51 protein-coding genes, 2 tRNA genes and 1 pseudogene (1 of these 54 only partly in view) are annotated in these 57,252 nt (G+C 69.7%); 26 read left to right on the top strand and 28 right to left on the bottom strand.

Annotated elements, in window-relative coordinates:
- From rho to argS, 6 genes are all read right to left on the bottom strand, one after another.
- Positions 1–1,913 carry the 5' portion of a transcription termination factor Rho gene (gene rho / locus ON26_RS04940; protein ID WP_245545726.1) on the bottom strand. The gene continues 91 nt to the left of window position 1, outside the view, so 1,913 of the gene's 2,004 nt are visible here — the first part of the coding sequence; the start codon lies at positions 1,911–1,913; the stop codon falls past the left edge of the window.
- A 401-nt stretch (positions 1,914–2,314) separates the two neighbouring features.
- A complete protein-coding gene (thrB, locus tag ON26_RS04935; RefSeq protein WP_040794798.1) occupies positions 2,315–3,262 on the bottom strand; it encodes a homoserine kinase in 948 nt (315 codons plus the stop codon).
- Between the two features lie 25 nt (positions 3,263–3,287).
- Positions 3,288–4,382: a threonine synthase gene (thrC, locus tag ON26_RS04930; RefSeq protein WP_040794769.1), complete on the bottom strand. Its 1,095-nt coding sequence runs from the start codon at positions 4,380–4,382 to the stop codon at positions 3,288–3,290.
- Entirely contained in the window at positions 4,379–5,734 is a 1,356-nt protein-coding gene (locus ON26_RS04925) for a homoserine dehydrogenase (RefSeq protein ID WP_051026704.1), read from the bottom strand. The genes thrC and ON26_RS04925 overlap by 4 nt, the downstream gene beginning before the upstream one ends.
- Positions 5,734–7,185, bottom strand: coding sequence for a diaminopimelate decarboxylase (gene lysA / locus ON26_RS04920; protein WP_040794767.1), 1,452 nt, complete (start codon positions 7,183–7,185; stop codon positions 5,734–5,736). The genes ON26_RS04925 and lysA overlap by 1 nt, the downstream gene beginning before the upstream one ends.
- Complete coding sequence (gene argS, locus ON26_RS04915; RefSeq protein WP_040794766.1) at positions 7,185–8,843, bottom strand: arginine--tRNA ligase; 1,659 nt, start codon at positions 8,841–8,843, stop codon at positions 7,185–7,187. Before argS ends, lysA begins: the two co-directional genes overlap by 1 nt.
- A 107-nt stretch (positions 8,844–8,950) precedes the next feature.
- On the opposite strand from argS, the gene ON26_RS04910 reads away from it, so the two are divergent.
- The 4 genes from ON26_RS04910 (at position 8,951) to ON26_RS04895 (ending at position 11,520) form a co-directional block, all read left to right on the top strand.
- Positions 8,951–9,835, top strand: coding sequence for a thioredoxin-like domain-containing protein (locus tag ON26_RS04910; protein ID WP_040794765.1), 885 nt, complete (start codon positions 8,951–8,953; stop codon positions 9,833–9,835).
- Positions 9,836–9,849: 14 nt separating this feature from the next.
- Positions 9,850–10,605 (top strand): DUF305 domain-containing protein, encoded by a 756-nt coding sequence (locus tag ON26_RS04905; protein WP_083883738.1) that lies wholly within the window; start codon positions 9,850–9,852, stop codon positions 10,603–10,605.
- A 95-nt stretch (positions 10,606–10,700) separates the two neighbouring features.
- Positions 10,701–10,773, top strand: a tRNA-Arg gene (locus ON26_RS04900).
- Between the two features lie 78 nt (positions 10,774–10,851).
- Complete coding sequence (locus tag ON26_RS04895) at positions 10,852–11,520, top strand: rhomboid-like protein (protein ID WP_040794764.1); 669 nt, start codon at positions 10,852–10,854, stop codon at positions 11,518–11,520.
- A gap of 80 nt (positions 11,521–11,600) precedes the next feature.
- Here ON26_RS04895 and ON26_RS04890 read toward each other — a convergent pair.
- Positions 11,601–11,675 (bottom strand) — tRNA-Cys (locus tag ON26_RS04890).
- Between the two features lie 150 nt (positions 11,676–11,825).
- Between ON26_RS04890 and ON26_RS04885 the strand changes: the two genes are divergently transcribed.
- The 3 genes from ON26_RS04885 (at position 11,826) to ON26_RS04875 (ending at position 14,465) form a co-directional block, all read left to right on the top strand.
- Positions 11,826–12,386 (top strand): MarR family winged helix-turn-helix transcriptional regulator, encoded by a 561-nt coding sequence (locus ON26_RS04885; RefSeq protein ID WP_040794796.1) that lies wholly within the window; start codon positions 11,826–11,828, stop codon positions 12,384–12,386.
- Positions 12,387–12,447: 61 nt separating this feature from the next.
- Positions 12,448–13,533: an Hsp70 family protein gene (locus tag ON26_RS04880; RefSeq protein ID WP_051026703.1), complete on the top strand. Its 1,086-nt coding sequence runs from the start codon at positions 12,448–12,450 to the stop codon at positions 13,531–13,533.
- A 68-nt stretch (positions 13,534–13,601) separates the two neighbouring features.
- Complete coding sequence (locus tag ON26_RS04875) at positions 13,602–14,465, top strand: DUF6159 family protein (RefSeq protein ID WP_040794763.1); 864 nt, start codon at positions 13,602–13,604, stop codon at positions 14,463–14,465.
- Positions 14,466–14,606: 141 nt separating this feature from the next.
- Here ON26_RS04875 and ON26_RS04870 read toward each other — a convergent pair whose 3' ends face one another.
- From ON26_RS04870 to ON26_RS04850, 5 genes are read right to left on the bottom strand one after another with little or no spacing between them, the layout of a single operon-like run.
- Positions 14,607–15,401, bottom strand: a complete 795-nt coding sequence (locus ON26_RS04870; RefSeq protein WP_040794762.1) for an enoyl-CoA hydratase — start codon at positions 15,399–15,401, stop codon at positions 14,607–14,609.
- Positions 15,398–16,297: a 3-hydroxyisobutyrate dehydrogenase gene (gene mmsB, locus ON26_RS04865; RefSeq protein ID WP_040794761.1), complete on the bottom strand. Its 900-nt coding sequence runs from the start codon at positions 16,295–16,297 to the stop codon at positions 15,398–15,400. Before mmsB ends, ON26_RS04870 begins: the two co-directional genes overlap by 4 nt.
- Complete coding sequence (locus ON26_RS04860; RefSeq protein WP_040794760.1) at positions 16,294–17,364, bottom strand: enoyl-CoA hydratase/isomerase family protein; 1,071 nt, start codon at positions 17,362–17,364, stop codon at positions 16,294–16,296. Before ON26_RS04860 ends, mmsB begins: the two co-directional genes overlap by 4 nt.
- Positions 17,361–18,500, bottom strand: coding sequence for an acyl-CoA dehydrogenase family protein (locus tag ON26_RS04855; RefSeq protein WP_040794759.1), 1,140 nt, complete (start codon positions 18,498–18,500; stop codon positions 17,361–17,363). The genes ON26_RS04860 and ON26_RS04855 overlap by 4 nt, the downstream gene beginning before the upstream one ends.
- Positions 18,501–18,508: 8 nt before the next feature.
- Positions 18,509–20,008, bottom strand: a complete 1,500-nt coding sequence (locus ON26_RS04850) for a CoA-acylating methylmalonate-semialdehyde dehydrogenase (protein WP_040794758.1) — start codon at positions 20,006–20,008, stop codon at positions 18,509–18,511.
- 230 nt (positions 20,009–20,238) lie between these two features.
- Between ON26_RS04850 and icmF the strand changes: the two genes are divergently transcribed.
- The 3 genes from icmF to ON26_RS04835 all read left to right on the top strand — a co-directional run bounded on the left by icmF (position 20,239) and on the right by ON26_RS04835 (position 26,204).
- A complete protein-coding gene (gene icmF, locus ON26_RS04845; RefSeq protein WP_040794757.1) occupies positions 20,239–23,460 on the top strand; it encodes a fused isobutyryl-CoA mutase/GTPase IcmF in 3,222 nt (1,073 codons plus the stop codon).
- 157 nt (positions 23,461–23,617) lie between these two features.
- A complete protein-coding gene (locus ON26_RS04840; protein ID WP_040794756.1) occupies positions 23,618–24,721 on the top strand; it encodes an amidohydrolase family protein in 1,104 nt (367 codons plus the stop codon).
- Positions 24,702–26,204, top strand: coding sequence for a flavin-containing monooxygenase (locus ON26_RS04835; protein WP_040794755.1), 1,503 nt, complete (start codon positions 24,702–24,704; stop codon positions 26,202–26,204). The genes ON26_RS04840 and ON26_RS04835 overlap by 20 nt, the downstream gene beginning before the upstream one ends.
- Positions 26,205–26,258: 54 nt before the next feature.
- On the opposite strand, the gene ON26_RS04830 is transcribed toward ON26_RS04835, so the two are convergent.
- The 3 genes from ON26_RS04830 to ON26_RS04820 all read right to left on the bottom strand — a co-directional run bounded on the left by ON26_RS04830 (position 26,259) and on the right by ON26_RS04820 (position 31,138).
- Positions 26,259–27,065, bottom strand: a complete 807-nt coding sequence (locus ON26_RS04830) for a helical backbone metal receptor (protein ID WP_051026702.1) — start codon at positions 27,063–27,065, stop codon at positions 26,259–26,261.
- Between the two features lie 396 nt (positions 27,066–27,461).
- Positions 27,462–28,202 (bottom strand): SWIM zinc finger family protein, encoded by a 741-nt coding sequence (locus tag ON26_RS04825; RefSeq protein WP_040794754.1) that lies wholly within the window; start codon positions 28,200–28,202, stop codon positions 27,462–27,464.
- Entirely contained in the window at positions 28,199–31,138 is a 2,940-nt protein-coding gene (locus tag ON26_RS04820; protein WP_040794753.1) for a DEAD/DEAH box helicase, read from the bottom strand. Before ON26_RS04820 ends, ON26_RS04825 begins: the two co-directional genes overlap by 4 nt.
- A gap of 52 nt (positions 31,139–31,190) precedes the next feature.
- Here ON26_RS04820 and ON26_RS04815 point away from each other — a divergent pair, with 52 nt between their 5' ends.
- The gene (locus tag ON26_RS04815; RefSeq protein WP_040794752.1) at positions 31,191–32,126 is read left to right on the top strand and encodes an LLM class F420-dependent oxidoreductase; all 936 of its coding nucleotides are present in this window, start codon (positions 31,191–31,193) and stop codon (positions 32,124–32,126) included.
- Positions 32,127–32,229: 103 nt separating this feature from the next.
- On the opposite strand, the gene ON26_RS34140 is transcribed toward ON26_RS04815, so the two are convergent.
- The 3 genes from ON26_RS34140 to ON26_RS04810 all read right to left on the bottom strand — a co-directional run bounded on the left by ON26_RS34140 (position 32,230) and on the right by ON26_RS04810 (position 32,991).
- Positions 32,230–32,370: a hypothetical protein gene (locus tag ON26_RS34140; RefSeq protein ID WP_157171787.1), complete on the bottom strand. Its 141-nt coding sequence runs from the start codon at positions 32,368–32,370 to the stop codon at positions 32,230–32,232.
- A gap of 157 nt (positions 32,371–32,527) precedes the next feature.
- Positions 32,528–32,671, bottom strand: coding sequence for a hypothetical protein (locus tag ON26_RS33140; RefSeq protein ID WP_157171786.1), 144 nt, complete (start codon positions 32,669–32,671; stop codon positions 32,528–32,530).
- On the bottom strand, positions 32,668–32,991 hold the full coding sequence (locus ON26_RS04810; protein ID WP_040794751.1) for a hypothetical protein: 324 nt from the start codon (positions 32,989–32,991) through the stop codon (positions 32,668–32,670). The genes ON26_RS33140 and ON26_RS04810 overlap by 4 nt, the downstream gene beginning before the upstream one ends.
- Positions 32,992–33,169: 178 nt before the next feature.
- Here ON26_RS04810 and ON26_RS04805 point away from each other — a divergent pair, with 178 nt between their 5' ends.
- Both ON26_RS04805 and ON26_RS04800 read left to right on the top strand, forming a co-directional pair.
- Positions 33,170–34,321: a helix-turn-helix domain-containing protein gene (locus ON26_RS04805; RefSeq protein WP_245545725.1), complete on the top strand. Its 1,152-nt coding sequence runs from the start codon at positions 33,170–33,172 to the stop codon at positions 34,319–34,321.
- 119 nt (positions 34,322–34,440) lie between these two features.
- Positions 34,441–35,193: an HNH endonuclease family protein gene (locus ON26_RS04800; RefSeq protein ID WP_051026705.1), complete on the top strand. Its 753-nt coding sequence runs from the start codon at positions 34,441–34,443 to the stop codon at positions 35,191–35,193.
- A 165-nt stretch (positions 35,194–35,358) separates the two neighbouring features.
- Here ON26_RS04800 and ON26_RS04795 read toward each other — a convergent pair whose 3' ends face one another.
- From ON26_RS04795 to pdhA, 4 genes are read right to left on the bottom strand one after another with little or no spacing between them, the layout of a single operon-like run.
- A complete protein-coding gene (locus ON26_RS04795; protein WP_083883733.1) occupies positions 35,359–36,219 on the bottom strand; it encodes a sulfurtransferase in 861 nt (286 codons plus the stop codon).
- Positions 36,220–36,269: 50 nt separating this feature from the next.
- Complete coding sequence (locus ON26_RS04790) at positions 36,270–37,787, bottom strand: dihydrolipoamide acetyltransferase family protein (RefSeq protein WP_040794749.1); 1,518 nt, start codon at positions 37,785–37,787, stop codon at positions 36,270–36,272.
- 46 nt (positions 37,788–37,833) lie between these two features.
- Positions 37,834–38,814 carry an alpha-ketoacid dehydrogenase subunit beta gene (locus ON26_RS04785; protein ID WP_040794748.1) on the bottom strand — a complete coding sequence of 327 codons (981 nt, stop codon included), beginning with the start codon at positions 38,812–38,814 and terminating at the stop codon, positions 37,834–37,836.
- Positions 38,811–39,911: a pyruvate dehydrogenase (acetyl-transferring) E1 component subunit alpha gene (pdhA, locus tag ON26_RS04780; protein ID WP_040794747.1), complete on the bottom strand. Its 1,101-nt coding sequence runs from the start codon at positions 39,909–39,911 to the stop codon at positions 38,811–38,813. Before pdhA ends, ON26_RS04785 begins: the two co-directional genes overlap by 4 nt.
- Before the next feature lie 155 nt (positions 39,912–40,066).
- On the opposite strand from pdhA, the gene ON26_RS04775 reads away from it, so the two are divergent.
- Positions 40,067–40,561, top strand: coding sequence for an Lrp/AsnC family transcriptional regulator (locus ON26_RS04775; protein ID WP_040794746.1), 495 nt, complete (start codon positions 40,067–40,069; stop codon positions 40,559–40,561).
- 24 nt (positions 40,562–40,585) lie between these two features.
- A complete protein-coding gene (locus ON26_RS04770) occupies positions 40,586–41,401 on the top strand; it encodes an SDR family oxidoreductase (RefSeq protein WP_040794745.1) in 816 nt (271 codons plus the stop codon).
- Here the strand turns inward: ON26_RS04770 and ON26_RS04765 are convergent.
- Positions 41,391–41,783 carry an acyl-CoA thioesterase gene (locus ON26_RS04765; RefSeq protein ID WP_083883735.1) on the bottom strand — a complete coding sequence of 131 codons (393 nt, stop codon included), beginning with the start codon at positions 41,781–41,783 and terminating at the stop codon, positions 41,391–41,393. The genes ON26_RS04770 and ON26_RS04765 overlap by 11 nt on opposite strands.
- A 95-nt stretch (positions 41,784–41,878) precedes the next feature.
- Between ON26_RS04765 and ON26_RS04760 the strand changes: the two genes are divergently transcribed.
- Together ON26_RS04760 and ON26_RS04755 are read left to right on the top strand one after the other, a co-directional pair.
- Positions 41,879–43,219 (top strand): MFS transporter, encoded by a 1,341-nt coding sequence (locus tag ON26_RS04760; protein WP_051026700.1) that lies wholly within the window; start codon positions 41,879–41,881, stop codon positions 43,217–43,219.
- Between the two features lie 39 nt (positions 43,220–43,258).
- Positions 43,259–43,522 carry a hypothetical protein gene (locus ON26_RS04755; RefSeq protein WP_218000544.1) on the top strand — a complete coding sequence of 88 codons (264 nt, stop codon included), beginning with the start codon at positions 43,259–43,261 and terminating at the stop codon, positions 43,520–43,522.
- Positions 43,523–43,591: 69 nt separating this feature from the next.
- On the opposite strand, the gene ON26_RS04750 is transcribed toward ON26_RS04755, so the two are convergent.
- Genes ON26_RS04750 through ON26_RS04740 form a run of 3 tightly spaced genes read right to left on the bottom strand, consistent with a single transcriptional unit; the run spans position 43,592 to position 46,449 of the window.
- Complete coding sequence (locus tag ON26_RS04750) at positions 43,592–45,013, bottom strand: NAD(P)(+) transhydrogenase (Re/Si-specific) subunit beta (protein WP_040794742.1); 1,422 nt, start codon at positions 45,011–45,013, stop codon at positions 43,592–43,594.
- A 3-nt stretch (positions 45,014–45,016) separates the two neighbouring features.
- Positions 45,017–45,331 (bottom strand): NAD(P) transhydrogenase subunit alpha part 2, encoded by a 315-nt coding sequence (locus ON26_RS04745; protein WP_040794741.1) that lies wholly within the window; start codon positions 45,329–45,331, stop codon positions 45,017–45,019.
- Positions 45,331–46,449 carry a Re/Si-specific NAD(P)(+) transhydrogenase subunit alpha gene (locus tag ON26_RS04740; RefSeq protein WP_040794740.1) on the bottom strand — a complete coding sequence of 373 codons (1,119 nt, stop codon included), beginning with the start codon at positions 46,447–46,449 and terminating at the stop codon, positions 45,331–45,333. Before ON26_RS04740 ends, ON26_RS04745 begins: the two co-directional genes overlap by 1 nt.
- 226 nt (positions 46,450–46,675) lie before the next feature.
- Between ON26_RS04740 and ON26_RS04735 the strand changes: the two genes are divergently transcribed.
- From ON26_RS04735 to ON26_RS04725, 3 genes are read left to right on the top strand one after another with little or no spacing between them, the layout of a single operon-like run.
- Positions 46,676–47,116: an HIT family protein gene (locus ON26_RS04735; RefSeq protein ID WP_040794739.1), complete on the top strand. Its 441-nt coding sequence runs from the start codon at positions 46,676–46,678 to the stop codon at positions 47,114–47,116.
- Positions 47,113–47,976, top strand: a complete 864-nt coding sequence (locus tag ON26_RS04730; protein ID WP_083883732.1) for a maleylpyruvate isomerase family mycothiol-dependent enzyme — start codon at positions 47,113–47,115, stop codon at positions 47,974–47,976. Before ON26_RS04735 ends, ON26_RS04730 begins: the two co-directional genes overlap by 4 nt.
- 11 nt (positions 47,977–47,987) lie before the next feature.
- Positions 47,988–48,626 (top strand): Type 1 glutamine amidotransferase-like domain-containing protein, encoded by a 639-nt coding sequence (locus ON26_RS04725; protein WP_040794738.1) that lies wholly within the window; start codon positions 47,988–47,990, stop codon positions 48,624–48,626.
- A 100-nt stretch (positions 48,627–48,726) separates the two neighbouring features.
- On the opposite strand, the gene ON26_RS04720 is transcribed toward ON26_RS04725, so the two are convergent.
- The gene (locus ON26_RS04720; protein ID WP_040794737.1) at positions 48,727–49,053 is read right to left on the bottom strand and encodes a hypothetical protein; all 327 of its coding nucleotides are present in this window, start codon (positions 49,051–49,053) and stop codon (positions 48,727–48,729) included.
- 145 nt (positions 49,054–49,198) lie between these two features.
- On the opposite strand from ON26_RS04720, the gene ON26_RS04715 reads away from it, so the two are divergent.
- The 4 genes from ON26_RS04715 (at position 49,199) to ON26_RS04700 (ending at position 53,245) form a co-directional block, all read left to right on the top strand.
- Positions 49,199–50,557, top strand: coding sequence for an FAD-binding oxidoreductase (locus ON26_RS04715; RefSeq protein ID WP_040794736.1), 1,359 nt, complete (start codon positions 49,199–49,201; stop codon positions 50,555–50,557).
- Positions 50,558–50,599: 42 nt separating this feature from the next.
- Positions 50,600–50,887: a GNAT family N-acetyltransferase gene (locus tag ON26_RS04710; protein WP_040794735.1), complete on the top strand. Its 288-nt coding sequence runs from the start codon at positions 50,600–50,602 to the stop codon at positions 50,885–50,887.
- A gap of 91 nt (positions 50,888–50,978) precedes the next feature.
- The gene (locus tag ON26_RS04705; protein ID WP_040794734.1) at positions 50,979–51,305 is read left to right on the top strand and encodes a hypothetical protein; all 327 of its coding nucleotides are present in this window, start codon (positions 50,979–50,981) and stop codon (positions 51,303–51,305) included.
- Between the two features lie 155 nt (positions 51,306–51,460).
- Positions 51,461–53,245: an N-acyl-D-amino-acid deacylase family protein gene (locus ON26_RS04700; RefSeq protein WP_051026697.1), complete on the top strand. Its 1,785-nt coding sequence runs from the start codon at positions 51,461–51,463 to the stop codon at positions 53,243–53,245.
- A 42-nt stretch (positions 53,246–53,287) separates the two neighbouring features.
- Here the strand turns inward: ON26_RS04700 and ON26_RS04695 are convergent, their stop codons facing one another.
- Entirely contained in the window at positions 53,288–54,178 is an 891-nt protein-coding gene (locus ON26_RS04695; protein ID WP_040794733.1) for a helix-turn-helix domain-containing protein, read from the bottom strand.
- Between the two features lie 93 nt (positions 54,179–54,271).
- On the opposite strand from ON26_RS04695, the pseudogene ON26_RS04690 reads away from it, so the two are divergent.
- Both ON26_RS04690 and ON26_RS32070 read left to right on the top strand, forming a co-directional pair.
- Positions 54,272–55,983: pseudogene (locus tag ON26_RS04690) on the top strand (thiamine pyrophosphate-binding protein).
- A gap of 939 nt (positions 55,984–56,922) precedes the next feature.
- The coding region (locus tag ON26_RS32070) for a transposase (protein WP_169333680.1) at positions 56,923–57,252 on the top strand (330 nt) is incomplete at its 3' end.

Here is a 57,252-nt window from a genome sequence, read left to right as displayed (position 1 = left end):
TCGATCGCCTGATGCGAGTCCAGACCGGAGAGCACGCGGCGCAGCTTGTGCAGGACCGCTGCCTCGTCGGGGTTGAGCAGCAGCTCGTCCTTGCGGGTGCCGGACGGGTTGACGTCCACCGCGGGGAACACGCGCCGCTCGGCGATCTTGCGGTCGAGCTTGAGCTCGGCGTTGCCGGTGCCCTTGAACTCCTCGAAGATCACCGTGTCACCGGTCGAGCCGGTTTCCACCATGGCGGTGGCGATGATCGTCAGCGAGCCGCCGTTCTCGATATTGCGCGCCGCGCCGAGGAACCGCTTGGGCGGGTACAGCGCGGTCGAGTCGACGCCACCGGAGAGGATGCGGCCCGAGGCGGGCGAGGAGTTGTTGTACGCACGGCCCAATCGGGTGATCGAGTCCAGCAGCACCACAACATCTTTGCCCATTTCGACCAGGCGCTTGGCCCGCTCGATGGCCAGCTCGGCGACCGAGGTGTGATCGCTCGGCGGACGGTCGAAGGTGGAGGCGATCACCTCACCCTTCACCGAACGCTGCATATCGGTGACCTCTTCGGGACGCTCGTCGACCAGCACGACCATCAGGTAGCACTCGGGGTTGTTGGTCGCGATCGCATTGGCGATGTCCTGCAGGATCGTGGTCTTACCGGCCTTCGGCGGGGACACGATCAGCGCGCGCTGGCCCTTGCCGATCGGCATGATCAGATCGATCACGCGCGTGGTCAGCTTGTTGGGCTGGGTTTCCAGCCGCAGGCGCTGGTTCGGGTACAGCGGGGTCAGCTTGCCGAACTCCGGACGACGCTTGGCCGCCTCGACGTCGCCGCCGTTGACGGTGTCCAGCCGCACCAGCGGGTCGAACTTCTGCCGCTGGCTGCCCTGCTCGCCGTCGCGCGGGGCGCGCACGGCGCCGGTGATCGCGTCGCCGCGGCGCAGGCCGTTCTTGCGGACCAGGTTCATCGACACGTAGACGTCGTTGGGCCCGGCCAGGTAGCCCGAAGTGCGCACGAAGGCGTAGTTGTCCAGCACGTCGAGGATGCCCGCGACCGGCTGCAGCACGTCGTCCTCGCGGATCTCGAGCTCACGGCTCTCACCGCCGCCGGCTTCGCGATCACGCCCACGGCGACGCTCACGGAACCGACGTCCCCGCCGTCCGCGACCGCTCTCGTCGTCGTCACCGCCGCGGGCGTCGTTGCGACCGCCGCCCTGTGGGCCACGATCGCCCTGGCTCTGACCGCGCTCGCCCTGTTGACCGCGCTCACCCTGCTGGCCGCGCTCACCCTGCTGGCCGCGGTCACCCTGCTGGCTGCGCTCACCCTGATTGCGATCGCGCCTGCGCTCACCGGAGTCGCCGTCGGACTTCGACTCCTGCGCCTCGGCATTGTCGCCGCCCGAGCGGGCCTGCTCGCGGCCGCGCCGCTGGCGACCACGACCACGCTGACCCGGCTCGCGACCGGAATCCTCGCCGCCATCGGAGGAGCTCTGCGCCTCTCCCGCGGCCGAATCGGGCTGCGCGGCGGGCGCCTGCGTCGAGGCGGCGGCCTGCGCGCTCGGCGCGGCGTCCTTCACCTCGGCGGCGTCCTTCACCTCGGCGCCCTTGCCATCGACGGCCTTGCGGTCGGCGGCCTTCGCGGCGGCCTTGTCGTCGGCGCCCTTCGGCTCGGCGGCGGGCTTCTCCGCGGACTTGCCCTTCGCGGGGGCCTGCACGTCGAGAGCGGTCTGCTCGGCCTTCGCGTCGGAGCGGGCCGGCTTGTCGGACTTGGCGGCCTTGCCTGCCTGATTCTCTTTGATGGCGGCGATCAGATCGCCCTTGCGCATCCCGGAGGTGCCTCGGATCCCGAGTTCTCCGGCGAGGGCGCGCAACTGCGGCAACAACATCCCAGTCAGCCCCGATCGTGCGACGTCGGTATGTTCGCTCATCTTCGAAATCTGTCCGGATTCACTTTCGCGGCCGCCCGAGGAACTTGGGTTGGAATCCACCCCGGGTGTCGCGAGCAGGTCCGTATCTGTCACGGAAATCCTTTCCTTCCCTCGAATGCCGTGTGCTGAGTCGAGGGGTTCGTCCGCAGTCCGGGCACTGTGCCGGACTCGGTGTTGCCGTATCGCCTGCTCCGCCGGACCGGAGGCTTCGCCACCGGTGGTGAAAGGTGGGAGAGATCATTCCAGTTGCACAGCTGCGCAGTACCCCCATGGCCTGGAGGCTCGAGCCTGGAGCCTGCTGGAGCGATTGCCCTGATGAAGCACCGGCGTCTGATGCGCACGATGTACGGACACGCCCAGGATAGCTGGATTCGGTGAAACTCGGCAAGACGGACGCGCCGTCAGCTGACCCGGACCCCGTCGGCCACTCCCGGCTCGATCACCCGCAGCCCCTCGGCTACCGCGAGATCCCTGAGTTCGGCCGGAAAGTCGCTGGTCGGCAGGGCCAGAACAGTCGGTCCCGCCCCCGAAACCGTGGCCGGGATGCCCGCCGCGCGCAGCCGCTCGATCCACCGGGTGGTCACCGGCAGCGCAGGGGCGCGCTGGGACTGGTGCAGCCGGTCCACAGTGGCCGGCATCAGCAGCTCCGGACGCGAGGTGAGCGCCACCACGGCCAGCGCGGCCCGGCTGACATTGAACGCCGCGTCGGCGTGCGGCACCGTCTCCGGCAGCAGGCCGCGGGTGTGCGCGGTGGAGGACCGCACCTCCGGGACCAGCACCACCGGGCGCAGCGCGGGATGCGGATCCAGCCGGACGGCCCGGTAGACACGGCCGTGCTCGGGCACCTCGGCGCCCGCCTCGACCGCGGTCTCGGTCCAGGAGATGACGATGCCGCCGAGGACGCTGGCCGCGGCATTGTCCGGGTGTCCCTCGAATTCCGAGGCCAGCTGCACCAGCTGATCGGCGCCCGCGGCCAGGTCTGGATCGAGCCGGGCGGCGAGGCCGGAGCCGGCGGCCAGGCCGCCGACCACCGCGGACGCCGACGAACCGAGGCCGCGCGAATGCGGAATCACGTTGCGGCACACCACGTCGAGGCCGTCCGCCCAGACGCCCGCGTGCTCGAGTCCGCGTTCGATGGCCCGCACCACCAGATGGGTGGGGCCCCAGGGCACGTCGTCGGCGCCCTCACCCTCGACCCGGATGTTCAGCCCGGAATCGGTGGTGCGGACCTCGATTTCGTCGTAGATGCCCAAAGCCATTCCGAGCGAATCGAATCCGGGGCCCAGGTTGGCGCTGGAGGCGGGCACCCGCGCGGTCACGGTGAGACCGGCGGGCAGCGTCCGTGTCATCAGCTGGGGTTCGCGCGATTTCAACTCAGGCCAGCTCGAGACGGGCGGCCACGGCCACCGGGTCCACCGCGATCGCCTCGACCTGCGGCATGCCGAGCAGCGCGGTGTCGGGGTCCTTGAGGCCGTTGCCGGTCACCGTGCAGACCACGGTCAGGCCGGGCTCGAGCCAGCCTTCCTTGCGGGCGGCGAGCACGCCGGCGACGGAGGCGGCCGACGCGGGCTCGACGAACACGCCTTCCTTGGCCGCGACCAGGCGGTAGGCCTCGAGGATCTCGTCGTCGGTGGCCGCGCGGAACGCGCCGCCGGACTCCTCCTTGGCCGCGACCGCACCGTTCCACGAGGCCGGGGCGCCGATGCGGATGGCGGTGGCGATGGTCTCGGGATCCTTGACCGGAGCTCCGTTGACCAGCGGGGCGGCCCCCGCGGCCTGCACACCGAGCATGCGCGGCAGCGAGCCGATGACGCCGTCGGCGTAGTACTCGCGGTAGCCGCGCCAGTACGCGGTGATGTTGCCCGCGTTGCCGACCGGCAGCGCGTGCACGTCGGGCGCCTTGCCGAGCACGTCGCAGATCTCGAAGGAGGCGGTCTTCTGCCCCTCGATGCGCGCCGGGTTGACCGAGTTCACCAGGCCGATGGAGGGGAACTCCGAGGTGACCTTGCGGGCCAGCTCCAGGCAGTCGTCGAAGTTGCCCTCGACCTGGATGACCTGCGCGCCGAGCATGACCGCCTGGGCCAGCTTGCCCATCGCGATCTTGCCCTGCGGGATGAGCACCGCGCAGGTCATGCCGGCGCGGGTGGCGTAGGCCGCGGCCGAGGCCGAGGTGTTGCCGGTGGACGCGCACAGCACGGCCTTCTGGCCGCGGTACTTGGCATCGGTCATGGCCATGGTCATGCCGCGGTCCTTGAACGACCCGGTCGGGTTCGCGCCTTCGACCTTGAGGTACACCTCACACCCGGTCAGCTCGGACAGGTACGGCGCGGGCACCAGCGGGGTGCCGCCCTCGAACAGGGTGACCGGCTCCCAATCGGCCGCGCCCTCGAGCCGGTCACGGTAGGCGGCGATCAGACCCGGCCAGCGGGAATGCACGCCTGCCTGCGGGGCGACGCCTGCGGTACTCATTCTTCGGTGCCTTCCAGTCTCAGGACACTTGTCACGGATGTGACGGACTCCATCTCCGCGAGGGCGGCGACGGTGTCCGCGAGCGCCGATTCCACGGCGTGGTGGGTCACGACGACCAATCGAGCGCCCTCGCCGTGTCCTTCCTGGCGGACCGTCGAGATGCTGACCTCGTGTTTGGCGAATTCGCCCGCCACCTTGGCCAGAACACCGGGACGGTCTTCGACCTGCAGGTTCACGTGATAGCGGGTGGGCGTATCGCCGATCGGCGCGATCGGTAGCTCAGCATAAACCGATTCGCCCGGGGCGCGGCCACCGAAGAACTTGTTGCGGGCGGCCATCACCAGATCGCCGAGCACCGCCGAGGCCGTCGGCGCGCCACCGGCGCCCTGACCGTAGAACATCAGCCTGCCCGCGTTCTCGGCCTCCACGACCACGGCATTGAAGGCGCCGGTCACCGCGGCCAGCGGATGCCTGCGCGGGATCAGCGCCGGGTAGACCCGCACCGAGACGCGCTCCTTGCCACCCTCGGCGGGGGTGGGCTCACCTGGGCCGGCGGGAACTCGCTCGCAGATTGCCAGCAGCTTGACCGTGCAGTTCACCGCGGAGGCGGTCTCGAGGTCCTCCGCGCTGATCTTGGAGATGCCCTCGCGGTAGACGTCGGCGGCGGTGACGCGGGTGTGGAAGGCCAGCGAGGCCAGGATGGCGGCCTTGGCGGCGGCGTCGTATCCCTCGACGTCGGCGGTCGGATCGGCTTCGGCGTAACCGAGGCGGGTGGCCTCGGCGAGGGTGGCGGAGTAGTCCGCGCCGGTCTCGTCCATCGCCGAGAGGATGAAGTTGGTGGTGCCGTTGACGATGCCGACCACCCGGTTGACCCGGTCGCCGGACAACGACTGGATGAGCGGGCGCACCACGGGGATCGCGCCCGCCACCGCGGCCTCGAAGTACAGGTCGGCGCGATTGCGCTCGGCGGCGGCGGCGAGTTCGCCGGTGTAATCGGCCAGCAGCGCCTTGTTGGCGGTCACCACCGACTTGCCGGAGTTCAGCGCCGAGAGGATCAGCGCGCGCGCCGGGTCGATGCCGCCGACGACCTCGACCACCAGGTCGACGTCGTCGCGCGCGACCAGCGCCTCGGCATCGGTGGTCAGCAGTTCGGCCGGGATGCCGCGGTCCTTGCCGAGATCGCGCACCGCGACACCGCGCAGGATCACCGGGGCACCGACGCGGGCGCGCAGGTCCTCGGCGTGTTCGCGCAGGATGCGCACGACCTCGGTGCCCACGTTGCCCATACCGAGCACCGCGACTCCGATCGGGCGATCGGTCCCCCAGGCGCCGTTGTTGGCCGCTTCGGTCATCACTCAACCTCCAGACTCAGCAGATCCGCCACCGTCTCCCGGCGCAGCACCAGCCGGGCCCGGCCGTCGCGCACGGCGACGACCGCCGGGCGCGTCAGCTGGTTGTACCGGCTGGACATGGAATAGCAGTACGCGCCGGTGGCGGCCACCCCGATCAGATCGCCGGGCCCCACATCGGCGGGCATCCAGGCGTCACGGATGACGATATCGCCGCTCTCGCAATGCTTTCCGACCACCCGCGCCACCACGGCGGGCGCGTCGGAGGCGCGCGAGACCAGCCTGCAGTCGTACTCGGCCTGGTAGAGCGCCGGGCGGATGTTGTCGCTCATACCGCCGTCGACGCTGATGTAGCGCCTGCGCACGCCGCCGTCGAGCGTGACGTCCTTGACGGTGCCGACCTCGTAGACGGTGACCGTGCCGGGTCCGGCGATGGCACGCCCCGGCTCGACCGCGATGGTCGGCTCGGGCAGACCCGCGCGATCGGCTTCCTCGGCGACGATGCGGCGCAGCTTGGCCGCGAACTCGTCCAGCGGCGGCGGGGTGTCGCCGGGCAGGTAGGCGATGCCGAGGCCGCCGCCGAGGTCCAGGGTCGACATCTGGGCGGTGCGCTCGGCGCCGAATTTGTCGACCGCCTCGCGCCACAGGCCGAGGATGCGCCGGGCGGCGATCTCGAAGCCGTCGATCTCGAAGATCTGCGAGCCGATGTGCGAGTGCAGGCCGACCAGGCGCAGATTGCCCGCCTCGAAGACCCGCGCCAACGCCTCCATCGCGTCGCCGCCCGCGATCGAGAAGCCGAACTTCTGATCCTCGTGCGCGGTCGAGATGTATTCGTGGGTATGGGCTTCCACGCCGACCGTGATCCGCACGAGCACGTCCTGCACCACACCGGCGCGACGCGCGACGGCGTCGAGGCGGTCGATCTCGATCATCGAATCGATGACCAGATGCCCGACACCGGCGGCCACCGCCGCCTCCAGCTCGACGACCGACTTGTTGTTGCCGTGCACGGTGATTCGCTCGGCGGGGAAGCCGGCATGCAGCGCCACGGCCAGCTCGCCGCCGGAGGCCACGTCCAGCGACAGCCCCTCTTCGTCGATCCAGCGGGCGATCGCGCCGCACAGGAACGCCTTGGAGGCGTAGTGCACCCGGGCGCCCGGGCCGAAGGCGCGCACCATGTCGCGGCAGCGCGAGCGGAAGTCGTCCTCGTCGATCACGAACAGCGGCGTGCCGAATTCCTGGGCCAGCTCCCGCACCGGCACACCGGCCAGGCGCACCTCGTCGGCGTCGTCGCGGGCGGCGTTGCGCGGCCAGACGTTCGCGGGCAGGTCGATCAGCTGTCGCGGGTCGGACGGCCGCATCGGCAGGGTCGGGGCGTGCGGGAGCCGGGTCGACTCGCTCGCGGCGCCACCGCTGAGTTCGGCATGCCGGGATCCGGCGGGATGGGCGCTCATCACATCTGCTCCGGCGCGCTCACGCCGAGCAGGGCCAGGCCGTTGGCCAGCACCTGACGGGTGGCGTTCACCATCACCAGCCGGGCGGCGTTGAGCGGCGAGACCGGCTCGTCGCCCAGCGGCAGCACGCGCAGCTTGGAGTTGGTCTGGAACCGGTGGTAGGCGCCTGCCAGTTCCTCCAGGTAGCGGGCCACCCGATGCGGTTCGCGCAGGCTCGCCGCACTGGAGACCACCCGCGGGTACTCGCCGATGGTGCGGATCAGCTCGCCCTCCTCGTCGGCGGTGAGCTGGGACAGATCCGGGGTGACGCTCGCGTAGTCGAAGGCGGCGGCGTTGCGGCCGATCGAGGCGGTGCGGGCGTGCGCGTACTGCACGTAGTAGACCGGGTTCTCGTTCTTCTGGCTGGTCCACAGGTTCAGGTCGATGTCGACACTGGAGTTGACCGACCAGCGCACCAGCGCGTAGCGGGCGGCATCGACGCCGATGGCCTCGACCAGGTCGTCGAGGGTCACCACGGTGCCCGCGCGCTTGCTCATCCGCACGGCCTGGCCGTCGCGCACCAGGTTCACCATCTGACCGATGAGCACCTCGACGGTGGCCGGATCGTCGCCGAACGCGGCGGCGGCCGCCTTCAGCCGGCCGATGTAGCCGTGGTGGTCGGCGCCGAGCATGTAGATGCACAGGTCGAAGCCGCGCTTGCGCTTGTTCTGGAAGTAGGCGATGTCACCGGCGATGTAGGCGGCGTTGCCGTCGCTCTTGATGACCACGCGGTCCTGGTCGTCGCCGTACTCGGAGCTGGCGATCCACCAGGCGCCGTCCTTCTGGTACAGGTCGCCGGAGGACTTGAGCTGCTCGACGGCGGCCTCGACCGCGCCGGAGGCGAACAGCGAGGACTCGTTGAAGTAGACGTCGAAGTCGGTGCCGAAATCGTGCAGCGTCTGCTTGATGTGGGTGAACATCAGCTCCACGCCCTCGGCGCGGAACAGCTCGTGCCGCGCCGCCTCGGGCAGGTTCGGCGCGTCCGGATGGGCGGCCACGATCTGCTCGGCGATCTCGCCGATGTAGGCGCCCGCGTAGCCGTTCTCCGGGGTCGGCGCGCCGGTGGCGGCAGCCACCAGCGAGGCGGCGAACCGGTCGATCTGCGCGCCGTGATCGTTGAAGTAGTACTCCCGGGTCACCTCGGCGCCCTGGGCCAGCAGGACCCGGCCCAGCGCGTCACCGACCGCGGCCCAGCGGGTGCCGCCCAGATGCACCGGCCCGGTCGGGTTCGCCGAGACGAATTCCAGATTGATCTTCAGCCCGGACAGCGCGTCCGAGGTGCCGTAGGCGGCGCCTGCGGCGAGCACCCGCTCGAGCACCGCGCCCTGCGCCGCGGCCGCGAGGCGGATGTTCAGGAAGCCGGGACCGGCCACCTCGGCAGAACTCACGCCGTCGGCGGCGGTCAGCGCGTCGGCCAGCCAGCCGGCCAGCTCGCGCGGATTCGTGCCGGCCTTCTTGGCAACCTTCATCGCCAGATTCGTGGCATAGTCGCCGTGTTCGGGGTTACGCGGACGCTCCACAGTGACCTCGTCGGGCAGCACCGTGGGGTCGAGCCCACGTTCGACGAGCACCTTCGCCGCAGTGGCGTGAAGGAGATCTGCAAGGTCAGCTGGAGTCACGAGTCTCTATCCTATGGTCTGGGCAGGTGAACACCTTCGGGCGGGCACCGACGCCGACCTTCCGTCCGAACCCACACGGTTCATCACAGCGAGAGAGCACACGAGCGATGCCGAGTAGCAAGAGCGCCTCGAAGTCGGCCAAGGCCGTGCGAGCCGCGGGCAAGACTTCTTCGTCCCGTACTCCGGGCGGTGGTAAGGGCGGACTTCCGGGGAAGCGTCAGATCCCGTGGATGGCGATCGGTGCGGCGGCGATAATCATCGCATTGGTCGGTGCGCTGGCCTACAGCCTGGTACCCAAGTACCGCGAGCAGGCCGAGCTGGCGAAGTACACGCCCAGCGCCGAGAAGCAGGATCCGTCCCTGGACATCGACGGCGTCGTCACGGTCGACTACAGCAAGACCACCGGCAAGCACGTGCAGCCCACCGAGCGCGTCGGCTACGACCAGAAGCCGCCGTTCGGCGGTTCGCACGACTCCGAATGGGCCGACTGCACCGGCACCGTCTACAGCAAGGCCATGCGCAACGAGAACGCCGTGCACGCGCTCGAGCACGGCGCGGTGTGGATCGCCTACAACCCGGACAAGGTCGACAACGCCGCCGTCGACAGCCTGGAGAGCAAGGTCGACGGCAAGGCCTACACGTTCATGTCGCCCTACCCGGACCTGGACACCCCGATCGCCTTGCAGTCCTGGGGGCATCAGCTCAAGGTCGACAGCGCCGACGACGAGCGCATCAACCAGTTCATCACCGCGCTGCGGCAGAACCCCTACACCCATCCCGAGGTCGGCGGTTCCTGCTCCAACCCGATGTTCGACCGGGACAACCCGACCCCGTTCGATCCGACGGCCCCCGGCCCCGACGCCAAGTCCGTCGACGGCTCCGACGTGGTCAGCGATCCGACCGAGGGCCTGGGCGGCATGATCCCCGGCGTGCCCAGCCTGCCCACCGAGCCGATCCCCGGGCTGCCTGCCGAGCCTGCCCCCGGCCAGTGACGCGGGGCGCCGACATGAGCGACCCCGATTCGACCGCCGCGGGCACCGCCGACGCGTACTCCGGCTCGGTGGCGACCGGTCCCGCGACGGCCGAGACGGCGGCCGGCGCGGCGGCGCGGCGGGGCGGGCCCGGTTCCGCGGTCCTCGTGCTCGGCGCGATCGCCGCGATCCTGCTGGGTGTGGTGATCGGCGTCGTCGTCCGGCTGCCGCTCGACGGCCACTCCGAGCCCGATCCGGGCAACGTCGACATCGGTTTCCTGCAGGACATGTCCGCCCACCACAACCAGGCGGTGGACATGGCGGGTATCGCGCTCACCCGCACCACCGACGCCGAGATCCGCACGCTGGCCTACGACATCCTCACCACCCAGTCGAACCAGATCGGCCGGATGCAGGGGTGGCTGCAACTGTGGAACGAGCCCGCTCAGACGGTCGAGGGCCACATGGGCTGGATGACCGAGAGCAGCGGTCATCAACACGACGCGAGCGCGCACAGCGGACCCGTCGACACCATGCCCGGCATGGCCTCGCGCGAGGAACTCGACACCCTGCGCCGGGCCTCCTCCCCCGAACTCGACACCCTGTTCCTGAGCCTGATGCTGCGCCACCACCAGGGCGGCATCCCGATGCTCGAGTACGCCGGCGAGCACGCGGCCACCACCGCCGTGCGCACCTTCGCGGCGGGCATGGCATCCAGCCAGGCCGCCGAATCCCGGTTGCTCACCGACATGCTCACCGCCCGCGGCGGCACCCCGCTCCACCTCAACTGACCCACCCTGTCACCGTTTTGGCGTCGCGCCCGGCCATGCGCTACGCTTGGCCCGCCCGATCGAGCGGCCGCACGGCCCGGATCGGCATCTATCCCGCCCTCGTAGCTCAGGGGATAGAGCGTCTGCCTCCGGAGCAGAAGGCCGCAGGTTCGAATCCTGCCGAGGGCACATGCCACAGCGGCCCCGACCAGGAACTCCTGGCCAGGGCCGCTGCGTTTCCGCCGCCCCGGGGTCACACTGGATCGCATGGGGATCCGGGACGGGCTCCACAGGTCGGCGTCCGCGGTGTGGGCGTACATCCGACGCGCTCCCGGGACGTTCATCTGGCTGGCGATCCTGCTGATCACCACGCTCGTCGGGCGGCATCTGAGCGACGACGTGCTGTACGAGGTGCTCGGCAACCGGTCGACGAATCTTCATCATCTACGCGAGGACCCCGTGCGGGTACTGGTGAGCAGCGCGTTCTGGCTCGCGGGCGGGCCGTGGATCTTCTATCTGTTGCTCTACAACATCTTCCATGTGCCCGCCGAACGCTGGCTGGGGACGTGGCGCTGGTTGGCGGTGTGCGCGATCGCGCACGTCGGCGCGACCTATCTCAGCGAGGGCATCCTGTACCTGGCCATCCGGCACGGCGAGGCGCCCGCGTCCGCGGTGCACACCCTGGATGTCGGGGTCAGCTACGCCCTGGCCGGGGTCGTGGGCGTGCTGGCCTACCGAATCGGGTCGCCGTGGCGGTACGTGTACGCCGCCGTAGTGGTCGTCTACTACCTGATCCCCGTACTGATGAACCCGACGTTCACCGACATCGGTCACCTGAGCGCCGCGTTGATCGGGTTCGCCTGTTATCCACTCACCCGACGCCCGGCGCGTGAACCCGTCACCGAGCATCCGGATACCGCCGGGACAGCCGCCTGACAGCCGCGGGCTTGCCACAGACGACGGGCCCGATCGGGGATCCCATCCCGATCGGGCCCGGCACCGGCACCCCGGCAGCGTGGAGCGAGCGGCGGGAATCGAACCCGCGTGCACGGCTTTGCAGACCGTTGCCTAAACCTCTCAGCCACGCCCGCATGGCCTCTACAGACTGCCCCGTGACGCCGGCATGGGGCCAGCGTTACGGTCACGCTGATTCCAACGCTCGACGGGCAACGGCCGGAATCGGGCATACCGAGTTCTGCGGAATGGCCGCCGACGGCGAGGGGCGTGCGATGATCGGACGCATGTCTCGGCCACGTCCGCTTCCGCTCGACCCGATCGAGGAGGCCCGCCGCCAGTGGGTGGACCACGGCTGGGGCGATGCCGCCGACGGAATGGCCGTGGTGACCTCGCTGGTGCGGGCGCAGCAGATCGTGATGGCGCGCGTCGACGAGGCGCTCAAGCCGACCGGGCTCACCTTCTCTCGCTACGAACTGCTGCGGCTGTTGAGTTTCAGCAAGACCGGCGCGCTGCCGATGGCCAAGGCCAGCGCCCGGCTGCAGGTGCATCCGACCAGCGTCACCAATACGGTGGACCGGCTGGAGGCGGCCGGATTGGTCACGCGCGTCCCGCATCCCAGCGACCGGCGCGCCACGCTGATCGAAATCACCGACGCCGGAAGGGAATCCGTGGCGGGGGCGACGGAGGAACTCAACGCCAAGGTGTTCGCGCAGCCGGGACTGGCGCCCGACCGGCTCGGCACGCTGTTGCAGCTGCTGGCGGAGTTCCGGCACGCGGCGGGCGACTTCGACACCGACGGTTCCCCCGTCCGCTGGGCGGGCGGCGCCGCGCCGGAGGCCGGCTGAGCGGGCACCTGCCCGTACGTTCGTCTTGGCACCCGGCGGCAAAAGGGCCACCATTGACGCCATGGTGCTGGTCTTGGGCGTTTCCGCGGGCGCGGGTGGCGCACGGGCGATCCTCACCCATTCCGACCAGCCGCATCTGCCGCCCATCGATTCCTGTGCGGTCGAGCGCCGCCCCGGCGCCGGGGTCGACGAGGCGGTCTTCGAAGTCATCCGGCTGATGAGCCGGTCGGCACAGGACCGTGACGAGCTGATCGCGAGCACCGCGGTGACCTGCCGCTGTCCCGAGCACGCCGAGATCATCCGGCGCGCGGCGGGCGGGCGCAGGCTCACCATCGTCGACGAGCCGCTGGCCCAGTTGCGCTACCTGCGTTTCACCGGTCAGGTGCCCGCCTCGGGCTCGGTCGTCATCTACGACATGGGCAGTTCCGGCCTGACCCTCACCCAGGTCGACTGCCGCGCCGACGCCGTGCTGGCGGTCGATCACAGCAGTTGTCCCGGTGGCGACGACTACGACGCGCTGCTGCGCAACCGGCTCGCCCACTCGGGCGTGCGCGCCGATCGTGTGGCCGCGCGCCGCCATCGGGAAGAACTCAGCAGTGCCAGGGTGGTCACCGCCATCGATCCCCGGTCCGGCGCGCGCGCCGTACTCACCCACAGCGATCTCGCCGACCTGCTGGCGGCGGGCGTACGTCATTCCGCCGAGGCGGTGGAGCAGTTGGTCGAGCGGACCGGGACGCGGCCGGAGGCGCTGGTGCTGGTCGGCGGGTGCGCGCGCAGCCCGATCGTGTGCGCGGAACTGGCCGGGGCGATCGATGTCCCGATCGTCTACGACCCCGAACCCGAGCACGTCTCGGCGCGCGGCGCGGTGCTGCTGGCGGCCGAACGCCCGTCCGGCGATGTGCACATGCCCCGCCTGCGGACCGAGCCGGTGACGCCCGCGGCCCTCGGCCCGGTCCCCGCGCGCCGAGTCGGTCGCTGGAAGCTGGTCACCGCCGCCGTGGTGACCCTCGTTCTCGGCGCGACGGTCGCCGGGCTGCTCGTCTTCGGCCGGGACTCCTACCGCACGCCGGACAACGGCTCCACGCCGACGCTGATCATCCCCCTGACGGTGCAGTCTTCGCCCGCGCAGCTCGCACCGCCCGGCTGAGGCCGCACCCCGCCGTGGCTAGCATGGGCTGCGACCGATAGACCGCTCTATCCCGGGGGGACGCCCACGTGTCGTACACGACCGCGCGAACGATGTACTCGACCGCCAATGCCGTCCTGCGCGCGCATCGCGGGCTGCGTTCGTTCCCGGTCACCTCGGCGCTGGTCGGTATCGGCTTCACCGGCGCCACCTTCGCCACGCTGTTCTTCACCGGCCTCGGCGTGGCCTCCCCCATCCCGTACCCGACGGTCTTCGTGGTGTACCTGCTGTGCGTGGCGATGACCGTTCTCGGCAATGCCGGCCTGCTCACCCAGGCCGACAATGTGCTGCGCGGCGGCTGGGCCGACCCGAGAACCGGGCGGCGGGCGGGCCGGTCCCGATTCTTCGCGCTGCTGCCCTGGGCGCTGGCGGTGGCGATCGTGCTGCCGGTGCTGCGGCTGTTCGAGCGCACCGCCGGTGAACCCGGCGTGCCGGGACCGAACCGGGCCACCCCGTGGTCGGACATCGCCTACCTGGTGCTGCCGATGATCGTGCTGGAGCGTCGCGGCCCGGTCGACGCGGTGCGCGCCGCCCGGGAATGCCATGCGCGGGTGTGGGGTACCGGCGTCGCGGGCACCACCCGTCTCGGCACCCTCGGCTACATCCTCGTCCTCGTCGGCGGTCTGCTGAGCATGCTCATCGGTACGGTCGTTGGCGCGCTGGCCGACGAAGCCGTCGGCGGCGTCCTGCTGTCGACGGTCGGCTGCTGGCTGGGCCTCGGCGCGTTCATCACCGTGCTGACCTTCTACTCCGCCGCCAACACCGTGTACTCGGCCGCGCTGTACCGGTTCGCCGTCGACGGCCGCACGCCTCCGGCCTTCGCCGGCACGGATCTCGCACGCGCTTTCCACAGCGGCGACTTCCCCGCCGATCATTACGACGGCTACCGGTAGACGCTGCGAAGATCGGCAGCGCCGCGGCTCCCCCGAGCACTGTCGTGGCGCGGCCGATGCCGCGAACGTGCCGGGCCACCGCGCAACGGCAACGGCCCGCGCGCTGTGGAAGCGCACGGGCCGTCGTCGAGTGGCGGTAGGTCAGCGGTTGCCGAACTGGGCGGGCCGCTTCTCCACGAAGGCCGCCATGCCTTCCTTCTGATCCTCGATCGCGAACAGCGAGTGGAACACCCGGCGCTCGAAACGCAGGCCCTCGGACAGGGTGGTCTCGAAGGAGCGGTTCACCGCTTCCTTGGCGATCATGGTGACCGGCACCGACATCGAGGCGATGGTCTCGGCGACCTGCTGGGCGGTGTCGAGCAGCTCCGCGGCGGGCACGATGCGCGAGACCAGGCCGGCGCGCTCGGCTTCCTCGGCATCCATATTGCGTCCGGTGAGCACCAGATCCATGGCCTTGGCCTTGCCGACCGCGCGGGTCAGCCGCTGCGAGCCGCCGATGCCGGGGATGACGCCCAGCTTGATCTCGGGCTGGCCGAACTTGGCGTTGTCGGCGGCGAGCAGGATGTCGCAGATCATCGCCAGCTCACAGCCACCGCCGAGGGCGTAGCCCGCGACCGCCGCGATGGTGGGCTTGCGGAAGTTCGCCAGCCGGTCCCAGCGCGCGAAGTAGTCGTCCATGAACATGTCCATGTACGTCTTGGGCTGCATCTCCTTGATGTCGGCGCCCGCGGCGAAAGCCCGCTCGGAACCGGTGATCACGACCGCGCCGACCTCGTCGTCACGCTCGAGCTCGTCGAGGGCGGCGATCACGTCGTCGAGCACCTGCGCGTTGAGCGCGTTGAGTGCCTTGGGACGGTTCAGCGTGATCCAGCCGACCACGCCCTTGCCGGCGCTGTTGGGCCTGCGCTCCAGCAGAATCGTCTCGAAGTCGGTCACTTGTCACCCTCTTGCTCGGAACGGTTGCGGACATCGGTGACGATAGCCGAGAAGTCCCGGTGTCCATCGGTCTGGTTGAACCGGGTGTAGATCTCGGCGGCGAGCGCGCCGAGCTGTCCGTCGACGCCGTTGTCGCGCAAGGCGTTCGCGGCCAAGCCCAGGTCCTTGGTCATCAGCGCGGTGGCGAAACCGGGCTTGTAGTCGTTGTTGGCCGGGCTGCCCGGCACCGGGCCGGGGACCGGGCAGTAGCTGGTCAGCGCCCAGCTCTGGCCCGACGCGGTGGAGACCACGTCGAAGAACGACTGGTGGCTCAGGCCCAGCTTCTCGCCCAGCACCAGCGCCTCCGACAGCGCCACCATCGAAATGCCCAGCAGCATGTTGTTGCAGATCTTGGCGGCCTGGCCGACGCCCGCACCGCCGCAGTGCACGACCTTGCCGCCCATCACCTCGAGCACGGGCAACGCGGCGGCGAAGTCCGCCTCCTCGCCGCCGACCATGAAGGTCAGCGTGCCCGCGGCGGCGCCGGCCACACCGCCGGAGACCGGGGCGTCGACCGCGCGGTGACCGGCCGCGACGGCCTGCTCCGCGGCGGCCTTGGCGTCGGCGACATCGATGGTCGAGCAGTCGATGAACAGCGTGCCCGGGTCGGCGACCGGCAGCAGGTCGGCGTAGACGTCGAGCACCAGCTTGCCGTTGGGCAGCATGGTGATGACGATCTCGCGACCGGCGGCGGCCTCGGCGCCGGTGGCCACGACGGTCGCGCCGTCGGTGCGGGCCTGCTCCTGCGCGGCCGGGCTCGGGTCGAAGGCGACCACGTCGTAGCCGGCCTTCACCAGGTTGGCGGCCATCGGCCCGCCCATATTGCCCAGGCCGAGGAATCCGATCTTCTTGCTCACTGCTGTGCCTCCGGGGTCACCAGTCCCAGCTCCTTCTCACCGAGTCCGACGAAGTAGGCCGCGACCTGTTCGTCGGTGACATCGGCGAGCGTCGCCGGGTTCCATTGCGGGTTGCGGTCCTTGTCGATCACCTGCGCGCGGATGCCCTCGACCAGGTCGTGGGAGCCGAGCGAGGCGATGGACACGCGGTACTCCTCGTTCAGCACCGCCTCCAGGCTGGTCAGCTCGCGCGCGGCGCGCAGCGAACGCAGCGTGACCTTCAGCGCGACCGGCGACTTGCCGAGGATCTCGGTGGCCGCCGCCCTGGCCTCGGGCGCGTCGGCCGTCTGCAGGCGGGAGACGATCTCCTCGACGGTGTCCGCGCCGTAGCAGGCGTCGATCCAGTCGCGCTGGGCGTCCAGGACCGATTCCGGCGCATCCGTGGCGAACTTGGCGATCGCGACGTCGGCGGGCTCGGTGCGCAGGGTCTCCAGCAGCGCCGGGATGTTCTCCGAGCTGACGAAGTAGTCGGCGAAGCCGGTGGCGATGGCGTCGCTCGCGGTCATCCGCGCGGTGGTCAGCGCCACGTGCGTGCCGATCTCCCCCGGCGCGCGGGAGAGCAGGTAGGTGCCGCCCACGTCGGGGACGAAGCCGATGCCGACTTCCGGCATGCCGATCTTGGAGCGCTCGGTGACGATGCGGTGGCTGCCGTGGCCGGACAGGCCGACGCCGCCGCCCATCACTATGCCGTCCATCACGACGACATACGGCTTGGGGTAGCTGCCGATGAGCGCGTTGAGGATGTACTCGTCGCGCCAGAACACGCCGGTGGGCGAATCGGCGCTCGCTCCACCGGTTTTCGCGTCGGAGTGGATCGCGACGATATCGCCGCCCGCGCACAGCCCGCGCTCGCCCGCGCCGGTGACGACGACGGTGCGCACCTCGTCGTCGTCGGCCCATGCGCGCAGCGCCTCGGTGATGGCCAGCGCCATCGGATGATTCAGCGCGTTGATGGCCTTGGGACGATTGAGCGTGATCAGGCCGAGGCCGTCACGCTTGTCGATCAGGACTTCGGGTTCGGTGGTCATGCTGCTCCTACGACCGAGCGGGCGACGACCACCCGCATGATCTCGTTGGTGCCCTCGAGGATCTGGTGCACACGCAGATCCCGGACGATCTTCTCCAGCCCGTATTCGGCCAGGTAACCGTAGCCGCCGTGCAATTGCAGGGCCTTGTTGGCGACCTCGAAGCCGACGTCGGTGGCGAAGCGCTTGGCCATCGCGCACAGCTCCACCTTGTCGGGCGCGTCCGCGTCGAGCGCGGCCGCCGCCCGCCACAGCAGGGTCCTGGCCGCTTCCAGTTCGGTGCGCATGTCGGCCAAGTCGAACTGCAGCGCCTGATTGGCCACCAGTGGCTTGCCGAACGCCGTGCGCTCGGTGAGGTACGGAACGGTCTTGTCCAGCGCGGCCTGTGCGCCGCCCATCGAGCAGGCGGCGATGTTCAGCCTGCCGCCGTTGAGCCCGTTCATCGCGATGCGGAAGCCGTCGCCCTCCTCGCCGAGGCGATTGGCGACCGGCACCCGCGCGTCCTCGAGGATGACCTGGCGGGTGGGCTGCGCGTTCCAGCCCATCTTCTTCTCGTTGGGCCCGACCGACAGCCCGGGGGTGTCGGCCGGGATGATCAGCGCCGAGATGCCGCGCGCGCCGTCTTCGCCGGTGCGCACCATCATCACGTAGACATCGTTGGCGCCCGCGCCGGAGATGAACTGCTTGGCGCCGTTGAGGATGTAGTCGTCACCATCGCGCACGGCCTTGGTGCTCAGCGCCGCCGCGTCCGAGCCGACCCCCGGCTCGGTCAGCGCGTAGCTGCCGAGCAGTTCCATGGAGGTCAGTCCGGGCAGCCAGCGCGCGCGCTGCTCCTCGGTGCCGTAGGCGTCGATCATCCATGTCGCCATGTTGTGGATGGAGATGTAGGCGGCGACCGCCGGGCAGCCGGTGGACAGCTGCTCGAAGATGCGGACCGCGTCGAGCCTGCGCAGACCCGAACCGCCCATGTCCTCGCGAACGTAGATGCCGCCGAGCCCGAGCGGGCCCGCCTTGCGCAGCACGTCCACCGGGAAGTGCTTCTTCTCGTCCCATTCCAGCGCGTTCGGCGCAAGGAACTCGTCGGCGAAGTCGCGCGCGGTGTCGCGAATCGCCCGTTCGTCCTCGTCGAGTGTGAACATCGCGGTTGTCAGTCCATCGTCGGGATGACGAAGGCGTTGCTCTCCTTGAGGCCGGAGGGCCAGCGCTGCGTCACCGTCTTGGTCTTGGTGTAGAAGCGGATCGAGTCGGGACCGTGCTGGTTCAGATCGCCGAAGCCCGAGCGCTTCCAGCCGCCGAAGGTGTAGTACGCGATCGGGACCGGGATCGGCACGTTGATGCCGACCATGCCGACCTGCACGCGAGCGGCGAAGTCGCGGGCGGTGTCGCCGTCGCGGGTGAAGATGGCCACGCCGTTGCCGTATTCGTGCTCGTTCGCCAGGCGCAGCGCCTCTTCGTAGTCCGCGGCGCGCACGACCGAGACCACGGGGCCGAAGATCTCTTCCTTGTAGATCCGCATGTCGGCGGTGACCCTGTCGAACAGGGTGGCGCCGACGAAGTAGCCGTTCTCGCCGCCCTCGACGGTCAGACCGCGGCCGTCGACGACCAGCTCGGCGCCCTCGTCGATGCCGATCTGGACGTAGTTGTTCACCCGGTCCACGCCGTCCTTGCCGACCAGCGGGCCGAAGTCGGCGCCGAGGTCGTCGGAGCGGCCGACATTGAGCTTGTGCACGCGCTCGGTCAGCTTGGCGACCAGGCGATCGGCGGTCTCCTCGCCCACCGGGACGGCGACCGAGATGGCCATGCAGCGCTCGCCCGCGGAGCCGTAGCCCGCGCCGATCAGCTGGTCGGCGACATCGTCGAGGTCGGCGTCGGGCATGACGATGGCGTGGTTCTTCGCACCGCCGAAGCACTGCGCGCGCTTGCCGTTCGCGGTCGCGGTCTCGTAGATGTACTGCGCGATCGGGGTGGAGCCGACGAAGCCGACGGCCTTGACGCGCGGGTCGTGCAGCAGCGTGTCGACGGCTTCCTTGTCACCGTTGACGACGTTGAACACGCCCGGCGGCAGACCGGCCTCGAGGAACAGCTCGGCCAGGCGCAGCGGCACCGAGGGGTCGCGCTCGGAGGGCTTGAGCACGAAGGCGTTACCGGTGGCCAGCGCCGGGCCCGCCTTCCACAGCGGGATCATGGCCGGGAAGTTGAAGGGGGTGATGCCCGCGACGACGCCGAGCGGCTGACGCATCGAGTAGACGTCGATGCCGGTGCCCGCGCTCTCGCTGTACTCGCCCTTGAGCAGGTGCGGGATGCCAACGGCGAACTCGATGACCTCGAGGCCGCGCTGGATGTCGCCCTTGGCGTCGGGGATGGTCTTGCCGTGCTCGCTGGACAGCAGCGCCGCCAGGCTGTCCATCTCGTCCTGGACCAGGGTCAGGAACTTCATCAGGACGCGGGCGCGCTTCTGCGGGTTGAACGCGGCCCAGACCTTCTGCGCCTCTTCGGCGTTGGCGATGACCGCCTCGACCTCGGACTTGCTCGCCAGCGGGACGCGGGCCTGCACCTCGCCGATGTTCGGGTCGTAGACATCACCGAACTTGCCCGAGGTGCCGGCGACATGCTGTCCGCCGATGAAATGCGTGAGTTCCCGAACCATGACAGTCCTTCTCTTTGTCGTCGCTGACGCGCGCAGGGACTGCGCGATCTCGGTCATCCTATAGTTGGACTTCCAAGTAATTGGCCCGATGTGATCCATCCCACCGGCCACATGGCGATGATAAGGCTGTCACGCGACGGAAACTCGCATGGCGATGTGATCGGCATCACCGTAGTATTCCTATGACGTCCTAGTATTCGGGCGCCCCCAGGACTCGCCGGAGGACATCCGTGGCCGACAGCAGCAGCACGCTCCACCAACCCGTCAACCCGGTCCGCTTCGTGACCTCGGCCGCGCTGTTCGACGGCCACGACGCAGCGATCAACATCATGCGGCGCATTCTGCAGGCCCAGGGCGCGGAGGTGATCCACCTCGGCCACAACCGCGCGGTCCACGAAGTCGTCGCCGCCGCGATCGAGGAGGACGCCCAGGGCGTCGCGGTCAGCTCCTATCAGGGCGGACACGTCGAATACTTCGAATACCTGGCGACCGCGCTACGCGAGGCGGGCGCCGGGCACGTGCGGCTCTTCGGCGGCGGCGGCGGGGTGATCGTGCCCGAGGAGATCGAGCGGCTCGCCGAATCCGGCGTGCGGATCTTCTCCCCCGAGGACGGTCAGCGTCTCGGCCTGCCCGGCATGATCAACGAGTTGATCAGGGCGTGCGACGTCGATCTGGCCGAGCAGCCGCCCGCGATCGATGCGGTGCTGGCCGGGGACCGGACCGCGCTGGCTCGCGCCATCACCTGCCTGCAGCAGGACGCGCTGCCGGAAGCCGATCGCGCGGCACTGCTGGCAGCCGCCGCCGGCCGGACCGTCCCCGTACTCGGCATCACCGGCACCGGTGGCTCCGGAAAGTCCTCGCTCACCGACGAATTGGTGCGCAGGCTGCGCACCGACCAGCAGGACAAGCTGCGCGTGGCGATTCTGGCCGTCGACCCGACGCGGCGGCGCGGCGGCGGCGCGCTGCTCGGCGACCGCATCCGGATGAATTCCCTCGACGGCGGTCACATCTTCTTCCGCTCGCTGGCCACCCGCGGCGGCCACGAACTCCCGCACGACATCGACACCATCATCGCCGCCTGCAAAGCCGCCGGATACGACCTGATCGTGCTGGAGACCCCCGGCATCGGCCAAGGCGACGCGGCCATCGTCGACCACGTCGACGTGCCCATGTATGTCATGACACCGGAATTCGGCGCGGCCTCCCAGCTCGAGAAGATCGACATGCTGGACTTCGCCGAGGTGGTGGCGATCAACAAGTTCGAGCGCAGGGGCGGCGCCGACGCGGTGCGCGATGTCTCCCGTCAACTGGTGCGCAATCGCGAGGCGTTCGGTTCCGCGCCCGAGGACATGCCGGTATTCGGCACCAGCGCGGCCACTTTCAACGACGACGGGGTGACCGCGCTCTACCAGCACCTCGTCGGCCTGCTGAGCGAGCGCGGATTGCCGATGGCCGAGGGCGTGCTGCCGAAGGTCGCCACCCGTGTCTCCACGCGCTTCGCCCAGATCATCCCCACCTCCCGGGTGCGCTATCTGGCCGAGATCGCCGACACCGTGCGCGGTTACCACGCCCGCACCGCCGAACAGGTGCACGCCGCGCAGCGGGTGCAGCGGCTGGAACTGGTCGCCGCCGAACTGCCCGGGGACGCCGCGGTCGCCGAACTGCTCGACTCCGCGCGCGCGAACCTCGATCCCGAGAACGCCGCCCTGCTCGCCGAGTGGCCCGCCGTGGCCGAGAGCTATCGCGGCGAGGAGCAGGTGGTGCGGGTGCGCGATCGCGAGATCCACACGGCCCTTCGCCGGACCTCGTTGTCGGGCAGCAGCATTCCCCGCGTCGCGCTGCCGCGCTGCACCGATCACGGTGAGCTGCTGCGGTTCCTGCGCGCGGAGAATCTGCCCGGCCGCTTCCCGTTCACCGCGGGGGTGTTCCCGTTCAAGCGCGACAACGAGGACCCCGCCCGCATGTTCGCCGGTGAAGGCGATCCGTTCCGCACCAACCGACGCTTCAAGGTGCTCTCCGAGCATTCCGAGGCCAAGCGCCTGTCGACCGCCTTCGACTCGGTCACCCTCTACGGCCGCGACCCCGACGAACGCCCCGACATCTACGGCAAGGTCGGCACCTCCGGCGTCTCCATCGCCACCATCGACGACATGAAGGCGCTCTACGACGGTTTCGACCTGACCGCGCCGACCACCTCGGTGTCGATGACCATCAACGGTCCCGCGCCCACCATCCTGGCCTTCTTCCTCAACACCGCCATCGACCAGGCGCTCGACCGGTTCCGCGCCGAGGCGGGCCGCGAGCCCACCGAGGCCGAAGCCGCGGAGGTCGGGGCACGCACGCTCGCGACCGTGCGCGGCACCGTGCAGGCCGACATCCTCAAGGAGGATCAAGGCCAGAACACCTGCATCTTCTCCACCGAGTTCAGCCTGCGCATGATGGCCGATATCCAGGAATGGTTCGTGCGCAACAAGGTTCGCAACTTCTACTCGGTCTCGATCTCGGGCTATCACATCGCCGAGGCGGGCGCGAACCCCATCAGCCAGCTGGCCTTCACCCTCGCCAACGGCTTCACCTACGTGGAGGCCTATCTCGCGCGGGGCATGCACATCGACGACTTCGCGCCGAACCTGTCGTTCTTCTTCTCCAACGGCATGGATCCGGAGTACTCGGTGATCGGCCGGGTCGCCCGCCGTATCTGGGCGATCGCGCTGCGCGACAAGTACGGCGCTGCCGAGCGCTCGCAGAAGCTGAAGTATCACGTGCAGACCTCGGGCCGCTCGCTGCACGCCCAGGAGATGAACTTCAACGACATCCGCACCACGCTGCAGGCGCTGATCGCGATCTACGACAACTGCAACAGCCTGCACACCAATGCCTACGACGAGGCCGTCACCACCCCCACCGAGGATTCGGTGCGCCGGGCGCTGGCCATCCAGCTGATCATCAACCGGGAATGGGGCCTGGCGATGAACGAGAACCCGCTGCAGGGCGCGTTCATCATCGACGAGCTCACCGACCTGGTGGAGGAGGCCGTGCTGCTGGAGTTCGAGCGGATCAGCGAACGCGGCGGCGTGCTCGGCGCGATGGAGACCGGCTATCAGCGCGGCAAGATCCAGGACGAGTCCATGCTCTACGAGCATCGCAAGCACGACGGCTCGCTACCGATCATCGGCGTGAACACCTTCCGCAACGATCACCCCGAACCCGAGCACACCATCGAACTGGCCCGCGCGACCGAGCAGGAGAAGAAGTCCCAGCTCGACCGGGTGCGGGGCTTCCAGGACAGCCATCGTGAGCAGGCGGAGGACGCGCTGGCCCGGCTGGAGGCCGTCGCCCGCACCGACGAGAACATCTTCGAGGTGCTCATGGAGGCCGCGCGGGTGTGTTCGCTCGAGCAGGTCACCGACGCCTTCTTCACCGTCGGCGGACAGTACCGGCGCAACGTGTGAGTGTTCGGGCCGCAGCGGGTACCCCGACCGGGACCGGTCGGCGCGTTCGATGGCGGACGATGCCGGGTGCGGGCGCGGGGCGCGCCCGCGTAACCGATCGGCCTCGCGGGCCGGTCGCGACGTGGATGGATCGGATCGAGCAGACGGGACGGGCCCGATGAACTTCGACGATCTGCGCATCATCGACGCACACATCCACCAGTGGGATCCGCTGGCGACCCCGCGCGAATTCAGCAATCTCGCGCGCCTGCTCAAATACGTCCCGCTGCCGCTCTCGCTCGCGGTGCGCTTCGCGAACGTGCGGGACAGGGAGTTCGTCGGCAGCCCGGCCGCCTACCTGAACCCGTACCTGCCCGCCGACTATCGCGCCGACGCGGCCGGCGTGCCGGTCGAGGGAATCGTGCACATCGAGGTCGAGTGGCATGGCAAAGGACCGACCGCCAAGGCCGAGGAGACCCGCTGGGTGGCCGGCCTGCCCTTCGGGGTGGACACCCCGCCGCTGACCGCGATACTCGGTTCCGCCGACCCCGCCGCCCCCGGATTCACCGAACTGCTCGACGCCCATCAGAGCGCCTCGCCGCTGTTCCGCGGCATCCGTACGATGGTCGCCCACCATCCCGACCCCGACGTCCGGGTGTTCACCCACGACCCCGATGCGCTGACCTCCCGCGCCTTCCTCGACGGCTTCGGCGAGCTCGCGCGGCGTGATCTCGTCTTCGAAGCGTGGGTCTATTCGCATCAGCTGCCGCAGGTCATCGCCCTGGCGCGGCGCTACCCCGAGGTGACGATCGTGCTGGACCACCTCGCCACACCAGCGGGAGTCTTCGGTGCGATCGGCAGGGAGACCGGCCAGACGCCCGAGAAGCGACACGAGCTGCTGCAGCGCTGGCGCGACGACATCGCCGAACTGGCCACGCTCCCGAACGTGGTCGCCAAGGTGAGCGGGGTGGCGATGCCCATCCTCGGGCATCCGGTTCCGCGACCCCGGCACACCACCACCGCTCCGGTGCTGCTGGACCGCATCCGCCCGCTGGTCACCCACGCCCTCGACTGCTTCGGCGCCGACCGGCTGATCTGGGGATCCAACTTCCCGGTGGACAAGCCGATCACCACCATCGCCGCGAGCGCGACCGCGGTCGGCACCGCCATCACCGAGCACGGCGGCGACCACGCCGCGCTGACGCGGGTGTTCCACGACAACGCCACGCGGGTCTATCGCATCGAGAACGCAGGAGATCGCCATGCCGGCACCATCACGTGACAGCTTCGACCACGAGGTGATCGTCGTCGGCGCGGGCTTCTCCGGGATCGGCGCCGCGATCAAGTTGCGCCAGGCCGGGTTCGAGGACTTTCTCCTCGTCGACGACGCGGACGGCGTCGGCGGCACCTGGCATTGGAACACCTATCCCGGTGTCGCGGTGGACATCCCGTCGTTCAGTTACCAGTTCTCCTTCGCCCAGCGCGACGACTGGTCGCGGGTGTACGCGCCGGGACGCGAACTCAAGGCCTACGCCGAATGGTGCGTCGAGAAGTACCGGCTGCGCCCGAACATCCGGTTCTCCACCACGATCACCGCCGCCGAATTCGATGAGCGGCGCCACATCTGGACCTTGCACACCGCCGACGGTTCGCAGCTGCGGGCGCGTTTCGTCATCAGTGGCACCGGCGCGCTGACCAGGCCCAAACTGCCCGACATCCCCGGTGTGGCCGATTTCGGCGGTGCGACCATGCACACCGCGCGCTGGGACCACGGCCAGGAGCTGCGCGGCAAGCGCGTCGCCATCATCGGCACCGGTGCCTCGGCCGTCCAGGTCATTCCCGAGATCGCCCCGAAGGTCGAGCACCTGACCGTCTTCCAGCGCACCCCCATCTGGTGCCTGCCCCGCCCCGACCTCCCGCTGCCCGCTCCGCTGCGCCTGGCCCTGCGCATGCCCGGCGGCAAATCCCTCACCCGCCTGGCCAGCCAGACCTATGTGGAACTGACCTTCCCCATCTCCGCGCACTACCACGACACCGTCCCCACCACCGCCGTCGGCGAACGCCTCGCTCGCGCGTACCTGCGCCGCCAGGTCCACGACCCCGTCGTGCGCGATGAACTCACCCCGCGCTACACCCTCGGCTGCAAACGCCCCAGCTTCTCCAACGACTACCTGGCCACCTTCAATCGCCCGAACGTCACCCTCGAAACCGATCCGATCGCCGAGATCACCCGCACCGGCATTCGCACGGTTCCGGGCACCGACCACCCCGCCGACGTCCTCATCCTCGCCACCGGCTTCAAACTCATGGAGGCGGGCGAGATGCCCACCTACCGCCTGCGCGGCGTCGGGGGCCGTGACCTCGAACAATGGTGGAACGAGAACCGCCTGCAGGCCTACGAGGGCGTGAGCATCCCCGGCTTCCCGAACTTCTTCTCCGTCATCGGTCCCTACGGCTACAACGGCTCCTCCTACTTCGCCCTCATCGAGAACCAGGTCCGCCACATCCTGCGCTGCCTGCGCCACGCCCGCGACCACGACGCCACCTCCATCGAGGTCACCGCCGAGGCCAACGACCGCTTCTTCCGGGAGATGCTCGCCCGGCGCGGCGGTCAGGTGTTCTGGGAGCCGGGGTGCGCGACGGCCAACAGTTATTACTTCGACAAGCACGGGGATGTGCCGCTGCGGCCGTCGACCACGATCGAAGCGGCTTGGCGCAGTGGGCATTTCGATTTGAACGACTACCGGCTCGCGCGGGCGCGGTGAATCTGCTGATCGCGGATTCGTTTCGACGCCCGGTCGCCGGGCCACGGACGCGCACTAGCCCCGCGTCGTCGCGGCAGCCAGCTGTCGGCTCAGGTCGGTACGGGCAGTCGCCAGGGACGGCCCGTACCAGGTGAGGGCCCGGCCTTCGACCAGGGCGACCGGAATGCCGGGGAAGGCGTCGGGGCCATCCCGGTCGGTGAAGACGTAGGGCTCGTCGGGCAGGACGGCCAGCTCCACGCCATCGGTCAGTTCGGCGTCGGTGAGCGTCGGGTAGCGGCCGGAACGGTCGGCGTGGACCAGGCGCAGGCCGAGTCGCGCGGCCAGGTCACCGGTGAAGGTGTCGCGGCCGACGACCATCCACGGATTGCGCCAGATCGGGATGACGGCGGCCCGCGGCGGGTCGGGCGGTGGCGCGGCCCAGGCTCTTTCCGCGGCGCCGAGCCAGCCGGGCAGGGGCTCGGCGAATACGGTCGTGAACAGCCTGCGCAAGGAGCCGAAGGCCTCGTCGAGGGTCTCGATCTTCGTCACCCACACCGCGACACCGGCGGCCCGCAGGCGGTCGACATCGAGGCGGCGGTTCTCCTCCTGATTGCACAACACCAGGTCGGGGGCCATTTCGGTGATGCGGCGAACGTCGGGGTTCTTCGTCCCGCGCACCCGCTCGACGCCCAGATCGGCTGGGTGGGTGCACCACTGCGTCGCTCCGATCAACCTCTCGGGGCAGGAGCGGGCGACGGCTTCGGTGAGCGACGGCACCAGGGAAACCACCCTGCGGGGCGGGCCGGCGAGCGCGACCGGCGCGCCGAGGTCGTCGCGCAGTACGCCATCGTGGGCAGCTTCGGGTGAGTGCGCGCCCGCCATGACCGCAAGCCTAACGAACGTCGCTCATCGTGGCATGACCAGGAATTACGCACCGCGTGGCGGCCCGAAATCGAAGCAGGCGTCCTCGGAATCCGTGCAGCCACCCGGACAGAATTCCGCTACTCGGCGACCGGGCCCGCGGACCGTGACGACATCGCCGCCGAACCGGGGCGCAGCCATTCGTTCGAGGTGCTTTTCGGGCAGCGGCGGGGCAGCGATCGGACATTCTGCGGCACAGCGGCGCGGCCGCACACTGAATGAGGCACCCGGCGCCGAGAAGTTCCGACACCGCGTTCCGGACGGGACCGCCCGAACGAAGTTCGGCCCGCGATCGGCCTCGCTGCCGGGTGCCGACCAACGCCCGCCGCACAGTGCGTGCAGGGCGTGGCCGCAGGCTCAGGAACTTTCCAGGGCCCGGTAGAGGGTCCGGAGTTCTTTCAGTGCCGTCGTCGCATTCGCCTCGTCCTCGGACACCATCCGCAGCGCCTTGCGTAGCAGCACGGGGTCGAGATCTTCGATGGCCGAACGGGATTCGATGCGAGGCGGAGCGGGCAGTTCACGCTGGTCACCGTAGGGATCGGTGAGGTCGGCGGGGTCGTCTTCGCCGGGGTCGGGGGTGCGTTCGAGACGGGCGATGAGCGCGTCGAGGTCGAGGCCGCGCAGAGTGAGGATTTCGCGAGGCGCTTCGTCGAGACGTTCGGCGAGCAGATAGCAGACAGCGGCGGCGTGTTTGCACGGCCAGCCGGAGTCGGGGCAGGTGCAGGAGAAATCGAGGTCGGCGGCGGTGGTGGGGAGCAGGTGCGGGCCGAGGGACGCGGGCAGGACGCCGGAGGCGATATCGGCGAGGGTCCCGGGAGCGTCACGGATGGTCTCGACGAGCAGTTCGATCTCTTCCTCGCGCAGGCGGCGGACGGTGAATTCGGCGGTGAACGGACGGGGCTGGCTGCCCTGCACTTCGGCGACGACGATGCCGATGTCGATGCGATAGTCGATCACATTGCCGGCGCGGGCATAGGCCCGGCCGCGCGCCAGCCTGCCCGGTTCGGACATGGCCTCCACCGCGTCGATGAACGACTTCCCCCACCAGGTGCGACCGAATCCGCCGCGCTTGTTCCGTGTCGAAACCCCGCGGCTCACTCCCCCACCGCCTCGGCGCCGAGGGTGAACAGCTCGCGCAGCTCGTCGGTGCCCAGTTCGGTGATCCAGTTCTCGCCCGCGCCGACCGCCAGGTCCGCGAGTCTGCTCTTGCCCGTGATCATCTCGTCGATGCGCTCCTCGATGGTGTCGACGCACACCAGCTTGCGGACCTGCACGTCGCGGCGCTGGCCGATGCGGAAGGCACGGTCGGTGGCCTGGTTCTCGACGGCCGGGTTCCACCAGCGATCCAGGTGCACCACGTGATTGGCAGCGGTCAGATTGAGCCCGGTGCCACCGGCTTTGAGCGACAGCAGCATCAGCGGCGGGCCCCCCTCGGATTGGAAGCGGTCCACCATCGCGTCGCGGTTCTTCTTGTCGACCCCGCCGTGCAGGAACGGGATGGCGGTGCCGAAACGCTCGGTGAGATAGGGCGTGAGCAGTTCACCGAACTCGCGGAACTGGGTGAACAGCAGAGCCTTCTCGCCGTCGGCGATCACCGTGTCGAGCACGTCCTCGACCAAGGCGAGCTTGCCGGAGCGGTGTCTGCCGCGGCGCAGCACCGCGGAGTGGTCGCGCAGATAGTGCGCGGGATGGTTGCACACCTGCTTGAGACCGGTGAGCGCGGCCAGCACCGCGCCCTTGCGCGCCATGCCCTTGGCGTTCTTGATCTTGTCGAGCATGTCGTCCACGACTGCCTGATACAGCGCCGCCTGCTCGACGGTCAGATTGGCGCGCACCGTCATCTCCAGCTTGTCGGGTAGATCGCCGATGACGGCCGGGTCCGTCTTGAGCCTGCGCAGCACGAACGGACCGGTGACCAGCCGCAACCGCGACAACGCGTTCTGATCCTGCTCGCGTTCGATCGGCACCGCGAACCTGGCGCGGAAGGTCTGCGGGGTGCCGAGCAGCTTCGGCACCGCGAAGTCCAGGATCGAGCGCAACTCCTCGAGCCGGTTCTCCACCGGTGTCCCGGTGAGCGCCAGGCGGTGCCGGGCGGGCACGGCGCGGGCGGCGCGGGCCTGGGCGGTGGCCGCGTTCTTGATGTGCTGGGCTTCGTCGAGCACCACTCGATCCCATGTCAGGGCGGCCAGTTCGGTGACGTCCCTGACCAGGATCGCGTAGGTGGTCAGCACCAGGTCGGCGCCCGCGACGGCTTCCTCCAGGTCGAGGCCGTGCCTGCGATCCTTGCCGTGATGGACCAGCACCCGCAGATCGGGCGTGAAACGGCTCGCCTCGCGCTGCCAGTTGCCGACCACCGACATCGGGCACACCAGCAGCGTCGGACCGCTCGCCGCGCCGGTGTCGCGTTCGTGGGCCAGCAGCGCCAGCACCTGGACGGTCTTGCCGAGGCCCATGTCGTCGGCGAGGACCGCGCCACAATGCAACCGGCTCATCGCGGCCAGCCAGGTCAGGCCGCGCTGCTGGTACGGGCGCAGCTGCGCTTTCAGCCCGGCGGGCGGCGGGACGGGCGCGCGCTCGCCTTCGCGCTCGAATACCTCCGCGGCCCAGCCGGTGGCGGTGACCTCGGTGAGCGGCACCTTGTTCACGCGGGTCGCGGCGATGTGGCCGAGCATGTCGGCGAGGGTGACCGGCGAATCATCACTATGCGCGGCCACATAACGCGCCGCCGCGGCGAGCGCTTTGTGGTCGGCCTGGACCCATTCGCCGCGCAGCTGGACCAGATCGGATTTCGCCCGGATCAGCTTGCCCATCTCGGCGCTGGTGAGCACCTTGTCGCCGACGGCCAGCTCCCAGCGGAAGGACAGCAGCCCGCGCATGCCGACGCTGCTCTCGGCGGCCGGTGGGCTGCTGGTCACCCGCAGGCGCATGCTCGGCTCGGCGATGTTCCAGGCGCGCGGAAGCATCAGCCGCACACCCGCCTCGCGCAGCGCGATCGCGCCGTGGGCGACCAGATCGGCCACCACCTCGGTGGGCAACAACAGGTCCAGCGAGTACGGATCGGAGGGCAGGTCGCGCAGGCGCGGGTAGACGCGCTGCGCCTCGCCGAGTTTCTCGACCGCTGTGCGCAGCAGGCGCGGCTCGGCGTTGATCGGGATCGGCACCGGGGCGGAATCCTCGGTGCGCAGACACACTTCGAGTCGCCAGAGGGCGATGTCGTCCTCCGGCGCGTCGTGGCCGCGGACGCCGCCGCCGAATTCTGCGCGGGGATCGGTGGCGCCGATCGTGGCCGTGGCCGTCGGGCTCGCGGCGAGCGCACCGGAGTCGGCCGCTCGGTCGTGGAAGTCGAACTCCGAGTCGTCGTCGGCAGCGGTTCCCAGCCCGTCGGGTTCGAGCAGCCGGAGAACCAGTTCCGGCTCGTCGAGGGTCAACGATTCCCGCCAACGCCGCAGCACCTCGGCGAGCTGGTGGCTGCCGGTGTCCAGCGGCTCGTCGACGACCAGCCCGTGCACGAGCGGATGGGTGACCGGGATGTCGGCGAGGTACTGCCGGGCGATGGGGTCGGTGAGTTCGCGCACCATGTCGTCGAGCACCTCGGCGGGCTTGCCCGTCAGGCGCAGCGCCGCGGGCATCGTCATCGCGAGCTCGGCCAGCCACGCCCGCTGGCGCTCGCCGCCGACCAGCCGCCAGCGCACCCACCACCGGCCGTCGGCGCGATCCAGATCCGGCACGACCCGCCCGGCCCGCACCCAGCGGTCGAGACCGTCGGCGACCCGCGCGAGGAACCGCAGATCCCCGGACACCACCGTGGCGGGCAGCCGCTGCCGCAGCGCCGCGACCGCCATGTGCGGCACCAGGGCGTGCGCGCGCACCTGCTCGGCGACCGGGCCGTCCGGTCCGGGCACGAGAGCCGGGGTGCGATGCCGCCACCGCGACGCGCGCAGCAGTGCACCCAGCGGGTCCGGCAACTCCGCGGGCACGTCCCCCTCGGTCCACAGCACCAGGCCCGACCCCGGTGACCACAGTCCGTGCAGCATCCACCCATCCAATCAGGCGCCTGCGACAACTCCCGGACTACGGTGGTTCGACGTGGACCTACGCATCTTCACCGAACCCCAGCAAGGCGCGAGCTACGACGACCTGCTGCGCGTCGCCAAGACCACCGAAGACGCCGGTTACGACGCCTTCTTCCGCTCCGATCACTTCCTGAAGATGGGCGATGCCTCGGGTCTGCCCGGCCCGACCGACGCTTGGATCACGCTGGCCGGCCTGGCCCGCGAGACCTCCCGCATCCGGCTCGGCACCCTGGTGACCTCGGCCACCTTCCGGCACCCGTCCGTGCTGGCCATCTCGGTGGCGCAGGTGGACCAGATGTCGGGTGGACGTGTCGACTTCGGCTTCGGCGCGGGCTGGTTCGACGACGAGCACACCGCTTACGGCATCACCCTGCCCGAGGTCCGCGAACGCTTCGACCGCTTCACCGAGCAGTTGGAGATCATCACCGGCCTGTGGGAGACCCCGACCGGCAGCACGTTCGACTACCGGGGCAAGCACTACGAACTGAGCGGCAGCCCGGCACTGCCCAAACCCGCGCAGTCACCGCGCCCGCCGCTGATCATCGGCGGCAGCGGGAAGAAGCGCACCCCGGCGCTGGCCGCCCGCTTCGCGCAGGAATTCAACCTGCCCTTCACCGACGCGGCCACCGCGGCGGCCCAGTTCGAGCGGGTCACCGACGCGGCCGAGGCGATCGGCCGGAATCCGGGTGAGATCACCCGCTCGGCCGCCCAGGTGCTGTGCCTCGGCCGCGACGACGCCGAGGTCGCCCGCCGCGCCGCCGCCATCGGCCGCGAGGTCGAGGAGCTGAAGCGCAACGGTCTGGCGGGCACTCCCGCCGAGGTCGTCGATGCCATCGGCCGCTATCGCGCCGAGACCGGCATCACCCGCCTCTACCTGCAGATTCTGGACCTGGCGGATCTGGCTCATCTGGAACTGTTCGCCGCCGAGGTCACCCCGCAGCTGGGCTGAACGCCGGAGCAGGCCCGCGCCCGCTCGGTCGGATTCGCTTCCGGTCGAGCGGGCGCGAATGGGGCAGCACCGGATCCGCGGAGCGCCTCGTCGGCCCGGCCCGTCACTCGCGCTCGGCGACGTTTTTCGGTCGTTCCTCGCTCTCGCGATCCCCGCTGTCGGCTCCGGGCGGATGGAACCACACCACCGTCAGCACGGCCAGCCCCACCACCAGCACGATCAGCACGACCTCGCTCACTTCCACAGCCTCTCCTCTCCTCTCCTCAGGAGACGACGGCACCCGAAAAACATTCGGCTACAACGCCACCGGTGTCACCGGCGCCGCCGGATCCGTCATCGACGGCTTTACCGGATCGGCGGCGTCGAAACCCGGGACCGAGTCGTGCGGTACGTGCGCGCCGTCACTCATCACGTTCGGCCGCGTCCTCCTCGTCCCCGCGCTCCGCGCGCTCGCCGATCTCCGACCGGGATGGCCACAGCCACACCAGCGTCAGCCCGGCCAGTCCGAGCACCAGCATCACCAGCACCACATCACAGCTCTTCACAGCTCCTCCTCCGTGTCCGGCGGGATCCAGCGGAACCCCTTCGGATACACCGCCATCGGCGTCACCAACGCCGCCACATCGGTCACCACGTGCCGTACCGGGTCGGCGTGCTCGAACCCCGGCACCACCACAGCAACCGCCTCGAACTCCGCCACATGCCGCGCCACCGCCATCGCCACCACCAGCGGCGAAGCGTCGGCCTGCACCGTGAAGGCCAGCCGCAGGCCGTGCCGGGCCGCCAGCGCCTCGAGGTCGAACCCCGCTCCGCACATCAGATTTCGCTGGATCAGGCCGATCGCACTCGGCCGGTCGTCCACCATCCGTTTTTCCGTCCCCTTCGCCGCATCGAGACAACTGGTCGAAAGGCCACCGCCGGGATCGGACGGAGGCCGGGCCTTGCGCTAGTAGCGTGGACGAGAAAAGGGCTCGATGGCGGCGAGAAGTGTTGACAACGGTGTTGACAGCTTTTCCGGGACTCGGTGCCGACTCTTTCGGGGGGTGCGGTTGTACGACGGTGAGCACTTGCGGGCCGCACGGGTGGCGGCGGGGATCAGCCTGCGGTTCATGGCCGCGCGCGTCCATTTCACGCCGTCCTATCTGAGCCTGGTGGAGACCGGCAAACGGCCGGTCACCCCACGATTGGTCCTCGGCTACGAGGACGTGCTCGGACCGGATGCGTTGCGGCGGGACGCCGCCGACGACGATCCCTCCGTCGAGGCGTGGATCGAGCGGATCAACGCGACCGACATCCCGGACGGGGTGCTCGGTTACCTGGACTACTCGATCGACGATCTGGCCATCGCCTATCCGGCCACCGCGCCGTCGGCCGTGCTGGAGTGGGCGCTGACCAGCATGCGCGTCGCCCGGGCGATGCTCGATCGCAGGAAGACACTGGGCGAGCACCGCAGGCTGATGCTCACCCTGGGCTGGTTCTCCCTGCTCGCGGCGGCCTGTCACGTCGATCTCGGCCATCATCTCGCCGCGCGGCAGCGGGTGCGCATCGCCCGGGACATCTCCTTGGAGGCCGAACATTCCGAGCTCACCGCTTGGTCGATGCAGACCATGGCCTGGCAACAGCTCACCGACGGCGACTTCACCGTCGCGGCGACGGCCTCGCAGGTCGCCCAGCACGTCGCCCCGCGCGACAGTACGGCCTTCATCCAGGCCACCGCGCAGGAAGGCCGGGCGCTGGCGCGGATGGGCAACCGCGACGGGGCCTACACCGCCTTGCGCGCCCTGGCCCGGCTCGTCTCCGGTATCGGCGACCTGGAAGGCGTCGAACACCACTTCCGGTTCGACCCGGCCAAGTCCGACGCGTACATGGCCACCATTCTGGCCTGGCTCGGCGATCCCGCCGCCGAATCGTTTGCCAGGCAGGTGATCTCCGATCTGCAGGAGGCCGAGAAACCGCGTCCTCGCAGACTCGCCACGGCCCGGCTCGATCTGGGGCTGGCGCTGCTGGCCGCGGGCAGGGCCGACGAGGCCGCGGAGACCACGCTGGCGGCGGTCGCTTCCGGGCAGCTGGTCCCCTCGGCCTTCTGGCGGCTCGACGAGGTGGTCGACGGCATCGAGCGGGTGGATTCGACGCGCGCGCTGCGGATACGGGAGACGTTCCGGGAGCTCTACCCGCCGCAGGGCCCGGCGCGCTGAGCCGTCACCGGCCTGCCGGGCACCCGATCACCGAGGCCGCGGCCGGCACCCGCCGGATGGGCTCGCCGCTCGGTGTGGACTACCGGAAATCCACAATCCCGCGGCCTCGCGTGGCCCGGATGCCGCCGGAAGCGAGTAGGAGTTGTGGGGTGCGCGGAGACGGGGTGAGCAGGCGCCTGATCGGCTGCTGGGCGGTGCTGATCGCGGTTGCGCTGGTGGCTGCCGGATGCGGCGAACTGGGGATCGGAGGCGTGCAGCCCGCGCCGGGCAGCCCGACGCGGGCACAGGTGCAGGGGCTGCTGGACCGGGTTCGGGTGGTGGCCGACCGCGCGCGGCCCGGCGGATACCAGCGAGGGTGCGGGAAGGGTGAGGGATGCGTGTTCGGGTCCGCCTGGAGCGACGACCACGACGGCCCGGACGGACACGACGGGTGCGACACCCGCAACGACGTGCTGGCTGCGCAGTTGACGCAGGTGCGGTTCCGGGCGGGGACCCGCGACTGCGTGGTCGTGGCAGGCGTGCTCATCGATCCCTACACCGGGGATCGGGTCGAGTTCAGGAAGGAGGAGGCGGGCCGGGTCCAGATCGACCACGTCTATCCGCTGGCGGCCGCGTGGGACCTGGGGGCATCGAACTGGCCGCCGGACAAACGGATTCGCTTCGCCAACGACACGGTGACGAACCTGCTGGCCACCACGACCGCCGCCAATCAGGCGAAGAGCGACGGCACACCGGCGGACTGGCTGCCGCCGCGCGCCGAGAACCACTGCTTCTACGCGGGGAAATACCTGACCGTGGCGGTGGCCTACGACTTGCCGGTCACCGCCGCCGACAATGCCGTTCTCCACGACATCGCGCGCGACTGCCCGTGACCGCGAACCCGGTGCCGATCCGTTCTCCACCGAGGCCGAGACGCCGTGGCCGAGATCGTCGTCGGCCCGCCCGAACGCGAGCGAGCGAGAGGCCGCGCGCGCTCGGCCACCCGGGGCGTGGTCGTGCCCGCGTAGCCGTAGTCGACGAGGCCGGCGAACGGGTGGTCAGGCGCCGGTGGCCACCGGGCGTCGCGCGTCGTGGGACCACTGCGACCACGAGCCCGGGTAGAGCGCGGCGTCGATGCCCGCGACGGCCAGGGCCGCGATCTGGTGGGTGGCGGTGACCCCGGAACCGCAGTAGACGGCGATGGGGCCCGCGCCGAGCCCGGTGAACCGGTCCCGCAGCCACGAGGGATCGCGGAAACAGCCTGTCTCGTCCAGGTTTTCGGCGGCAGGCGCGCTGATCGCGCCGGGAATGTGACCGGCGCGCGGGTCGAGCGGTTCGACGTCGCCGCGGAAACGTTCGGCGGGCCGGGCATCGAGCAGGGTGCCGTGCCAGCGGGCCGCCCCGCGCGCGTCGATCACGGGCAGCAATCCACCGGTGAAGCGCACGTCGCCGGGCGCGGGATCGGGTTCGACGCCGGTCGACAGTTCGTAGCCCGCGGCCGTCCAGGCGGGCAGACCGCCGTCGAGCAGGCGCACGTCGGCGATGCCTGCCCAGCGCAACAGCCACCAGGCGCGCGCGGCCGCGGTGCCGCCGCTCGCGTCGTAGACCACCACCGGATCGCCGTCGCACACCCCCCAGCTGCGTGCGCATCGCTCCAGGACCGCCACCTTCGGCAGCGGATGCCGCCCGGCGGCCGGGGACGGCGGAGCGGCCAGTTCGGTCTCCAGATCCACGAAGACCGCGCCGGGGATGTGCCCGGCGAGATAGTGCTGCGGGCCGTCCGGATCACCGTGCGCCCAGCGGACATCGAGTAGTCGAACCCGCTTGTCCGACAGCGCTTCCCGAAGTTCGTCGACACCGACCAGTACCGCGCTCACTGTGTGCTCCCGTCGCCTGTGCGCGCCCGACCCGAACACCATACGCACCGCCGGGCGGACACGATGCCGAACGCGCCCGACAGCTGCCCGGGTCACCGGCTGAGCAGCGTGAGCGGGTCGGTCAGCAGCGCGCCGACCGTGGCGAGGAAGCGCGCGGCGAGTTCGCCGTCGACGAGCCGGTGATCGAAGCTCATGGTCAGCGTGGTGAGCCGGCGGATCGCGAGTTCCCCCTCGACGACCCAGGGCCGCCGGGCGATGGTCCCGAGGCAGAGGATCGCCGCCTCACCGGGGTTGACCAGCGGAGTCCCGGCATCGACACCGAAGACGCCGACATTGCTGAGGGTGAAGGTGCCGCCTGTCAGATCGGCGGGGGTGGCGGTGCCCGACCGCGCCGCCTCGACACACCGGCCGAGCGCCTCGCAGAGCGTACGCACGCTCATCGTCTGCGCCTGTTTGACATTCGGGACGAGCAGGCCACGCTCGGTGGCGGCGGCGATACCCAGGTTGACGTATTTCTTGGTGACGATCTGCTGCGCCTGCTCGTCGAAATGCGCGTTGACGGCGGGGTATTCGGCGAGCGCGACGAGCACTGCCCTGGCTAGGAAGGTCAACGGGGTGAGCGACAGGCCGGTGAACGACGGCGTGGCACGCAGGTGCTCGACCGCCTCCACGGTCGCGGTGCAATCGACGGTGAGGGAGGTGCTCGCCTGCGGGATGGTGGTCGCGCTGGTGACCATCGCGGCGGCGGTGCGTTTGCGCACGCCCGTCACCGGAGTGCGGATCTCCCCGCTGCCGGGCTCCTGCTCCCCCGCCTGCGCCACGGTGGCTGCCCTGCCCGCCGCAGCGGTGGGCACGGCGGCGGCCGCGCGGACATCGGCGGCGGTGACCGCACCGTCCGGGCCCGATCCGGCGATCCGGCCGAGGTCGACCCCCAGCTCCTTCGCCAGCCGCCGGGCAGCCGGCACAGCCCGCACCCGACCGCCTGCGGGCGCAACTTGCTCGGCAGCCGGCGCCTGGCCGCCGCCCTGCGTCCCGTCCTCGACAACCGGCACCCGGCCGCCCGGCGCGCGCTCCTCGGAGGCGACTCGCCCCGTCGGCCCCCGCCTGCGCGAACGGAATCCGTCCTGCGGCCCGTAGCCGACGAGCACCGAGTTCCGGCCGTCGGCGGGTCCATCACCGTTCGCGGTGCCCTCGGCGGCCGAATCCGTGTCGCTCACCGCCGCGTGATCGGCATCGACAGCGCTTCGGGCCGCCGCACCACCCGCTCCCGGCAGCCCCTCGGCGGTGGCCCGGGTCGCGCCGGCGACGGACCTGTCGTCGGAATCGCCGTGCGCCTCCGGGAGGTGTTCGTTCGCCCCCTCGTCCCGGACCCGGATCAGGGTCGCGCCCACCGGAATCGTCTCGCCCGGCTCGGCCACCAGTTCGGCGACCGTTCCGGCATACGGGCAGGGCAGGGCGACAACGGCTTTGGCCGTCTCGACCTCCGCGATGACCTGGTTGAGGTCCACGTGGTCGCCGACCTCCACCGACCAGGAGACCAGCTCCGCGTCGGCGAGGCCCTCCCCCAGGTCGGGCAGCCGGAATTCCAGGATGGCGCCGTCGTCGTGCACAGATCACCTCTTCCGCATCGGAGGGACAGAGCCGGGTGGGAAGGCCTCAGGCCGCGAGCGAGCGGTCGACCGCGTCGAGGATGCGGTCCGGATCGGGCAGGTGGTACTTCTCCAGTTTGGCGGGCGGATAGGGGATGTCGTAGCCGCCGACCCGCTGGACCGGGGCTTCCAGGTGGTAGAAGCACTGCTCGGTGACGCGGGCGGCGATCTCCGCTCCGAGGCCGCCGAAGACGGGGGCCTCGTGGGTGATCACCAGGCGGCCGGTGCGGCAGACGGATTCGGCGATGGTGTCGATGTCGAGCGGGGCGAGACTGCGCAGGTCGATCACCTCGACGGACCGGCCTTCCCCGGCGGCGATCCCGGCGGCCGCCAGCGCCGTGGCCACGGTGCCGCCGTAGGCGACGACCGTGATATCGGTGCCGGTGCGGCAGATGCGCGCCTTGTGCAGCGGCAGGTCGGGCTCGGCGTCGAAGTCGACGTCGGCCTTGTCCCAGTAGCGGCGCTTGGGTTCGAAGAAGATCACCGGATCCGGGGCGGCGATCGCCTGGCGCAGCATGTGATAGGCGTCGGCGGGGGTGCTCGGCGAGACCACCCGCAGGCCCGCGGTGTGGGTGAAATACGCCTCCGGTGATTCGGAATGGTGCTCGACCGAGCCGATGCCGCCACCGAACGGGATGCGGATCGTCAACGGCGCGCCGACCTTTCCGCCGGTGCGGTAGTGGATCTTGGCGACCTGGGAGACGATCTGGTCGAAAGCCGGGTAGACGAAGCCGTCGAATTGGATTTCGCACACCGGGCGGTAGCCGCGCAATGCCATGCCGAAGGCCGTGCCGATGATGCCGGATTCGGCCAGCGGGGTGTCGATGACCCGGTGCTGCCCGAAATCCTTCTGCAGCGTGTCGGTCACCCGGAACACCCCGCCCAGCCTGCCGATGTCCTCGCCCATCAGCACGACCGCGGGATCTGTTTCCAGCGACCGCCGCATCGCCGTGTTCAGGGCGCCCGCGAAGGTGGTGGTGGTGGTCATGACGGGGCTCCTTCGGATCGGGCGAACTCACGTCGCTGTTGTTCGATCAGCGGGTGCGGCTCGGCGTAGACGTGCTCGAACAGGGCCGAGGGGTCCGGGTCGGGCATGGTCAGGGTGGCGCGGCGCAGGTCGGCGGCGGCGGTGTCGGCGCGTTCGGTGACCTCGGCGTCGAACCGGTCGTCCCACGACGACTCCCGCTGCAGCAGCCTGCGCAGCCGGTCGATCGGGTCGCGGCGGGCCCACTGCTCGGTCTCGGCGGCGGCGCGGTAGCGGGTCGGGTCGTCGGCGGTGGTGTGCGGACCCATGCGGTAGGTGAGCGCTTCGATGAACGACGGGCCGCCGCCGGCACGGGCGCGGGCCACCGCCTGCCGCGTGACGGCGAGGACGGCGAGTACATCGTTGCCGTCGACCTGGACGCCGGGCATGCCGTAGCCGTAGGCGCGGCGGGCGATCGGGGTGGCGCTCTGCACCCGGACCGGGGCGCTGATCGCCCAGTGGTTGTTCTGGCAGAAGAACACGACCGGTGCGGTCCAGCTCGCGGCGAAGCCGAGCGCTTCGGCGATATCGCCCTGGCTGCTCGCGCCGTCGCCGAAGTAGGCGATGGTGGCGATCTCGGCGCCGTCGAGCTGGGCGGCGTAGGCGTAACCGGTGGCGTGCAAACCCTGTGAGCCCACGATGATGTTCGGGTTGGTCATGCCCACCGCCGCGGGATCCCAGCAGTGGTGCGCGACGCCGCGCCACATACGGGTGAGCAGCTCGGGCGGCACGCCGCGGCAGAGGGCGACGGCGGTCTCGCGGTAGCTGCAGAAGACGTAGTCGTCGGGGTGCAGTGCGCGGGCCGAGCCGACCTGGGCGGCCTCCTGGCCGAGCAGTGGCGGCCACAGGCCGAGCTGGCCCTGGCGTTGCAGCGCGGTGGCCTCGAGGTCGATCCGGCGGGCGATCACCATGTCGGTGTAGAGCTCGCGCAGCTGGGCGGGGCCGATATCGGCGACCAGCGCGGCGTGTTCGCGATCGAGCACCCTGGCACCGTCGGGCTGGACGAGTTGCACCGGATACTCGGGTTTGCCGGAAAGGTGCGATTGGGCCTTGTGGGGCATGGGTATCGCCTCCTGCGCTCACGGCCTTGTGGGCCTGCCACACAGTTGTGGTTTACCTCACAGCATCCACCTTTTGGCGGGATGCGCAAGTGAGCGATACGAGATTGTGCACAATGCGCAATTAACACCGACCGAACGGTGTCATACTGCGTCGCATGACCAGTCCGGACGAGGTCGAGGCGACCATCGACGCGACCGATGCCCGCATGCTGCTGGCACTGATCGAGAACCCGCGCGCCACCGGCGTCGAGTTGGCCACCCGGCTCGGCCTGTCCCGCAACACCGTGCAGGCCCGGCTGGCGCGCTGGGAGGCCAATGGCGTGCTCGCCGGCATCGAACGCCGCGTGCGGCCGCGCACACTGGGCTATCCGCTGGCGGCCTTCGTCTCCGTGGTGCTCGATCAGCATCGCCTGGAGCCGATCGTGGCCGCGCTGGCCGAGATCCCCGAGGTCACCGAGGTCTGTGGCATGACCGGGCGCATCGATCTGACGGTGCGGATCGTGGCGCGTGACGCCGAGGACCTCTACCGGCTCGCCGAGGAGATCCTGCAGATCCCCGGCGTGGAACGCACCGATATGGCGCTGGTGATGCGCGAACTGGTCGGCCCGCGCACCGCACCGCTGCTGGAACGCCTCGGCGGGACGAGCTGACCGCCGCGCCGCTACCCTGCGGTAATGGATATTGCGGGCAAGGTGGCCATCGTGACGGGCGCGGGCGGCGGAATCGGAGCGGCGCTGGCGCACCGGCTCGCCGCCGGTGGGGCGAAGGTCGTCGTCGCCGATCTCGACGGAGCCGCGGTGGTGCACGTCGCCGAGTCGATCGGGCCGAACGCGATCGCACTGGCCGGCGATGTGGCCGACGAGCGGCTGATCCGCGCGCTCATCGAACGGGCGAGCACCGAATTCGGGCCGGTGGACATGTATTTCGCCAATGCGGGCATCGGCGGCGGCCCCGGCTTGGACAGCACCGACGAGCAGTGGTCGGCCGCGCTGGAGGTCAATGTGCTCGCTCATGTGCGGGCCGCACGGCTGCTGGTGCCAGGCTGGGTGGAGCGCGGCGGCGGTTATTTCGTCTCCACCGCCTCGGCCGCGGGACTGCTCACCCAGCTCGGCTCGGCGCCGTATTCGGTGACCAAGCACGCCGCCGTCGGGTTCGCCGAGTGGCTGTCGGTGACCTACGGCGATCAGGGCGTTCGGGTGAGCTGCGTGTGCCCGATGGGTGTGGACACCAGGCTGCTGCAGGGCGATCTGGTGCCCGGCGACGAGGAGGCCTCCGCGCTGGCGATCAAGGCGGTCACCAGCGCGGGGGCCGTACTCGGCACCGAGGAGGTCGCGGAGGTGATCGTGGCGGGCGTCGAGGCCGAGCAGTTCCTCATCCTGCCGCACCCGGAAGTGCTGGAGATGTACCGGCGCAAGGGCGCGGACTACGACCGTTGGCTCGCCGGGATGCGGCGATTCCAGTCCGCGCTGCTCGGCGAGGTCACTCGGTAGCGATCTCGGCCGCCGCGGCCCGGATCACCTCGGGGATCTCGATCGGCCGCCGGGTTTCGGCGTCGACGTAGACGTGCACGAAGGTGCCGGTGGCCGACAACTCCAGCTCCTCGCCGGCCTCCTTGAAGATCGCCAGGTCGTAGGTGATGCTGGAGCGTCCCAGCCGCGAGACCCGCAGGCCGACCCGCAGCTGGTCGGGGAAGCTCACCGAGCCGGTGAACTGGCAGGAGGTCTGCGCGACCACGCCGAGCGCGGGCAGTTCCCGGATGTCGGTGCCGGTGGCCTGCATCAGCCACCCGTTGACCGCGGTGTCGAAGTACGAGTAGTAGGTCACGTTGTTCACGTGTCCGTAGTGGTCGTTGTCCGCCCAGCGGGTCGGCATCGGCCAGAGCACGGGATACGGCTGTGTCACCCGGCCGACGATAGCCGAGCGCGTAACCGTCGACCGACGGCCTCGCCCTCGGTACCGTCGAAGTGATGCGGGGAGGCTTCCAGGACACAGCGCGCCCGGGCGCCGGGCTGCGGCTCGCGCGTGCGGCCGTGTTCACCGTCTTCGGCGTGAACGGCTTCCTGCTGGCCATGTGGGTGGTGCACATTCCCGCCGTCACCGATCGCACCGGCGTCTCGAATTCCGCGCTCGGCATGTTCATCCTGCTCATGGCGGGCGCGGGCATCGTCGGCATGCGGCTGGCCGGACCGCTGGCCGACCGGTTCGGCAGCCGCGCGCTGGTGGCCGGGGCGGCCTCGATCGCCTCGCTCGCCGTGATCGGCCCCGGCCTGGCGACGGGCCCGGTTCAGCTGGGAATCGCGCTGGCCTGCTTCGGTTTCGGCAACGGCGCGCTGGACGTGTCGATGAACGCGCAGGCGGTGCAGGTCGAGCGCGCATATCGCCGGCCGATCATGTCGGCTTTCCATGCGCTGTTCTCCGGCGGCGGGCTGCTCGGGTCGCTGCTGGGCGCGGCGGCTCTGCGGGCGGGCCTCGATCCGCCGATGACTCTCACGCTGGCCTGCGTCGCCGGTCTGGCGTTCGTGGCGCTGTGCGTGCCGCGACTGCTCACCGACTCGGACGGCGCGGCGATATCCGCAGCGGCCTCGTCCCCCGCCGGCTCTACAGCCCCGGCTCAGCATCCTGCGACACCCGCGACCGCGGACGTCTGGTCGCCACCGGATTCGGTCACGTCCGTGGGCGAAGGTGCGCTGCCGGGACCGCACCGGGTGCCGCCCGCCGATGCTCCCGGCGCGCAGCGAACGCGCGCGCAGCACGGCCGAAAAGTGCTGGCGCTGGCCGTGATCGCCTTCGCGGTACTGCTCACCGAGGGCGTCGCCGCCGACTGGAGCACCCTGCAGATGCGCGAACGCCTCGATGTCGACGACGCCACCGCCGCACTGGCCTTCGCCGCCTTCTCGGTCACCATGACCGGCGGGCGGCTGATCGCCGATCGGGTGAGCGGCGCGTTCGGGCCGGTCGCGGTGGTCCGCTACGGCATGCTGCTGGCAGCCCTGGGCCTGACCACGATCATGGTCTCGACGTGGACGCCGTCGACCCTGACCGGCTGGGCGCTGTGCGGCCTCGGGCTGTCCGGCAGCATCCCGCAGATCTTCACCGCCGCCGGGAATCTGGGTTCGGCGACGGCGGCGACGGACATGTCGCGGGTGTTCGCGCTCGGCTACGTCGGGCTGCTCGCCGGACCCGCGCTGATCGGCGGGCTGACCGAATTCGTCCCGCTGACCGTCGCGCTGGTGGTGCCGCTGGTGGCGGTGGTGGTCTGTGCGCTGTCGGCCGGGGTGGTGGCCCCGCGGCGAACCGCCTGCGCGTAGTCCCGGCACGAGATCCGGCGCGTCGGTATGGTCGCCGATATGTTCGGCAACGGCAAACTCGAGCGCAGGCTGGCCCGCGTCGAGCGCAAACTGGATCTGATCATCGAACACCTCGGCATCGAGCCGACGAGCCCCGATGTCCGCCCGCTGCTCCGCACACAGGAGATGGGCGAAGTCGACTCGCTGCTGCTGATGGGCAAGAAGATCGAGGCGGTCAAGGCCTACCGCGCGATCCATCGGGGTGTGAGTCTGTCCGAGGCCGTCGACGCCGTCGAAGAACGCAAGCGCGCCCTCGGCGGCTGAGCCCGCAGACGCGAAACCCCGGCCGTCCCGCCGAACGGGAGGACCGGGGTCGCGGGCGAACCCGTTGCCCTAGAGCGCCTTCAGCTCCTCGGTGACCGCACCGACGGACTTCTTGGCGTCGCCGAACAGCATCGAGGTGTGATCGGCGTAGAACAGCGGGTTGTCGATGCCGGCGAAACCGGAGTTCATCGAACGCTTGAGCACGATGACGCTCTTGGCCTGATCGACGTTGAGCACCGGCATGCCGTAGATCGGACTCGACGCGTCCTCGCGCGCCGCCGGATTGGTGACGTCGTTGGCGCCGATGACCAGGGCGACGTCGGTGCGCGAGAACTCGCCGTTGACGTCGTCCATCTCCTTCATGGCGTCGTAGGAGACCTCGGCCTCGGCCAGCAGCACGTTCATGTGGCCGGGCATACGACCGGCGACCGGGTGGATCGCGTACTTGACCTCCACGCCCTTGGCCTCCAGCAGCGCCGCCATCTCCTTGACCGCGTGCTGGGCCTGGGCCACGGCCATGCCGTAGCCGGGAACCACGATGACCTGGTTGGCGTAGGCCATCTGGATCGCGGCGTCGGCGGCCGAGGTGGCCTTGGCCTGCTTCTGCTCGCCCGAGCCGCCGCCACCGGCGACCGCGCCGCCGCCACCGAAGCCGCCCGCGACGATCGCCGGGATGGAACGGTTCATGGCCTTGGCCATGAGGTTGGTCAGGATGGTGCCGGACGCGCCGACGATCATGCCCGCCACGATCATGGCGGTGTTGTTCAGCGCCAGGCCCGCGGCCGCCGCCGACAGGCCGGTCAGCGCGTTGAGCAGCGAGATCACCACGGGCATGTCCGCGCCGCCGATGGGCAGCACGACCATCAGGCCGAGCACGCCCGCGACGACCAGCAGCAGCAGCATCCACCACCGGGCCGCGCCGCCGTCGCCCGCCTGCACGCCGATGACAACAGCGGCCACGACGGACCCGAGCGCCAGCAGCAGGTTCAGCGGCTGCTGCAGCCTGCCGACGCCGAGCGGGCGGCCGGGCAGGATCTCCTGCAGCTTGCCGAAGGCGATCAACGAGCCCCAGAACGAGATCGAGCCGATGATCGCCGCGAACAGCGAGCCCACGATGATGTGGACAGTCGGCTCCTCGCCGTGCTTGAAGTTCGAGAAGCCGCTGGTGTCGAGGAACTCGGCCCACGCGATGAGCGCGACCGTGCCGCCGCCGACGCCGTTGAACGCCGCGACCAGCTGCGGCATCTCGGTCATCTTGGTGAACTTGGCCGGCGGCACGCCGAGCGCGACGCCGACCACTAGGCCCGCGACGATGAGGATCCAGTTGCTGGTCTCGCGGATGGAGATCAGGGTGGCCACGACGGCGACGCCCATGCCCGCGGCGGCGATCCAGTTGCCGCGCACGGCGGTCTTCGGGCCGGTCAGCCCCATCAGACCGTAGATGAACATCGCGAACGCGATGATGTAGAGAATGTTGACCAGATTGTCCATGGCTTACTCGCCTGCCTTCTGCTCGACCGGCTTCTTGCCCTTGAACATGCCGAGCATGCGGTCGGTGACCACGAAGCCGCCGACCACGTTCAGGGTGCCGAAGACCAGGGCGACGAACAGGATGATCTGGATGCCGATGGACGGATCCTCCATCTTGCCCAGCGTCACCAGCGCGCCGAGCACGACGATGCCGTGGATGGCATTGGTGCCCGACATCAGCGGGGTGTGCAGGGTGTTGGGCACCTTCGAGATGACGGCGAAACCGACGAACCCGGACAGCACCAGGATCGCGATATTGGCCAGCAGTTCGGTATACATCAGGCGTCCACCTCACGTGTGACACAGGAATCCGCGAGCACCTGGTCGCTGAAGTCGGGCGCGAGCTTGCCGTCGACCAGCATCAGTTCCAGCAGCGCCGCGATGTTCTTGGAGTACAGCTCGCTGGCGTGCTCGGGCATGGTGGCGGGCAGGTTCAGCGGCGAGGCGATGGTGACGTCGTGCTTGACGACCGTCTGTCCCGGCTCGGTGAGCTCGCAGTTGCCGCCGGTCTCACCGGCCAGGTCGACGATGACGCTGCCGGGCTTCATGCCCTCGACGGCGGCGGCGGTGACCAGGCGCGGCGCGGGCCTGCCCGGTACCAGCGCGGTGGTGATGACCACGTCGAAGCCCTTGATGGCGTCTTCGAGCGCTTTCTGCTGCTGGGCCTTCTCGTCCTCGGTGAGTTCGCGGGCGTAGCCGCCCTCACCGGCGGCGTCGATGCCGAGATCGAGCCACTGGGCGCCGACCGAGCGAACCTGGTCGGCGACCTCGGGACGCACGTCGTACCCCGTGGTGCGGCCACCGAGCCGCTTGGCCGTGGCCAGCGCCTGCAGGCCCGCGACACCGACGCCGAGCACCAGCACGGTGGCCGGCTTCACGGTGCCCGCGGCGGTGGTGAGCATGGGGAAGAAGCGCGTCGATTCCGAGGCGGCCAGCAGCACGGCCTTGTAGCCGGCCACGTTCGCCTGCGAGGACAGCGCGTCCATGACCTGTGCGCGCGAGATGCGCGGGATCGCCTCCACGGCGAATGCCTGCACGCCCGCGCTTTTCAGCGCCTCGATCTGGTTCTCGGCGTTGCGCGGGGCGAGGAAGCCGATGAGGGTCTGGCCCTTCGACAGCTTCGCCACTTCGGCGTCGCCCGGCGGCGCGACCTTCACCACGACGTCGGCCGACCACGGATCACCGATGACCGCGCCTGCGGCGACGAAAGCTTCGTCCGGAATGAGCGCTCCGTGTCCGGCGCCGGCCTCCACGACCACCTCCACGCCCTGCTTGACCAGGGACGGAATGATCTTGGGTACCAATGCGACACGTCGTTCGCCCGCGTTGGTCTCGCGAACGACTCCGACACGCGCTCCGCGCGGGGACGAATCGCCCACGTTTTGCGTTGTCTCCACTTGTCAGACTTCCTGCTCGTGGTGGCCGGAACCACCGAGTGACCTCCGGCCGAAGTTACCCGCAAGTAACTTCGCCTGAGATTTTCGCAACCATACCCGGCCGACGGTGAGCCTAGCTGAGATGCCCGTCACACCGGGGCTCGAAGCTCGTCCTGCAGTATGGTCTTCGACGCCCGTACCTGCGGCGGACTGTCCCGCAGGGCCCGCACACCGTAGGGTCGCCAGTGTGAACGACTGCGTTTTCTGCGGCATCGTGGCCGGGACCGCGCCTGCCACCAAGGTCTACGAGGACGAGACCTTGTGCGCCTTTCTCGACATCCGGCCCATCACGCGCGGGCACACCCTGGTGGTCCCCAAGCGGCACGCCACCGAACTGCCCGATCTGGACCCGGATCTGGGCGCGACCATGTTCCGCGCGGGGCACCGCCTGGCCCTGGCCGTGCGCCACGGCGGGCTGGCCTCGGACGGCGCGCATCTGGTGGTCAACGACGGGCGCGCGGCCTTCCAGACCGTCGGTCACGTCCACCTGCACGTGATCCCCCGCCACAAGGGCGACAAACTCGGCCTCGTCAAAGGACTGTTGTTGCGCAGGCCGCACGATCCCGAATCCACCGCCGCCGCGATCCGGGCGGGCCTGGCAGCACTCGAGGAAGGAACCCAGCGTTGAGCGACTCCAAGCATTCGCCGGCCGACGATCCCACCCTGGACAAGGGCGAGCTCACCGCCCTGCTGTCCGAGCAATGGCAGGCCATCGACGAGCTGGTCGCCGGCCTGGACGAGAACGGTTGGCGGACACCGTCGATCCTGCCCGGCTGGACGGTTTTCGACATCGTCGCCCATGTGGTCGGCACCGAGTCCTGGCTGCTGGGTGAGAAACCGCCCGCGCACGATCCCGAGCGCCCCAAGACCGATGTGCGCGAACTGCCGCACGTGCGCAACGAGACCGCCGTGCTCAACGAGATCTGGATCGACCGGCTGCGCTCGCTGCCCGGCGCCCGGCTGCTCGCGCTCTACCGCGATGTCACCGACCGCCGCCGCGCCGCGCTGGCCGCGATGACCGACGAGGAATGGGCCGCCCCGACCTTCTCCCCCATCGGCCAGGTCCCCTACGGCCGGTTCATGCGGGTGCGCCTGTTCGACTGTTGGTTCCACGAACTCGATATCGCCGACTCGCTGGGCCTGAAGGTCGCCGAGGGCGGTGCGCGCGGCGAGCGGGCCTTCACCGAGTTCGCGGGCTCGATCCCCCGCGTGGTGGCCAAGCTCGGCAAGGCCCCGGCCGGTTCCCGGGTGGAGTTCGTGCTCACCGGCGAACTCGCGCGCACCCAGCGCATCGAAGTCGCCGAGCGGGCCGGTTACGTGGACAGCTTCGCCGAGCCGCCCACCGTCGAAATCACCCTGGACTCCGGGCTTTTCGTCCGCCTGGGTGGCGGCCGCACGCCGCTCGAGGACCACCTCGGCGAGATCGATTTCGCGGGCGAGGAGAAACTCGGGCTGCAGCTGGTCCGCAATCTGGCCTTCACGATCTGATCGCCGCCGCCGTGCGCTTGTTCCTGGCTTCCTATCGATTCGGCAGGCATGCCGACCGGCTCGCCCGGCTGGCCGACGAGCCCGGCCGGGTGGCGGTGATCCCGAACGCCTGCGATGCCTGGCCCGCCGCCTGGCAGTCGGCGGTCACCAGCGACCTGGTCCCGCTGCGCCGCCACGGCTACTCCCCGGAAGTGCTCGACCTGCGCGATTACGTGGGCAAGCCCGAGGAGTTGGACGCGGCGCTGCGCGGATTCCCGATGGTGTGGGTGCGTGGTGGCAACACCTTCGTGCTGCGTGCGCAGTTCGCCCGCAGCGGCGCGGATCGGGTGCTGCCCGCGCTGTTGGCCGAGGACGCTCTGGTCTACGCCGGCTACAGCGCCGGGGCCTGCCTGCTGACTCCCGATCTGCACGGCATCGAGTCGATGGACGATCCGGACGAGGTGGCGCCCACCTGTGGCGTCGAGGCGCGGTGGGACGGGCTCGGCCTGGTCGACCGGCGCATCGTGCCGCACGTGGATTCGCCGACCGATCCGGACGGATCGAGCGCCCGTCTGGCGGCGGAGTACCGCTCGGGTGGAGTTCCGCACTGGGCGCTGAACGACGACGAAGTCGTCGTCGTCGACGGCGCGTCGGTCGAATACCTGCGCTGAGCCGGCGTCCGCAGCATCAGGGGCCAGTTCCGCGTCAGCATCAGGGGCCAGTTCCGCGTCGCCCGACCGCGGGGCGAGCGGGTGGGTCCTCGATCCGTCGTCAGCCGATCCGGCTCAGCGGCTCCGGGCGGTCCAGCCCCGACCAGGCCATCCGCCAGCGGCGGCGGGTCACGTCGTCGGCGTCGGCCAGCAGCGCGGCGATCAGCGACTCCGGATGCTCGCGCCAGCGGCTCACGATCCGTTCCAATGCCTGTTTGTCGAACAGTCCGGAATTCTCCAGCGCTGCCGACCACCGGGTGAAATCTCCGCTGTGGATACGGCGCAGCGCGTCCAGATCGACGGCCTGCTCACCGAATTCGGTGTCGCCGAATTCCTCGGCGAATGTGGCGGCCACGAGATCGTGGGCGTCCGGTCCTTCGGTACGCATGTTCGAACCCTCCCTTGTTCTGCCTGCGACGCCCGTTCCTGTACGAATTGTTTCCCGGGCACGAACGAAAAACCACTCGGTGCGGCGAAATTCACGCTGTCGAAATCCACCCGGAACACCGCACCGTCCGGGGTAGCGTGACGGTGTGGATCTGCACGAGCTCGCGGCCGCGCTGTCCGACGGCGCCTTGCACACCGATCGCGATCTGCTGGCAGCCTACCGGCAGGACTGGGCGAAGGATCCGGCCGCCGGGCAACCGGTGGCCCTCGTGCGCGCGCACAGCACCGCCGACGTGATCGCGACCCTGCGCTGGGCGCACGAACACCGCGTTCCGGTGGTGCCGCGCGGGGCCGGGACGGGGCTGTCCGGCGGCGCGACCGCCCTGGACGGCGGGCTGGTGCTGAGCACCGAGAAGATGCGCGCCATCACCGTCGATCCGGTGACCAGGACCGCCGTGGTCCAGCCCGGGCTGCTCAATGCCGAGGTCAAGCGGGCTGCCGCCGAACACGGCCTGTGGTACCCGCCCGACCCGTCCTCCTTCGAGATCTGCTCGATCGGCGGCAACGCGGCCACCAACGCGGGCGGGCTGTGCTGCGTGAAATACGGCGTGACCACCGACTACGTGCTCGGCATGGAGGTGGTGCTGGCCGACGGCACGCCGGTGCGCCTCGGCGGCCCGCGTCTGAAGGATTCGGCCGGATTGTCGCTGACGAAATTGTTCGTCGGCAGCGAGGGGACCCTCGGCATCATCACCGAGCTCACCTTGCGCCTGCTGCCCGCCCAGCCACGCCAGACCACCGTGGTCGCGAGCTTCGCCACGCTGGACTCGGCGACCGAAGCCATTCTCGCGATCACCGGCGCGCTGCGGCCGGCCATGCTGGAATTCATGGACCGGGTCGCCATCAATGCGGTCGAGGACGAATTGCGCATGGGGCTGGACCGCGACGCCGCCGCATTACTGGTGGCGCGCTCGGACGCGCCCGGCGAATTCGCCGCGCGGGAGGCCGAAATGATGGCGCGCGCCTGCGAGAAAGCCGCTGCCACCGAGGTTTTCCATACCGACGACCCCGAAGAAGGCGAGGCCTTCACCGCCGCCCGCCGCTACGCGATCCCCGCTGTGGAGAAGATCGGTCCGTTGCTGCTCGAGGATGTCGGCGTGCCGCTGCCCCGCCTCGGCGACCTGGTCTCCGGCATCGCCGCCATCGCCGCCCACAACGAGGTCACCGTCTCGGTCATCGCGCACGCGGGCGACGGCAACACCCACCCCCTGATCGTCCACGACCCCACCGACCCCGAGAACACCGCACGCGCCCACCAGGCCTTCGGCGAGATCATGGATCTGGCCATCGCGCTCGGCGGCACCATCACCGGCGAACACGGCGTCGGCCGCCTGAAGAAGGCCTGGCTCCCGGACCAGCTCGGCCCCGACGTCATCGCCCTGACCCGCCGCATCAAGGACGCCCTCGACCCGCACGGCATCCTCAACCCCGGCGCCATCCTCTGACCGCGCGGGAACATTCCCGCGCGGAACGAAGTTGATCCGATCATGACGACCAGGCTCGAGCACAACGCCGCCGACACCCGCTACGAGATCTATGTCGACGACACCCTCGCCGGGTATGCCGACTACGCCGAGCGCGAGGACATCAAGACCCGCGACTTCAACCACACGGTCACCTTTCCCGAGTTCCGCGGCCAGGGCATCGCGGGCAAGGTCGTGAAGTTCGCCCTCGACGAGACCCGCGCCGCGGGCTACACCGTGCTGCCCACCTGCTGGTACGTCGACAAGTACATCGCCGAGCATCGCGAATACGCGGACCTGCTCGCCAGGTAATCCACTCGACCAGGGACCGGCGAGCTTGCCGGTCCCTCGCCATGTGGCGGTCGCTGTCTCGAACGCGGGGCCGACACGGCACGATGGTCCTATGACGAACGAACCCGGTGCGGATATCTCCGCCAGTGTGGAAGATCAGATTCGCGCCGGCGAGGAACTGCTCGGCAGCGGTGAAACCGAGGAATTGATCCGGCAGGCGGCCGAGACGATCACCTTGGCGCGCGCCCAGGGGCGGCTCGACATCGTGGAGCAGGCGGGCGCGATCATCCGGGAGCTGTCCGAGCAGCACGAGGCCGTGGCGCGGGCGCAGGCCGACCTGATCGTGGAGAACGCCAATCTGAAGGCAGCCACCGACATGCTGCGCGCGGCGGAGGCCCATTACGCGGCGGCGGTGGAAGCGCTCGGCGAAGACAAGTAACAGCGGGTCGTCGGGCGGGGGCGCAGCGCCGACCGTTCGCATAGTGCAACTCTATTGATGCGCTATGAAATTCTCTACTCTGAGTCCAGTGTGGCGGCCCTCACGTTCCGATGGTGGGGCCGCCTATTCCCCGCCCTACGGATCAGGACTCGACGATGAGCACTCATGACGTTGTCATTCGCAACGGACTCGTATTCGACGGCACCGGCGCACCCGGCGTCCGAGCCGATGTGGGCATCACCGACGGGCTGGTGTCGGCGATCAGCGCCACGCCGCTGGAGGCGACCGCGGACACCCGAGTGATCGACGCCGAGGGCCGATGGGTCATGCCGGGGTTCGTCGATTCCCACACCCATTACGACGCCGAACTGCTCGCCTCTCCCGGCCTCGGGGAGTCGGTCCGGCACGGGGTGACGACGGTGCTGGTCGGCAACTGTTCGATCTCGGCGATCTACAGCGACGTCGTGGACGTCGCCGATCTGTTCAGCCGGGTGGAGGCGCTGCCGCGGGATTCGGTGCTCGAGGTCCTGCACGCGAAGAAGACCTGGCAGGACCCCGAGCAGTGGGTTCGCGCCCTCGACGCGCTGCCGCTCGGCCCGAATGTCGCCTCGTTCATCGGGCATTCCGACGTGCGCGCCTCGGTCATGGGCCTGGGCCGGGCCACCGATCCGGCCCATTCGCCGACCCGCGCGGAACTGCGCGAGATCGACCGGCGCATCGAAGCAGCCCTGGACGCCGGCTTCCTCGGCGTCTCGACCATGACCAATCCGTGGGACAAGCTCGACGGCGACCGTTACCGCTCGCGGACGCTGCCCTCGACCCACGCGTCCTGGAAGGAGTTCCGCCGGATCAGCAGACTGTTGCGCCGTCGCGGGGCGACGCTGCAGGGCGTGCCGAACCTCAATACGAAGGTCGACATCGCCTTCTTCGCGGCCACCAGCACCGGACTTTTCCGCAAACCGCTGCGGGTCTCCCTGCTCGCGGCCGCCGATTCCGTCGCCGAGCCCTGGGTGAACCGCATCTTCGGCCCGGCGGCATGGCTGGTGAACAAACTCGGACGCGGGAAGTTCGTCTGGCAGCACCTGCCGAAGACCTTCCAGGTCTACTCCGACGGCATCGACCTCGTCGTCTTCGAGGAGTTCGGCTCCGGCCGGGAAGCCCTGCATCTCAAAGAGGAGATGGGCCGCAACGACCTGCTGCGGCAGGAGAGCTACCGACGCTGGTTCCGGGCGGACTTCGAGAAGCGGTTCAGCCCGCGGGTATGGCATCGGGACTTCGACGACGCCCGGATCGTGGACTGCCCCGACGCGACTCTGATCGGCTCGACGGTCGGCGAGGTCGCCCGCGCCCGCGGCATCCACCCCGTGGACTGCTTCCTCGACCTCGTGGTCGAATACGGGACCGCATTCCGCTGGACCACGGTGATCGCGAACTCGCGCCGGAAGGTCGCCGACCGGCTGGTGAACACGCCCGGGGTGACCATCGGATTCTCCGACGCCGGAGCCCATTTGCGGAACATGGCCTTCTACAACTTCGGCATCCACCTGCTCGCCCGGGTGCATCAGGCGCAGCAGCAGGGCAGGCCGTTCATGCCGGTCGAAGCGGCCGTCCACAAGCTCACCGGCGAGCTGGCCGATTTCTACCAGCTCGACGCCGGGCGCCTGGCGCAGGGCCGTCGTGCCGACATCGTCGTCGTGGACCCGGCCGGACTCGACGAGAGCACCACCGATTACCACGAAGCGGCCATGCCCGAGTTCGGCGGCATCCGGCGGATGGTCAACCGCAATGACGCCGCGGTCACGGCGACCCTGGTATCCGGCGAGATCGTCTGGCACGACGGCGAATTCGCCGAGGGATTCGGTTCGACGGTCGGCCCCGGGCGATTCCTGTCCGCGGGCAAGACGGTTCTGCCCCAGGTGGCGCGCCCCGTCACGGCGTGACCGGGGGCCGGGTTCCGATCCCGCGGAACCCGTCCCGCCCCCTCACGAGATCGCCGACGAAAGCCGCTGCGCCGCTTCGTGTACGGCCTCACCGATCTCCGCGACGCGGACACCGCTCAGCGGTTCGTCGGCATCGACCACGGCGAGGACGACACCGGGCTGACCGCTGGTCGCGGTGGTCGCGGCGCTGATCGAGATCGGCAGATAGGTCGCCTCCGGGTCCAATTCGCCGACCAGTCGCGTGGGCAGGACAGTCGTCAGGATCTCTCGCTGGCGCCGCACCGCCTCGCGTCCGGCCAAGCCGGCGCCGCGCGCGGTGGCGACGACTTCGGAGAACGCCCGGTCGGACCGGTCGACGCATTCGACCGCGTACCCGCGTTCCTGGATCAGAGCCAGCTCGGCCAGGTGCGCCTCGGCCTGTTCCGACTCACCGGCCCGGCCGTCCACGGTGTCGGCGATCCATTCGGCCGCCTCCTCCGACGGCAGCTGCGCCACCAGCGCCGCGCCCAGCGGCGGGAGCAGGCGCAGCCGGTCGCCGAGCCGCAGACCCAGCGCGTCGCGGCGTCCCGACACGGGATGAGTGATCTCGGCGACGACGAGGTCACCACCGGACTGTGTGAAGCCGATGGCCGCCAGCGAGGTCGTATCGGAGAGTTCGCGCAGCAGCGGACGGGCGAACTCCATCACGTCGAGCGCCTCGGCGGCGGCCTGCCCGATACCGATCAGGGCGGGGCCCAGCTGATAGGTCCTTCGCGCCGGGTGCCGGAGGAGCCAGCCCGCCTCGGTCAGGGCGACGACCATCGGATAGCAGGTGGCCTTCGCGACGCCGAGATGGCGGGCGATGTCGGCGAGGCTGCGTCCGGTGCGCGGTTCCGCGGCGAGCAGTTGGGCCAAGAGGACGATGCGGTCGGTTTGCGGCGATTCACGGGCCATGTGTTCGCATTATGCCACTCTGGAAATGCATTACGCGCTCCTTTATCTTGACTTCACGCCGCTTCATGAGACACGCATCACAAGGAGGAGCCGGTGAAAACCAACGGAGGAACGCTGCTCGCACGAGCACTCGCCGATGCCGGGATCACCGAGGTGTTCACCCTGCATGGCGGCCACCTCGACGCCTTCCTGGTGTCGTGCGAGCCCAACGGCATCCACCTGACCGACACCAGGCACGAGGCGAGTGCGGGCCATGCCGCCGACGCCTATGCCCGGGTCACCGGCGGCATCGGCGTCTGCGTGGTCACCTCGGGCCCCGGCTTCACCAACGTCTACACCGCCGTCGCGAACGCGTACCTGGACCGCAGCCGACCCTGTTCGTGGTCGGCGCCCCGCCGCTGCGCGAGACCGGAACCAACCCGCTGCAAGGAGGATTCGACCAGATCGCGGCGGCCACGCCGGTCACCAAGTGGGCCCACCGGATCACCGACCCGGCCCGCGTGCCGGAACTGGTCGCCCAGGCGATCCGCACGGCCACGACCGGCGTGCCGGGACCGGTCCTGCTCGAGATCCCGATCGACGTCATGTTCGGCGAGGCAGAGGAGAGCACCGTTCGGTTCCCGACGAACTACGCGGTCACCGCCAGGCCCGCCCCCGACGCCGCATCGGTGACCGCGGCGATCGAACTTCTGCATGCGGCGCAGCGACCGGCCATCGTCATCGGCGGCGGCGTCACCTTCTCCCGCGCCGAAGCGGAATTGGTGAAACTGGCCGAGACCATCGGCGCGCCGGTCTTCTACCCAGCCAAAGCCGACGGAGCCATCCCCGGCGACCACCGGTTGGCAGCAGGCGGCCTCCTGACACTCGGCGCTCTCCCCCTGCTCGGAGCGGGCACACCGGATGTCGTGCTGCTCGCCGGAGCACGCGCGGGCATGTTCACCGGCGGGCGGGCGAGTCATTTCCCCGGCGCCCGGATCATCCAGATCGATCTCGACGCCGCGGAGATCGGGCGGATGCAGGACGTCGAGGTGCCGATCCTGGCCGATTGCCGCGAGACCTTGGCAGCACTGGCGACGACGGCGGCCGACAGGGTCTGGCCCGACTCGTCCGCCTGGGTCGATGTCGTCGTCGGCGCGCGCCACATGCACAGCGCCCTGTACCCCGACCCCACCACGGCCTCCGGCAAACCGCACCCCTACTTCGCGGCGAAAGCGATCGTGGAAGCCTGCCCGCAGGACACGATCTTCGTGCTCGACGGCGCGGAGGCCCCCGCCTGGGCCGAGTTCTTCACCACCGCGAGCCGCAACGGCGACATCCTGCGCCTGGGCTATCTCGGATGCCTCGGCGTCGGACCGGGTTTCGCGATCGGCGCGGGCCGCGCCCGCCCCGGCGACCCCGTGGTGGTCATCACCGGCGACGGCGCCGCCGGGTTCCACATCCAGGAGTTCGACACCATGGCCAGGCACGGGATACCGGTGATCACCGTCGTGTTCAACAACGCCGTGTGGGGAATGTCGGTGCACGGCCAGCAGGCCGTCTACGGCGAGCCCGGTGTGGTCGTGTCCACCCTCGCCGACAGCGCGTACGAGCAGGTGGCGGTCGCCTTCGGCGGGTACGGCGAACGCGTCACCGACGTCGCCGACCTGCCCGACGCGATGAAGCGCGCGTTCGAAGCGGGAGTCCCCGTCTGCCTCAACGTCGACATCGACCCACACATCGTGCATCCGCTCACCACGATGATGCTCGGCGACGTCACGTCGACCGACGCCATTGTCGTTCCCTACTACGAGAACATTCCCCGCTGAGATCACGCGGCAACCCTGCCGCACCGGCATCACCTGGCCGGACCCGACAGAACGAACCGGCCGGCACAGCGTCGTCCGCCGTCTACAACGAGAAAGGCGGCAACGAGTCCGGGGCCGCCTTTCCATCGGCAACGAGGCGAGATCTACCCCTCGAGCAGGGCGCGGGACATGACGACCCGCTGGATCTGGTTGATGCCCTCGTAGATCTGGGTGATCTATCAGCCAGTTTCGGCTGAGCTGGCGCTTCCCGGGCAACCGACGGCCTGTGCACGGCCTGGCGGAACCTCTTCACTACGAGTCGAATACGGTGTGTCCGTGCCGGTCTCGCGATCGTCCGCGCACCTATGTGAGGTGCTGAAGCGCCTTCGTGGGAGCCTCACACTGCCAGGAGTGCGCGAATCTCTTGACCAAGGCGAACACTCGGCGTCTTCCGACGTAGGCGCGGTGTCATCGGTGCCCCGCTGTCGTCATCGTTGTCGTCAGAAGTGTCGTCAAGCCAACCGCCCGCTGACCACCTCGACCCCCCAGGAAGGATGACCTTCAATTGGCGCACGCCATGTGCACCCTGCATGTCAAGGTGGCGGGTTCAGACCGAGGCATTGCGCATGGTTGCGAATGACGTGTGATCCCCATCTGGTCCCCAGCTGAAACGGTTCTGAACGCCGGGATGACCTCACCCTTTCGGTCGTTGCGTTGTGCCCAACGACGCGTCTCGTGACAGGGCGGTCAGGCTTCCCGACGTTCGCTCCGCTCTTGAAGCGCCTCGAACAGATCGTCTGCACCGTCCATGATCAACTCAGCTTCCATGGGCTCTGGAAGCGGCTCTGGCAGAAGGCCCTCGTCGTCCGGATGGTAGTAAATTTCCTGACGGGCATTAAGAGCTCCTAACAGGATCTGTCGGGTGGCGACGAACAGTGTTGTAGTGCAGGATATTTCGTCGTGGCAGCACCATGGATCGTCGACGATGACTTGTGGGCGGTAATCGAACCGCTACTCCCGATCCCGCCGGCAGGAACCCCCGGACCGCCTCAGAAGGACCCCCGACTGGTGTTCCAGGGCATCTTGTTCGTGCTGTTCACCGGCATCGGCTGGGAAGACCTACCCCAAGAACTCGGATTCGGGTCCGGCATGACCTGCTGGCGGCGACTACGCGACTGGCAGGCCGCCGGAGTGTTCGAGCAGATGCACCAGGAAATGCTCACCCGCAGCCACGCCGCCAGGCTGATCGACTTCGACCGCGTGATGGTCGACGCCTCCCACGTCCGGGCG

The organism is Nocardia higoensis NBRC 100133 (assembly GCF_000308595.1).
GTDB lineage: Bacteria > Actinomycetota > Actinomycetes > Mycobacteriales > Mycobacteriaceae > Nocardia > Nocardia higoensis.
This window is presented reverse-complemented; position numbering and strand designations above follow the sequence as displayed.

Coding starts and splice junctions, on each gene's coding strand:
- ON26_RS04800 (WP_051026705.1), top strand. CDS start 34,441: ATGCCGCCGGAAGCGAGTAGGAGTTGTGGGGTGCGCGGAGACGGGGTG.
- ON26_RS04850 (WP_040794758.1), bottom strand. CDS start 20,008: ATGGTTCGGGAACTCACGCATTTCATCGGCGGACAGCATGTCGCCGGC.
- ON26_RS04705 (WP_040794734.1), top strand. CDS start 50,979: ATGACGAACGAACCCGGTGCGGATATCTCCGCCAGTGTGGAAGATCAG.
- ON26_RS04755 (WP_218000544.1), top strand. CDS start 43,259: ATGTTCGGCAACGGCAAACTCGAGCGCAGGCTGGCCCGCGTCGAGCGC.
- ON26_RS04835 (WP_040794755.1), top strand. CDS start 24,702: ATGCCGGCACCATCACGTGACAGCTTCGACCACGAGGTGATCGTCGTC.
- ON26_RS04760 (WP_051026700.1), top strand. CDS start 41,879: ATGCGGGGAGGCTTCCAGGACACAGCGCGCCCGGGCGCCGGGCTGCGG.
- ON26_RS04880 (WP_051026703.1), top strand. CDS start 12,448: ATGGTGCTGGTCTTGGGCGTTTCCGCGGGCGCGGGTGGCGCACGGGCG.
- ON26_RS04710 (WP_040794735.1), top strand. CDS start 50,600: ATGACGACCAGGCTCGAGCACAACGCCGCCGACACCCGCTACGAGATC.
- pdhA (WP_040794747.1), bottom strand. CDS start 39,911: ATGCCCCACAAGGCCCAATCGCACCTTTCCGGCAAACCCGAGTATCCG.
- ON26_RS04830 (WP_051026702.1), bottom strand. CDS start 27,065: ATGGCGGGCGCGCACTCACCCGAAGCTGCCCACGATGGCGTACTGCGC.
- ON26_RS04895 (WP_040794764.1), top strand. CDS start 10,852: ATGGGGATCCGGGACGGGCTCCACAGGTCGGCGTCCGCGGTGTGGGCG.
- ON26_RS04905 (WP_083883738.1), top strand. CDS start 9,850: ATGAGCGACCCCGATTCGACCGCCGCGGGCACCGCCGACGCGTACTCC.
- ON26_RS04885 (WP_040794796.1), top strand. CDS start 11,826: ATGTCTCGGCCACGTCCGCTTCCGCTCGACCCGATCGAGGAGGCCCGC.
- ON26_RS04750 (WP_040794742.1), bottom strand. CDS start 45,013: ATGGACAATCTGGTCAACATTCTCTACATCATCGCGTTCGCGATGTTC.
- ON26_RS04820 (WP_040794753.1), bottom strand. CDS start 31,138: ATGCTGCACGGACTGTGGTCACCGGGGTCGGGCCTGGTGCTGTGGACC.
- ON26_RS04795 (WP_083883733.1), bottom strand. CDS start 36,219: ATGGTGTTCGGGTCGGGCGCGCACAGGCGACGGGAGCACACAGTGAGC.
- ON26_RS04910 (WP_040794765.1), top strand. CDS start 8,951: ATGCCGAGTAGCAAGAGCGCCTCGAAGTCGGCCAAGGCCGTGCGAGCC.
- ON26_RS04700 (WP_051026697.1), top strand. CDS start 51,461: ATGAGCACTCATGACGTTGTCATTCGCAACGGACTCGTATTCGACGGC.
- ON26_RS04765 (WP_083883735.1), bottom strand. CDS start 41,783: ATGCCGACCCGCTGGGCGGACAACGACCACTACGGACACGTGAACAAC.
- ON26_RS04720 (WP_040794737.1), bottom strand. CDS start 49,053: ATGCGTACCGAAGGACCGGACGCCCACGATCTCGTGGCCGCCACATTC.
- ON26_RS04770 (WP_040794745.1), top strand. CDS start 40,586: ATGGATATTGCGGGCAAGGTGGCCATCGTGACGGGCGCGGGCGGCGGA.
- ON26_RS04775 (WP_040794746.1), top strand. CDS start 40,067: ATGACCAGTCCGGACGAGGTCGAGGCGACCATCGACGCGACCGATGCC.
- ON26_RS04695 (WP_040794733.1), bottom strand. CDS start 54,178: ATGGCCCGTGAATCGCCGCAAACCGACCGCATCGTCCTCTTGGCCCAA.
- lysA (WP_040794767.1), bottom strand. CDS start 7,185: ATGAGCGCCCATCCCGCCGGATCCCGGCATGCCGAACTCAGCGGTGGC.
- ON26_RS04745 (WP_040794741.1), bottom strand. CDS start 45,331: ATGTATACCGAACTGCTGGCCAATATCGCGATCCTGGTGCTGTCCGGG.
- ON26_RS04925 (WP_051026704.1), bottom strand. CDS start 5,734: ATGACCGAAGCGGCCAACAACGGCGCCTGGGGGACCGATCGCCCGATC.
- ON26_RS04840 (WP_040794756.1), top strand. CDS start 23,618: ATGAACTTCGACGATCTGCGCATCATCGACGCACACATCCACCAGTGG.
- ON26_RS04860 (WP_040794760.1), bottom strand. CDS start 17,364: ATGACCACCGAACCCGAAGTCCTGATCGACAAGCGTGACGGCCTCGGC.
- ON26_RS04855 (WP_040794759.1), bottom strand. CDS start 18,500: ATGTTCACACTCGACGAGGACGAACGGGCGATTCGCGACACCGCGCGC.
- ON26_RS04785 (WP_040794748.1), bottom strand. CDS start 38,814: ATGACCACCACCACCACCTTCGCGGGCGCCCTGAACACGGCGATGCGG.
- thrC (WP_040794769.1), bottom strand. CDS start 4,382: ATGAGTACCGCAGGCGTCGCCCCGCAGGCAGGCGTGCATTCCCGCTGG.
- ON26_RS04810 (WP_040794751.1), bottom strand. CDS start 32,991: ATGGTGGACGACCGGCCGAGTGCGATCGGCCTGATCCAGCGAAATCTG.
- thrB (WP_040794798.1), bottom strand. CDS start 3,262: ATGACACGGACGCTGCCCGCCGGTCTCACCGTGACCGCGCGGGTGCCC.